The organism is Sphingomonas sp. GW821-FHT03E12, assembly GCF_059420685.1.
In genome coordinates this window covers 1-57,671 of record NZ_JBWKUF010000009.1, presented here as the reverse complement: position 1 = coordinate 57,671, position 57,671 = coordinate 1, and the positions used below count along the sequence as shown (strand labels likewise).

The 57,671-nt window shown below is 66.5% G+C and carries 45 protein-coding genes and 1 tRNA gene (1 of these 46 running past the window's edge); 23 read left to right on the top strand and 23 right to left on the bottom strand.

The window, feature by feature from the left end; translation table 11 throughout:
• A protein-coding gene (locus AC07TU_RS20245; protein WP_495189740.1) for an arginine N-succinyltransferase crosses the window boundary here: on the bottom strand, positions 1 to 636 show its 5' portion. Its footprint begins 375 nt before the window's first position; only the first 636 of its 1,011 coding nucleotides appear in the window; the start codon lies at positions 634 to 636; its stop codon lies beyond the left edge, outside the window.
• On the bottom strand, positions 633 to 1,838 hold the full coding sequence (locus tag AC07TU_RS20240) for a hydrolase (RefSeq protein WP_495189739.1): 1,206 nt from the start codon (positions 1,836 to 1,838) through the stop codon (positions 633 to 635). The genes AC07TU_RS20245 and AC07TU_RS20240 overlap by 4 nt, the downstream gene beginning before the upstream one ends.
• Positions 1,839 to 2,212: 374 nt before the next feature.
• On the opposite strand from AC07TU_RS20240, the gene AC07TU_RS20235 reads away from it, so the two are divergent.
• Complete coding sequence (locus tag AC07TU_RS20235; RefSeq protein ID WP_495189738.1) at positions 2,213 to 3,097, top strand: AraC family transcriptional regulator; 885 nt, start codon at positions 2,213 to 2,215, stop codon at positions 3,095 to 3,097.
• A gap of 46 nt (positions 3,098 to 3,143) precedes the next feature.
• Positions 3,144 to 3,608, top strand: coding sequence for a nuclear transport factor 2 family protein (locus AC07TU_RS20230; RefSeq protein WP_495189737.1), 465 nt, complete (start codon positions 3,144 to 3,146; stop codon positions 3,606 to 3,608).
• A 14-nt stretch (positions 3,609 to 3,622) separates the two neighbouring features.
• On the opposite strand, the gene AC07TU_RS20225 is transcribed toward AC07TU_RS20230, so the two are convergent.
• Genes AC07TU_RS20225 through AC07TU_RS20215 form a run of 3 tightly spaced genes read right to left on the bottom strand, consistent with a single transcriptional unit; the run spans position 3,623 to position 6,038 of the window.
• The gene (locus tag AC07TU_RS20225) at positions 3,623 to 4,528 is read right to left on the bottom strand and encodes a DUF481 domain-containing protein (protein ID WP_495189736.1); all 906 of its coding nucleotides are present in this window, start codon (positions 4,526 to 4,528) and stop codon (positions 3,623 to 3,625) included.
• Between the two features lie 38 nt (positions 4,529 to 4,566).
• Positions 4,567 to 5,067 carry an RNA pyrophosphohydrolase gene (locus AC07TU_RS20220; protein ID WP_495189735.1) on the bottom strand — a complete coding sequence of 167 codons (501 nt, stop codon included), beginning with the start codon at positions 5,065 to 5,067 and terminating at the stop codon, positions 4,567 to 4,569.
• Positions 5,064 to 6,038 (bottom strand): alpha/beta hydrolase, encoded by a 975-nt coding sequence (locus tag AC07TU_RS20215; RefSeq protein ID WP_495189734.1) that lies wholly within the window; start codon positions 6,036 to 6,038, stop codon positions 5,064 to 5,066. The genes AC07TU_RS20220 and AC07TU_RS20215 overlap by 4 nt, the downstream gene beginning before the upstream one ends.
• A 176-nt stretch (positions 6,039 to 6,214) precedes the next feature.
• Here AC07TU_RS20215 and AC07TU_RS20210 point away from each other — a divergent pair, with 176 nt between their 5' ends.
• The 4 genes from AC07TU_RS20210 (at position 6,215) to AC07TU_RS20195 (ending at position 11,505) form a co-directional block, all read left to right on the top strand.
• A complete protein-coding gene (locus AC07TU_RS20210; RefSeq protein ID WP_495189733.1) occupies positions 6,215 to 8,785 on the top strand; it encodes a TonB-dependent receptor in 2,571 nt (856 codons plus the stop codon).
• Positions 8,785 to 9,555 carry a hypothetical protein gene (locus AC07TU_RS20205; protein WP_495189732.1) on the top strand — a complete coding sequence of 257 codons (771 nt, stop codon included), beginning with the start codon at positions 8,785 to 8,787 and terminating at the stop codon, positions 9,553 to 9,555. The genes AC07TU_RS20210 and AC07TU_RS20205 overlap by 1 nt, the downstream gene beginning before the upstream one ends.
• A gap of 256 nt (positions 9,556 to 9,811) precedes the next feature.
• The gene (locus tag AC07TU_RS20200) at positions 9,812 to 10,837 is read left to right on the top strand and encodes an aspartate-semialdehyde dehydrogenase (protein ID WP_495189731.1); all 1,026 of its coding nucleotides are present in this window, start codon (positions 9,812 to 9,814) and stop codon (positions 10,835 to 10,837) included.
• A gap of 11 nt (positions 10,838 to 10,848) precedes the next feature.
• Entirely contained in the window at positions 10,849 to 11,505 is a 657-nt protein-coding gene (locus AC07TU_RS20195; RefSeq protein ID WP_495189730.1) for a DUF2238 domain-containing protein, read from the top strand.
• Here AC07TU_RS20195 and AC07TU_RS20190 read toward each other — a convergent pair.
• The 3 genes from AC07TU_RS20190 to AC07TU_RS20180 are packed head-to-tail and all read right to left on the bottom strand — an operon-like array spanning position 11,453 to position 14,553.
• A complete protein-coding gene (locus AC07TU_RS20190; protein WP_495189729.1) occupies positions 11,453 to 13,036 on the bottom strand; it encodes a DHA2 family efflux MFS transporter permease subunit in 1,584 nt (527 codons plus the stop codon). The genes AC07TU_RS20195 and AC07TU_RS20190 overlap by 53 nt on opposite strands.
• A gap of 4 nt (positions 13,037 to 13,040) precedes the next feature.
• Positions 13,041 to 14,117 carry an HlyD family secretion protein gene (locus AC07TU_RS20185; protein WP_495189728.1) on the bottom strand — a complete coding sequence of 359 codons (1,077 nt, stop codon included), beginning with the start codon at positions 14,115 to 14,117 and terminating at the stop codon, positions 13,041 to 13,043.
• Complete coding sequence (locus AC07TU_RS20180; protein ID WP_495189727.1) at positions 14,110 to 14,553, bottom strand: MarR family winged helix-turn-helix transcriptional regulator; 444 nt, start codon at positions 14,551 to 14,553, stop codon at positions 14,110 to 14,112. The genes AC07TU_RS20185 and AC07TU_RS20180 overlap by 8 nt, the downstream gene beginning before the upstream one ends.
• 129 nt (positions 14,554 to 14,682) lie before the next feature.
• Between AC07TU_RS20180 and AC07TU_RS20175 the strand changes: the two genes are divergently transcribed.
• Positions 14,683 to 15,435 carry an alpha/beta fold hydrolase gene (locus tag AC07TU_RS20175; RefSeq protein WP_495189726.1) on the top strand — a complete coding sequence of 251 codons (753 nt, stop codon included), beginning with the start codon at positions 14,683 to 14,685 and terminating at the stop codon, positions 15,433 to 15,435.
• Positions 15,436 to 15,497: 62 nt separating this feature from the next.
• Complete coding sequence (locus AC07TU_RS20170; protein WP_495189725.1) at positions 15,498 to 17,327, top strand: M2 family metallopeptidase; 1,830 nt, start codon at positions 15,498 to 15,500, stop codon at positions 17,325 to 17,327.
• 88 nt (positions 17,328 to 17,415) lie between these two features.
• On the opposite strand, the gene AC07TU_RS20165 is transcribed toward AC07TU_RS20170, so the two are convergent.
• The 4 genes from AC07TU_RS20165 to AC07TU_RS20150 all read right to left on the bottom strand — a co-directional run bounded on the left by AC07TU_RS20165 (position 17,416) and on the right by AC07TU_RS20150 (position 20,439).
• A complete protein-coding gene (locus tag AC07TU_RS20165) occupies positions 17,416 to 17,967 on the bottom strand; it encodes a hypothetical protein (RefSeq protein WP_495189724.1) in 552 nt (183 codons plus the stop codon).
• Positions 17,968 to 18,072: 105 nt separating this feature from the next.
• Positions 18,073 to 19,524 (bottom strand): AMP nucleosidase, encoded by a 1,452-nt coding sequence (locus AC07TU_RS20160; RefSeq protein WP_495189723.1) that lies wholly within the window; start codon positions 19,522 to 19,524, stop codon positions 18,073 to 18,075.
• 102 nt (positions 19,525 to 19,626) lie between these two features.
• A complete protein-coding gene (locus AC07TU_RS20155) occupies positions 19,627 to 19,866 on the bottom strand; it encodes a hypothetical protein (protein WP_495189722.1) in 240 nt (79 codons plus the stop codon).
• 93 nt (positions 19,867 to 19,959) lie between these two features.
• Entirely contained in the window at positions 19,960 to 20,439 is a 480-nt protein-coding gene (locus AC07TU_RS20150) for a peroxiredoxin (RefSeq protein ID WP_495189721.1), read from the bottom strand.
• A 108-nt stretch (positions 20,440 to 20,547) separates the two neighbouring features.
• Here AC07TU_RS20150 and AC07TU_RS20145 point away from each other — a divergent pair, with 108 nt between their 5' ends.
• A complete protein-coding gene (locus tag AC07TU_RS20145) occupies positions 20,548 to 21,108 on the top strand; it encodes a YqgE/AlgH family protein (protein ID WP_495189720.1) in 561 nt (186 codons plus the stop codon).
• On the opposite strand, the gene AC07TU_RS20140 is transcribed toward AC07TU_RS20145, so the two are convergent.
• Positions 21,105 to 22,070: a helix-turn-helix transcriptional regulator gene (locus AC07TU_RS20140; protein WP_495189719.1), complete on the bottom strand. Its 966-nt coding sequence runs from the start codon at positions 22,068 to 22,070 to the stop codon at positions 21,105 to 21,107. The two genes, AC07TU_RS20145 and AC07TU_RS20140, sit on opposite strands and share 4 nt — an antisense overlap.
• A gap of 90 nt (positions 22,071 to 22,160) precedes the next feature.
• Between AC07TU_RS20140 and AC07TU_RS20135 the strand changes: the two genes are divergently transcribed.
• The 10 genes from AC07TU_RS20135 (at position 22,161) to trxA (ending at position 38,918) form a co-directional block, all read left to right on the top strand.
• On the top strand, positions 22,161 to 22,739 hold the full coding sequence (locus AC07TU_RS20135; protein WP_495189718.1) for a DUF1579 domain-containing protein: 579 nt from the start codon (positions 22,161 to 22,163) through the stop codon (positions 22,737 to 22,739).
• Positions 22,740 to 22,883: 144 nt separating this feature from the next.
• Positions 22,884 to 24,290: an adenosylhomocysteinase gene (gene ahcY / locus AC07TU_RS20130; protein WP_495189717.1), complete on the top strand. Its 1,407-nt coding sequence runs from the start codon at positions 22,884 to 22,886 to the stop codon at positions 24,288 to 24,290.
• A 331-nt stretch (positions 24,291 to 24,621) separates the two neighbouring features.
• Positions 24,622 to 27,528 (top strand): TonB-dependent receptor plug domain-containing protein, encoded by a 2,907-nt coding sequence (locus AC07TU_RS20125; RefSeq protein WP_495189716.1) that lies wholly within the window; start codon positions 24,622 to 24,624, stop codon positions 27,526 to 27,528.
• Between the two features lie 153 nt (positions 27,529 to 27,681).
• The gene (locus AC07TU_RS20120; RefSeq protein WP_495189715.1) at positions 27,682 to 30,024 is read left to right on the top strand and encodes a sensor histidine kinase; all 2,343 of its coding nucleotides are present in this window, start codon (positions 27,682 to 27,684) and stop codon (positions 30,022 to 30,024) included.
• Positions 30,024 to 30,467: a tRNA (adenosine(37)-N6)-threonylcarbamoyltransferase complex ATPase subunit type 1 TsaE gene (gene tsaE, locus AC07TU_RS20115; RefSeq protein ID WP_495189766.1), complete on the top strand. Its 444-nt coding sequence runs from the start codon at positions 30,024 to 30,026 to the stop codon at positions 30,465 to 30,467. The genes AC07TU_RS20120 and tsaE overlap by 1 nt, the downstream gene beginning before the upstream one ends.
• Positions 30,452 to 31,429 (top strand): aminoglycoside phosphotransferase family protein, encoded by a 978-nt coding sequence (locus AC07TU_RS20110; protein ID WP_495189714.1) that lies wholly within the window; start codon positions 30,452 to 30,454, stop codon positions 31,427 to 31,429. Before tsaE ends, AC07TU_RS20110 begins: the two co-directional genes overlap by 16 nt.
• A 59-nt stretch (positions 31,430 to 31,488) precedes the next feature.
• A complete protein-coding gene (locus AC07TU_RS20105; protein WP_495189765.1) occupies positions 31,489 to 32,187 on the top strand; it encodes a nucleotidyltransferase family protein in 699 nt (232 codons plus the stop codon).
• Positions 32,180 to 35,125, top strand: a complete 2,946-nt coding sequence (gene addB, locus AC07TU_RS20100) for a double-strand break repair protein AddB (protein WP_495189713.1) — start codon at positions 32,180 to 32,182, stop codon at positions 35,123 to 35,125. The genes AC07TU_RS20105 and addB overlap by 8 nt, the downstream gene beginning before the upstream one ends.
• Entirely contained in the window at positions 35,106 to 38,504 is a 3,399-nt protein-coding gene (addA, locus tag AC07TU_RS20095) for a double-strand break repair helicase AddA (RefSeq protein WP_495189764.1), read from the top strand. The genes addB and addA overlap by 20 nt, the downstream gene beginning before the upstream one ends.
• Positions 38,505 to 38,564: 60 nt before the next feature.
• A complete protein-coding gene (gene trxA, locus AC07TU_RS20090; protein ID WP_495189712.1) occupies positions 38,565 to 38,918 on the top strand; it encodes a thioredoxin in 354 nt (117 codons plus the stop codon).
• Between the two features lie 155 nt (positions 38,919 to 39,073).
• Here the strand turns inward: trxA and AC07TU_RS20085 are convergent, their stop codons facing one another.
• The 5 genes from AC07TU_RS20085 to AC07TU_RS20065 form a co-directional block, all read right to left on the bottom strand.
• A complete protein-coding gene (locus AC07TU_RS20085; protein ID WP_495189711.1) occupies positions 39,074 to 39,391 on the bottom strand; it encodes a hypothetical protein in 318 nt (105 codons plus the stop codon).
• Between the two features lie 112 nt (positions 39,392 to 39,503).
• Entirely contained in the window at positions 39,504 to 40,727 is a 1,224-nt protein-coding gene (gene argJ, locus AC07TU_RS20080; protein WP_495189710.1) for a bifunctional glutamate N-acetyltransferase/amino-acid acetyltransferase ArgJ, read from the bottom strand.
• 134 nt (positions 40,728 to 40,861) lie between these two features.
• The gene (leuA, locus tag AC07TU_RS20075) at positions 40,862 to 42,526 is read right to left on the bottom strand and encodes a 2-isopropylmalate synthase (RefSeq protein ID WP_495189763.1); all 1,665 of its coding nucleotides are present in this window, start codon (positions 42,524 to 42,526) and stop codon (positions 40,862 to 40,864) included.
• Positions 42,527 to 42,756: 230 nt separating this feature from the next.
• The gene (locus AC07TU_RS20070) at positions 42,757 to 43,398 is read right to left on the bottom strand and encodes a YceI family protein (RefSeq protein WP_495189709.1); all 642 of its coding nucleotides are present in this window, start codon (positions 43,396 to 43,398) and stop codon (positions 42,757 to 42,759) included.
• Between the two features lie 104 nt (positions 43,399 to 43,502).
• Positions 43,503 to 44,006, bottom strand: coding sequence for a hypothetical protein (locus AC07TU_RS20065; RefSeq protein WP_495189708.1), 504 nt, complete (start codon positions 44,004 to 44,006; stop codon positions 43,503 to 43,505).
• 85 nt (positions 44,007 to 44,091) lie between these two features.
• Between AC07TU_RS20065 and AC07TU_RS20060 the strand changes: the two genes are divergently transcribed.
• Positions 44,092 to 44,168, top strand: a tRNA-Arg gene (locus AC07TU_RS20060).
• Between the two features lie 294 nt (positions 44,169 to 44,462).
• Here the strand turns inward: AC07TU_RS20060 and AC07TU_RS20055 are convergent.
• On the bottom strand, positions 44,463 to 47,498 hold the full coding sequence (locus AC07TU_RS20055; RefSeq protein WP_495189707.1) for a TonB-dependent receptor domain-containing protein: 3,036 nt from the start codon (positions 47,496 to 47,498) through the stop codon (positions 44,463 to 44,465).
• A gap of 293 nt (positions 47,499 to 47,791) precedes the next feature.
• Between AC07TU_RS20055 and AC07TU_RS20050 the strand changes: the two genes are divergently transcribed.
• Genes AC07TU_RS20050 through AC07TU_RS20040 form a run of 3 tightly spaced genes read left to right on the top strand, consistent with a single transcriptional unit; the run spans position 47,792 to position 52,223 of the window.
• Positions 47,792 to 49,675 carry a putative bifunctional diguanylate cyclase/phosphodiesterase gene (locus AC07TU_RS20050; RefSeq protein WP_495189706.1) on the top strand — a complete coding sequence of 628 codons (1,884 nt, stop codon included), beginning with the start codon at positions 47,792 to 47,794 and terminating at the stop codon, positions 49,673 to 49,675.
• On the top strand, positions 49,675 to 51,540 hold the full coding sequence (locus AC07TU_RS20045) for a sensor histidine kinase (RefSeq protein ID WP_495189705.1): 1,866 nt from the start codon (positions 49,675 to 49,677) through the stop codon (positions 51,538 to 51,540). Before AC07TU_RS20050 ends, AC07TU_RS20045 begins: the two co-directional genes overlap by 1 nt.
• Positions 51,541 to 51,590: 50 nt before the next feature.
• Positions 51,591 to 52,223, top strand: a complete 633-nt coding sequence (locus AC07TU_RS20040) for a hypothetical protein (protein WP_495189704.1) — start codon at positions 51,591 to 51,593, stop codon at positions 52,221 to 52,223.
• A 4-nt stretch (positions 52,224 to 52,227) separates the two neighbouring features.
• Here the strand turns inward: AC07TU_RS20040 and AC07TU_RS20035 are convergent, their stop codons facing one another.
• The 4 genes from AC07TU_RS20035 to cysD all read right to left on the bottom strand — a co-directional run bounded on the left by AC07TU_RS20035 (position 52,228) and on the right by cysD (position 57,263).
• The gene (locus AC07TU_RS20035; protein ID WP_495189703.1) at positions 52,228 to 53,376 is read right to left on the bottom strand and encodes an SET domain-containing protein-lysine N-methyltransferase; all 1,149 of its coding nucleotides are present in this window, start codon (positions 53,374 to 53,376) and stop codon (positions 52,228 to 52,230) included.
• Between the two features lie 86 nt (positions 53,377 to 53,462).
• Positions 53,463 to 54,182, bottom strand: coding sequence for a 3'(2'),5'-bisphosphate nucleotidase CysQ (locus tag AC07TU_RS20030; RefSeq protein ID WP_495189702.1), 720 nt, complete (start codon positions 54,180 to 54,182; stop codon positions 53,463 to 53,465).
• Positions 54,183 to 54,420: 238 nt separating this feature from the next.
• Positions 54,421 to 56,349 (bottom strand): sulfate adenylyltransferase subunit CysN, encoded by a 1,929-nt coding sequence (cysN, locus tag AC07TU_RS20025; protein ID WP_495189701.1) that lies wholly within the window; start codon positions 56,347 to 56,349, stop codon positions 54,421 to 54,423.
• Positions 56,349 to 57,263, bottom strand: a complete 915-nt coding sequence (gene cysD, locus AC07TU_RS20020; RefSeq protein ID WP_495189700.1) for a sulfate adenylyltransferase subunit CysD — start codon at positions 57,261 to 57,263, stop codon at positions 56,349 to 56,351. The genes cysN and cysD overlap by 1 nt, the downstream gene beginning before the upstream one ends.
• Between the last annotated feature and the right edge of the window lie 408 nt (positions 57,264 to 57,671).

Here is a 57,671-nt window from a genome sequence, read left to right as displayed (position 1 = left end):
GTGCTTGGGCATCAGGTCGGCGATGAACTGGTTGCCGTGGATCGCGTTGAATTCGTCGGCCTGCTGGAAGTTCATGCCGAAGAAGCGGCCCGCGACGCCGTCCCAGAAGGGCGATCCGCCCGCCTCGTCGATCACGCCGCGCAGCTCCGCGAGCACGCGGTCAGCAAAGCGCGCGCGGTGCATCGCGATGAACAGATAGCGGCTGCGGGCGAGCAGCATGCCGAGGCCGCCGGCACGCTCGCCAGGGTGGAGGAACAGTCCGCCGACTTCGCTGCAGCCTTCGAGGTCGTTGGTGAGGCTGAGGATTTCGGCGCGGAACGTGCGGGCAAGCGCCTCGCTATGCTTGGTCTCGATGCCCAGGCGGTAGCTGTAGAAGGGCCAGCGCTGGCCGACCTGGGTGAAGATCTGGCAGGTGCCGCGGACCTCGCGGGTCTCGACATTCTCCAGAACCAGCACGAACAGCTCGTCGCGGAGCGCATCGTCGGTGCGGCCGAAGGCGAGTGCACTGCGTTCGAGCTTGGCGAGCAGCGCGGGTTTTTCGGGCGGAAGATTGGTGAAGCCGCCGCCGGTAAGCTTGGCCATCTCGTAAAGCGCCTGAAGGTCGTCCTCGCGGGCGGGGCGGATCAGGAAGCTCATATCTGGCCCTTTTCGATGATGCGCAGGATGGTGAGAGCGGAGAGCGCGGCGCGCTCGGGCAGGCTTTCAGGGATCAGGAATTCCTCCGCACTATGAATTGCGCCGCCGCGGGCGCCCATGGTGTCGACCACGGGCACGCCGCACGCGGCGATGTTGTTACCGTCGCACACCCCGCCCGTGGCCTTCCACGCGACGGGGATATCGAGATCGGCGCCGGCCTGCTTGACCAGCCCGAACAGCCGCTCGGCGCCGGGATCGAGGGGCTTGGGCGGGCGGTTGAAGCCGCCATGGACATGGACATGGACGTCGTGGAGCGAGGCAACTTCAGCCGCGGCGCCTTCCACCACCGCGGCGGCGCGGGCGATCGCTTCGGCCGAGGCAGGGCGGAAATTGACGCGCAATATGGCGAGATCGGGCACGACATTGTTCGGACCTCCGCCCTCGATCCGGGCGGGATTGACCGCAAGGCCGTCACCCTTCGCGGCGGCAAGACGCAGCGCGAGATCGGCAGCGGCGACGATGGCGTTGCGGCCTTCCTCCGGGTTGCGGCCGGCATGCGCGCTGCGGCCGCGGACCACGATCGAGAAATTGCCGGTCCCGCCGCGCGCGCCGGCGAGCGTGCCGTCGGGCAAGGCGGGTTCGTAGGTAAGCGCGGCGACCTTGCCCTTCGCGGCCTGCGCGATCAGCGCGGCGGAGGCGAAGGAGCCGGTTTCCTCGTCCGAGTTGATGACGACCTCATAGCCGAAGCGTTCGGCGGCGGGGGTCGTTTCGATGGCACGCAGCGCGGCGAGCATCAGCGAAAGACCGCCCTTCATGTCCGCGGCACCGGGGGCGTTGAGGCGGCCGTCGGGCAGCCAGGCAGTGGTCTGGAACGGGTGATCGGCAGGAAAGACGGTGTCCATATGCCCGGTGAACAGCATCTGGACCGGGGCCTCTGGCCGAACGCGGAGATGGAGATGGCGGCCATGGGCGAGGGGGAGGACGTCGCCCTTGCCGTCGACCGTCTCGACCGGAGCCGGATCGAGCAAGGTCAGTTCACCGGGGAGCGCGGCAAAGGCACTGGCGAGCATCTCCGCCATCGTCGCGAGGCCGGAGAGGTTGCGCGTGCCGCTGTTGACCGCGACCCAGCGTTCGACCTGAGCAAGCATCGGCGCCGCGCGGGCATGCTCGATCGCGGCGGATTCGATTGCGGAAAGGGCCATGCGGGGCAGGTGTATCGGGTGATACGCGGCGGGTGAACCCCCGGCGGATGGAAAGTTTCCAATGATACGGGTTTTGCGCACAGCCGGCCGGAAAGTCCCAAAAGTCACACTGCCACGCGTGCGCGAAGCCGCAGCAGGCCGGACGAAGTTGACACTTTCCGCATATTTTCGTGCGCGGGCGTCAAGTGCAGCATCTACAGGATCAAGGAGCGGCCGGGCATTTCCGGCGCCGAGAGTGGAGCAAGCGAAATCCTACATTGCAAGCGGCGCCGGGGTGACGGTTTGCGCTGGTGCTGTCCGCTGCGGAACCGCAAGATCGGTCGAGCGCGCGACCGCCGCGAGCGGCTAGCTGGCGCCGCCACGGAGGAACGACCATGAAGGCGGCGCTTGCGAACTACACGGCCCGGATGCAGCGGGTGCTCGATCATATCGACCGGCATCTCGACGGCGATCTGGACCTGGATACGGTCAGCGGGATCGCCGCCTTCTCAAAATTCCATTTCCACCGGCAGTTCATGGCGACTTTCGGGTTGTCCTTGCATCGCTATGTCCAGCTCGCCCGGTTGAAGCGCGCTTCGCACCAACTGGCGCGGGACGGCGCCCGGAGCGTCACGGACATCGCGATGGATGCCGGTTACGATGCACCGGATGCGTTCGCCCGCGCCTTTCGGCAACGGTTCGGGCAGTCCCCGTCATCGTTCAGGAAATCGCCCGACTGGGCGCCGTGGCTTGCGGCCTTCGGGCCACTCGACAATGCGAGGAGCAAGCTCATGCAGATCATCTATACCCCCGATGACGTGGCGATCCGCGAGATGCCGCCGACACCTGTGGCGATCCTGGAACATCGCGGCGACCGGGCGACCCTCGGCGCCACGATCGAGCGGTTCATCGCCTGGCGCAAGGCCGCGGGCCTGTCGCCCGAGACGAGCCCGACCTTCAATATCTTCCGGTCCGAGCGGACGCCTGCCAACCCCGCCGACTACAGCATGGATTTGTGCGTCGGGACGGACCTGCCGGTCGAACCGAACGACGCGGGGATGAAGCCGGGTGTGATCCCCGGCGGACGTTGCGCGGTGCTGCGCGTCGTTCATGACACGCATAATCTGGAACCCGCCGCCCTCTATCTCTACCGGGACTGGCTTCCCGAGAGCGGCGAGGAGGCACGCGATTTCCCGCTCTATTGCCGGCGCCAGCTGTCCTTTTTCCCGGGGGCAGAGGTCCATGATGTGAGCGTGGAACTGTTCCTTCCGCTGAGATAGCGGCCTTGGGTTGTTCCAGCTGTATTATTGATATAATACAGCTGGAATGAGGCAATCGATCATCATCGCAGCACTTCTCTGCGCATCGGCGGCGGGCGCCGTGTCTAAGGAGGAGGATGGCGTGCTCGCGGCAGATGCCGCCTTCTGGCGCGCGTTCAACCAGTGTGACGCGGCGGCAATGGGCCGATTGCTCGCAGCCGATATCGAATTCTATCACGACAAGACCGGGCTGACAGCGGGCCGGGACAAGGTGGTGGAATCACTGGTGAAGGGGCCCTGCGGCACGCCCGGGCTGCACGTGCGGCGCGAAGCGGTGGCGGGCAGTATCGCCGTCGACCCGGTACCGGGCCATGGCGCGATGGTGAGCGGGGTGCACCGGTTCTACGCAAAGCAGGGCAATTCGCCCGAGCGACTGGATGGCGATGCCCGGTTTGCGGTCGTGTGGCGCAAGACGTCTGCAGGGTGGGAGATGGCCCGCGTGCTGAGCTACGCCCACCGCCCCGCCGGATAGCGATGCCCTGTCCGTCAGAAATCGATCAGCAGTGAAGCCCGGCTCGTCGTGTCCGTCGTCTTGCGCCCCACCGGCGGCGTGCTTTCATAGTTCACCGCATAGGACATCTGCGCCGAGAAGGGGCCGAACAGCTTGGCGCGCAGCGCGGTCTTCGTCGTGACGGTGCTGTTCGCCTGCTGCAGATAGGCGGCGGCGTCCTGGCTGAAGGTGATGGCGGGCGAAAGCTTCCAGTCGAGGTCGAGCTTGCCGCGCGCGGCGATCTGGCGCTCGATCGTGTCGTCGGTGAAGGACGTGTAGCGATAGGCCGGGCCGAGTTCGAGATCGACGCGCAGCTTGCCGTTGTTGATCGCGGTGTAGCCGGCCCCTGCCGAGACCGAATAGCGCTCGGTAAAGCCCAGGAAGCGGTCGCTCTCGAACAGCGCGGCGCCGTAGACATAGGTGTTGTCGTTGATCTTGTAGTTCGGCTCGTAGCTGGCGAGGTAGCGTTCGCGGACGACGCGGTTGAGGCTTTCCTGATAATCGGCCTGCGCGCGCCATTTGTGGCGCCATTGCAGCCCCTCGCGCTTGATATCCACCACGCCGGTCAGGCCGACCGTCTCAGAATTGCCGGTGGTGACGTAGCCGCCCAGCTCGGCACGGCCCTTGACCAGATCGAGGAACCGCGCCTCGCGCACGCGGCGCTCGGCGGCTTCGCGGCGCTCACGCTTCCAGCTGCCCGCGGCCTTCTCCGCGATCTCGACGCTCGCCTTGTCGGCGGCCTTGGCATATTTGACGATCGCGTTGACCGCGGCCTCATCGCCTGCCTTCATCGCGGCGTCGAGCATTGCCTTGACCGTGTCGGGCATCTCGGGCGGGGCTTCGTCCGCCTGCGCATTTGCGAGCAGCAGCGGGGCGAGGATCAGGGGGATCGTCCGGCGCATGGTCGTCCTGTTAATACTGCAATGCGGCAAAATCGAGATCAGGCGGTGCCGTTTGTTGGCAGCCCGAGCGGATCGGCGAAGAGTTCGAGCAGGCGGGCATAGAGCGCGCGCTTGAACGGGACGATGACGTGCGGCAGCTCCGCCGGATCGATCCAGCGCCAGGCACGGAATTCGGGATGCGCGGTGGCGATATCGATCGCCTCGTCCCCGGCGGTTAGGCGGAACAGGAACCAGCGCTGACGCTGGCCGCGCCATTTGCCCTTCCACACCTTGCCGATCAGGTCATCGGGCAGGTCATATTGCAGCTCTTCGGGCGCCTCGGCGACGAACTCGACATGCGCGCGAGCGACGCCGGTTTCCTCCCAAAGCTCGCGATAGGCGGCCTCGAGCGCGTCCTCGCCCGGATCGATCCCGCCCTGCGGCATCTGCCAGGCCTCGAGCGTGGAATCGAGCCGCTGGCCGACGAACACCTGGCCGTCGCGGCTGAGCAGCATCACGCCCGCGCAGGGGCGATAGGGGAGGGCGTCCCGGTCCTTCATGCCGCGGCCTGCACCATGACGCGATTGCCCTCGGCTTCGACCAGCAGATCCTTGAACGCGGCGAGCATGCCCGCAACGTCGCCCTGCGAAGAGGGGATGGCGCGGCGCAAGGTGAGGAAACCGTGGATATTGCCCGCGGCCTCGCGATAGACGACCGGCACGCCCGCGCCGATCAGCGCCCCGGCATAGGCGCGGCCCTGATCGCGGATCGGATCGAGGCTTGCGGTGACGATCACCGCCGGCGGCAGCCCGGCGAGCGAGTCATTGGCCATCGGCGACGCGCGTGGATGCTCGGTATCCGCGGCGTAGCATTCGGAGAACCAGTCCATGCCACGCTTCGTCAGCAGATAGCCCTCTGCAAAGGCGTCCAGCGAGGGATAGTCGGTGCGCAGATCGGCGGCGGGGTAGATCAGCAACTGGGCGATCACGGGAACCTTGGCGGGATTGTCGCGCAGGTCGATCGCGGCGACCGCGGACATCTGCCCGCCTGCGCTGTCGCCGGCGAGTGCGATCGACGTGACCGCGCGGCCAAGCTCGGCCGGGCCGGAAGCGACCCAGCGCGCCGCGGCCTCGGCATCGTCGGATGCGGCGGGCCAGGGGTTTTCGGGGGCCAGGCGATAGTCGACCGAGACGATCGGCAGGTCGAGCGTGCGCGCCATCTCCGCGGCGATCGAGGCATGGGTATCGACATTGCCGATCACGAAGCCGCCGCCATGGAAATAGACGACGACCGGGCCGGGTTCGCGGCGCTCGCGGGCGTCGAACAGCCGGGCAGGGATGATGCCGGCGGGGCCGGGAATTTCGAGATCGCGGATCACCGCGAGTTCGCCGGCGGGCAGGTCGACCAGATCCTTCATCCCGGCATATTGCGCACGATAGACCGCAGGCTGGGGTGGCCATTCGGGCTGGGGCATCGCCGCGAGCATATCCAGAAAGACACGGACGTCGGGACGGACAAAGGGTTCGGTCAAGGCATCGTCTCCCGGATTTCGGTGTCGCGCCTACCCTTAGGCGAGCCTGCGCGGATTCGTCCACCGCGCGGCGCGCGTCATCGATCCGTCACCTGCCGGTCTCGATAGCGTCACGGACACTTCATGCTGCAGTCGCGAAGCAGGCTTAGCCGCGCCCCGATCAAAGGGGATATGATATGAAGAAGCTGCTGCTCGCCACCGCCGCCCTGCCGGCGTTCGTCCTGACCGCGCATGCGCAGGAAGCGGAGGGCGAGGAGGTTGTCGTCACCGGCCAGCGCGCACAGCAGGAACGCGCGATCGAGATCAAGCGCAACGCGATCGGCATCATGGACGTGGCCGCGGCGGACGAGATCGGCCGGCTTCCCGACCGTAACGTCGCGGAGGTGGTGGAACGGCTGCCGGGGCTGGGCGTCACCTATGATCAGGGCGAGGGGCGCTATGTGGCGATCCGCGGCATCCCGTCGGACCTCAACAACTATACCTTCAATGGCGTCGAGATCGGCAATCCCGATGGCCAGAGCCGCTCGCTGCCGCTCGACATCGTGTCGGGCCAACTGCTCAACCGGGTCGAGGTGACCAAGGCCAAGACCGCGGATCAGGACGGGCAGGGGATCGGCGGATCGATCAACCTGGTGCCGCAGACCGCGTTCGATTTTCGCGAGCGCTTCGTCGTGCAGGCTAATGTCCAGGCGGGCTATCAGGAGCTGAACGACAAGGTGCCGGTGCGCGGCGACGTCAGCATCGGCGGACGCTTCGGCGCGAACGAGGAATTCGGCGTGCTGCTCGGCGGAAGCTATTCCGAGCGCACTTTCACCAGCTATGGTGTCTATCCCGACGACTGGCGCCCGGTGGCGGGTGCGCCGCGCGGCGGGATGCCGACCAACATCAAGCATACCGACTATAGCCTGAAGCGCGAACGGATCGGCGCGGCCGGATCGCTCGACTGGCGGCCGAACGACGATCACCAGATCTATCTGCGCGGCATCTATTCCAAGTTCAGCGAGGACGAATATCGCCAGCGCTATCGGCTCGACTTCGCGACCGATGCGCTGCTGCCGACGCTGACCTTCAACCCGGGCGGGACGAGCGGCACGCAGACCGGCAATACCGAGCGGCGGCAGGACCTGCGGCTCGAGTACAAGGAAAAGTCGATCCTCGCCGCGATGCTGGGCGGATCGAGCCGGTTCGGCGACCTCAAGCTCGATTATGTCGTGGCGCGGGTGCACAACGAGGTGCGCGAGCCCAATCAGCTGTGGCAGTTCCGCTGCAACCCCGGCGCGGTCGACTTCGATTTCGGCGAGAAGATCTTCACCGCGACCCCGCGCACCGAGTGCACGGCCAACCAGCTCGGCTTCCGCCAATATACCGAGCAGTTCGAGACCGGTGACGAGGATATCTGGCAGGGCAAGATCGACCTGACCTGGACCATCGCGGCGCTGGACGAGGGGAGCAACGTCAAGCTGGGCGCCAAGTACCGCGCGACGGACAAGAGCTTCGATTCGCGCAACGACACCTGGACGCGCGGTGGCAATGCGGCGACGCGCTTCACGCTCGGCCAGTTCAACCTGCAGGGCGATCCGGTGCGGACCTATCCGGATGGCGGCGACCGCGCATACCTCAACAGCCCGACGATCGGCGCGAACGCAATCCGCGACTGGACAAAGGCGAACCTCGCCAGCACCTATTTCGTGCGCGACACCGCCGCGAGCCTCGCCAATGCGACGCTCAACGACATCTTCATCGAGGAGGATGTGTGGGCGGCCTATGCGCAGGCGACGCTGAAGTTCGGCCCGGCCACGATCACCCCCGGCCTGCGCTACGAGCGGACGACGAGCAACGTCACCGGGTCGCGCCTGCAGAACGGCACGACCGTGGTCCCGGTGAATGCAGAGAACCGCTATTCGGACTGGCTGCCGAGCCTGATCATCCGCATCGACGCGGGCGACAAGTACAGCTTCCGCATCGCCTATACGCGCAACCTCGGCCGGCCGAACTACAGCCAGCTCTCGCCCGGCGGGTCGCTGAGCTATGAGGATGGCAATGGCAACGGGACCTACGAGGGCAGCTTCTCCACCGGCAATCCGGACCTCAAGCCCTATCGCGCCGACAGCGTCGACATTTCGGCCGAATATTATTTCGCCAAGGGCGGGCTGCTGTCGGTCGGTGCCTTCGCCAAGTTCATCGACAATCCGATCTTCACCCAGAGCAACCTGCTGCTCAACACGAGCTTCGCCGGGCTGAACTTCGAGCGGCTGAGCACCTCGCAGCCGATGAATGCGGACAGCGCCAAGCTGATCGGCGCCGAGGCAGCGTTCCAGATGCAGTTCAGCTTCCTGCCGGGCTTTCTCTCCGGCTTCGGCATCGAGATGAACGGGACGCTGGTCAGCTCGACGCTGACGCTGCCGAATGGCCGGGTCTCGACCTTCCCGAGCCAGTCGGAGTTCCTCTACGGCGCGCAGCTCTTCTACCAGGCCGGGCCGGTCGAGGCGTCGATCGCCTATCACAATACCGGCGCGTCGCTGATCGCGGTGGGCGGTCTGCCCTTCCAGGACCAGTATAATGACGATCTGCGCCGGCTGGATGCCAAGATCCGCTTCCAGGTGACCGACAACATCTCGGTCTTTGCCGAGGCGCAGAACCTGACCGACGAGCCGACCCGCCAATATCAGGGCGACCGCACCGACTGGTTCATCCAGCAGGAACGCTATGGCCGCACCTTCTGGGGCGGCGTGTCGGCGAAGTTCTGATGAGCCTGATCCTCGCCCTTGCGCTGCAGGCATCGCTGACCGCGACCGAGGTTTCGCGCGTGCCTGCGCCCGACGCCGATCAGGGCGTCGCGGCGGGGCCGCGCGACCTCTACGCGATCGACAACAACGTCATCGCGCGGATCGATCGCAAGACGGGCAAGACCGTGGCGCGGTTCGAGGGCGAGAAGGCGCGCTACCCGCACATCAACAGCTGCATCCTCAAGGGCAAGCTGCTGGTGTGCGCGGCGTCCAACTATCCCGCGGTACCGCAGGCGAGCTCGATCGAGAGTTTCGATGCGCGGACGCTCAAGCCGGTGGCGAGCCGGAGCCTGGGGCCGGGCAAGGGGTCGCTGACCTGGCTCGACTGGCATGACGGTAGCTGGTGGGCGTGCTTCGCCCATTACGGCAAGAAGGGCGGCGAGCCGGGCAAGGATCACCGCTGGACCACGCTGGTGCGCTACGACGCCGGTTTCGTTGAGCAGGCGGCTTGGCTGTTCCCGGAGAGCGTGCTGGCGCGGATGGCACCGTACAGTTCGTCGGGCGGGCGCTGGAACCGCGACGGCTATCTCTATGTCACCGGGCATGACCTGCCCGAGCTCTATGTGCTGAAGCTGCCGCCGGCGGGAACGGTGCTGGATCATGTCGCGACCGTCGCGGTGCCGACGGGCGGGCAGGCGATCGACTGGGATCCGGTCGAGCCGCGGTTGCTGTGGTCGATCGAGCGCAAGAAGGGCGAACTGGTGTCGAGCCGGGTGCCGCCGGTGGAATGAACCCGCGCTTCACCGCAACGAAAGAAGAAATTCGCTACCCCCAGCGCAATTTGGCTGCTAGGGGCGCGCTCATGTTTCGAAAACGGCCCATTATGACCACCCGGAACACGACCCGCTGAACCAGCCGGTCGTGGCATTCGGGTTATGCCGCGAAACATCTTCAACCGGCGGGCGAACGGCCCGCTGACTTCCTACCGAAAAATGACTATGTCGCTGCCCGAACTCCGGGCGGCTTGACCGCATGAAAGGGTCTCACATGGGTTATCGTGTCGTTGTCGCAGGCGCTACCGGCAATGTCGGTCGTGAAATGCTCAACATTCTGGCCGAGCGGGAATTCCCGATCGACGAGCTGGCGGTGCTCGCCTCCTCGCGCTCGACCGGCGACATGGTCGATTTCGGCGAGACCGGGAAACAGTACAAGATCCAGAATATCGAGCATTTCGATCCGACCGGCTGGGACATGGCACTGTTCGCGATCGGCAGCGACGCGACCAAGGTCCACGCCCCGCGCTTCGCCGCGGCCGGCTGCACGGTGATCGACAACAGCTCGCTCTACCGCATGGACCCCGACGTGCCGCTGATCGTGCCCGAGGTGAACCCCGAGGCGATCGACGGCTACAAGGCCAAGAACATCATCGCCAACCCGAACTGCTCGACCGCGCAGATGGTGGTGGCGCTGAAGCCGCTGCACGATGCCGCGGGCGTGAAGCGCGTCGTCGTGGCGACCTATCAGTCGGTGTCCGGCGCCGGCAAGGACGGCATGGACGAGCTGTTCGAACAGTCGCGCAACATCTTCGTCGGCGACCAAGCCGAGCCCAAGAAGTTCACCAAGCAGATCGCGTTCAACGTGATCCCGCACATCGACAGCTTCCTGGACGACGGCTACACCAAGGAAGAGTGGAAGATGGTCGTCGAGACCAAGAAGATCCTCGACCCCAAGGTGAAGGTGACCGCGACCTGCGTGCGCGTGCCGGTGTTCGTCGGCCATTCCGAAGCGGTCAATGTCGAGCTGGAGCGCGAGCTGTCGGCTGAGGACGCGCAGAAGATCCTGCGCGAGGCGCCGGGGATCATGCTGGTCGATAAGCGCGAGGATGGCGGTTACGTCACCCCGATCGAGTGCGTCGGCGACTATGCGACCTTCGTCAGCCGCGTGCGTGAGGACGTGACCGTCGAGAACGGCCTGGCCTTCTGGTGCGTCAGCGACAACCTCCGCAAGGGCGCGGCGCTCAACGCAGTGCAGATCGCCGAACTGCTCGGCCGCCGGCACCTCAAAAAGGCGTGATCGAAAGCCGGATGCGCCCTCCCGCCGCGCAGCGATGGTGGTTGCTCGCATGCCTTGCGGGCGTGCCGCTGAGCGCGGTGGGGGCGGTGTATCCGCCCAATACCTGGCTTCAGGTCGGGCCGGTCGTCGTCGGCGTTGTCCTCGGCTGGTGGGCGCTGCGGCGCTGGCCGCTGAGCAATGCCAGCGTCGGCTGGCTCGCCGCGTTCATCCTGTTGCACCTGTTTGCCGCGCGCTGGACCTATAGCAGCGTGCCGTACGACGCCTGGGGACAGGCGGCGTTCGGGTTCAGCATCGACACGGCGCTGGGGTTCGATCGCAACATGTTCGACCGGCTGGTGCATTTCGCGTCGGGCCTGTGCTTCGCCCGGCCGCTGGTCGAGATCGGGGTGCGCTATGCCGGGCTGACGCGGCGGATGGCGATCCTGGTCATGGTGCTCGCCGTGCTGGCGATCGGCGCGCTCTACGAGATCTTCGAATGGATGCTGACCATCGGCATGAATGCCGAGGCGGCGGACCAGTATAACGGGCAGCAGGGCGATATGTTCGACGCGCCCAAGGACATGGCGATGGCGTTGCTCGGCAGCCTGGTGCCGCTGGTCTGGCGCCGCGCGCTGCTCAGTGTCCCGCAGCGGCCGGATCGTTCGCCACCGGCCCCTTCGGCTTCTTGAGGAACAGCACCAGCGGGATTGCGAGCGCGGTGACGATCATCATCGCCTTGAAGTCGTTGAGATAGGCGATCATCGCCGCCTGCCGCGTCACTTCCGCATTGGCGATCGCAAGGATCGCGTCGGTCGACCCGCCCAGATCGGCGAGCAGGCCGGGGTCGAGCGTCTGAAGCCGTTCGGGCGTGATATGCTGGGCAAGGTCGGCGTGGCTTGTCTGGGTGCTGCGCGCGAGGACGGTGGTCACCAGCGAGATGCCGATCGATGCGCCGATGCTGCGCGACAGGTTCGTCAGGCTGGCGCCCTCGGTCCGCAGATGCGGGGAGAGGGTGGCGAAGGCCATGCCGTTGAGCGGCATGAAGATCAGACCCATGCCCAGCCCCTGAATGAAGCCCGAGACGATGAAGGGCGTGCTGCCCATCTCGAGCGTCCATTGCGTCATGTCGTAGAGCGACCAGGCGGCGAGCGCGAAACCGGTCGCGACCGCGATGCGCGGATCGAGGCCACGCGCGATCAGCCGGGCGGACAGCGCCATCGTCACCAGCACGCCGACGCCGCGCGGCATCAGCAAGAGGCCGGTGTCGATTACCGGATAGCCGTAGAGATTCTGGAGCATCGGCGGGAGCAGCGCCATCGTCGCCATCATCACCACGCCCACCACCTGCATGAAGGCGAGGGCGGTCACGAGGTTGCGGTTCTTCCACAGCGCGCGTTCGAACATTGGGTTCTTGCCCGTCGCCATGTGCACGGCGAACATCCACAGCGCGATGACCGCGGCGAGCATCTCGACCCAGATCTCGGCCGAGCTGAACCAGTCCTCCCCCTGGCCGCGGTCGAGCATCAGCTGCAGCGCACCGATCCCGATGGCGAGGAGCGAGAAGCCGAACACGTCGAACCCGCGCTTGCGCTTCGGGCGGCTGGGGAGGAGCCACCACAGGATGCCGAGGCAGATCAGCCCGAGCGGCAGGTTGACGTAGAACACCCAGCGCCAGTTGAAATTCTCGGTCAGATACCCGCCGAGCACGGGGCCCAGGATCGGGCCGATCATGATGCCCATGCCCCACACGGCCATCGCACGCTGCTGGTCCTTGGGCTCGTTGATGTCGAGCATCACCGTCTGGCTGAGCGGGTTCATGAATGCCGCGGAGATGCCCTGAAGCACGCGGAAAGCGACCATCTCCTCGAGATTCTGGGCCGCGCCGCAAAGGGCTGACGAGAGGATGAAGCCGATAATCGCGAGCAGGAACAGGTTGCGCGAGCCGATCCGGTCGGAGACCCAGCCGGTGATCGGGATCGCGATCGCCGATGCGACGATATAGCTGGTCAGCACCCAGGTGATCGTGTCTGCCGTCGCGCCGAGCGAGGTCTGCATGTGCGGCAGCGCGACATTGGCGATGGTGGTGTCGAGGATCTGGATGATCGTCGCCAGCATCACGCCGAAGGTGAGCAGGCCTTTGTTGCGCACCGGCAGCGCCGCGCCCGATGGCGCGGGCGGGGCCGGGGGGGCGCTGTCGGGTGTGGCGGCTGCGCTGGCCACGGGCTTACTTGCGGATGTCCACCGTCACGTCGGCCGAGAGGCCGGCGATGAGCTGGCGCGGGCTCTTCTCGTCGATCGCGATGCGCACCGGCACGCGCTGGGTGACCTTGACCCAGTTGCCGTTGGCGTTCTGCGCCGGAAGGACCGCGAACTCGCTGCCGGTGCCCGCGCCGATCGACGCGACATGGCCCTTGAGCTTGAGGCCCGGATAGGCGTCGAAGCTCACTTCGGCCGGTTGGCCCACGCGCATCTTGTTGAGGTCGGTTTCCTTGAAGTTCGCCTCGACCCACGAGCCGTCGGAACGGTCGCCCGCGCGGACGACGGTGACGGCGGGGAGGCCCGACATCATCATCTGCCCGACCTGAAGCCGGTCCGCCTGGCTGACGATGCCGTCGACCGGCGCGTAGCGGGCGGTGCGCGACAGATCGAGCGCGGCCTTGTCGCGCTGGGCGCGCGCGGCGGCGATGGCGGGATTGACGCCCGGAACCGCAGACCCGTCGGCAAGCTTGGAGCGTGCCTCGGCGGCGCTGGCGACCGCGCTCTGGTAGCTGGCGCGCGCCTGCTCGACCGCGTGCTGCGCCTGTTCGTAGCGGGCGCGGGTGGTGAAGCCGCGGTCCATCAGCGCCTTCTGGCGATCATAGTCTTCCTGTGCGGAGGCGATGCGGTCGCGCGCGGCCTGGATGTCGGCACCGGTGCCGGCATAGCTCGCCTGGAGCGTGCCCACCTGAACCTGCGCATTGGCGATCGCGGCGTTCGCCTGCTCGAGCGCGATGCGATACGGTTCCGGATCGATGCGGAAGAGCAGGTCACCGGCCTTGACCGGCTGGTTCTCCTTCACCGCCACCTCGACGATGCGGCCGGCGACGTCGCTGGCGACCGAGACCTTGTCCTGCTGGACATAGGCATTGTCGGTCGAGACGGAGCCGCCCGACAGTGTCCACCAGCTCCCCACCGCAGCGACCAGCAGCAGCGGCACGCCGAACATCAGGATCGGACGCAGCCAGCGGCGCTTGCGCGGGGCGGTTTCCGGGACAATCTCGATCGCCTCAGCGGTGTCGATCTTGGGATCTGCGTCAGCCATTGGCGGCCTTTCGGGTCTCATCGAGGGTGAGGTTGGCGTGGAGCACGGCGAGCGCGGCGTGCATCTGCTCGCGCTCATTGGAGGTGATGCCGGTCATCATCTCGTCGAACATCGCGTCGGCGAGCGAACGGAGCTGCGCGAGCACCGGCTGCGCCTTCTCGGTCAGATGGATGCGCCAGACGCGGCGGTCGGCCGGATCGCGGCGCCGTTCGACCAGCCCGGCTTCCTCCAGCCGGTCGATCATGCGGCCGACCGTGATCGGCTCGATCTCCAGCAGCTCGGCGAGCATGCCCTGGTTGCTGCCCTCGTGCCGCTTGAGCATCGAAAGCGTGCGCCATTGCGCGCGGGTGACGCCGATCAGGCGCGCGCGCTCGTCGAAGCGCTTGCGCATCAGGCGCGAGATGTCGCTGATCAAAAAGCCAAGTGAGTCGGTCATGACCTGCGATATAATAAGCATGCTTATATAATGCGAGGCTCACGAATTGCATTGTTCGGATTGGCGATTGCAGCTTGTGCAACCAGCGAGGGTTTCATGGTGCGGGAAAGTACGGCATGCCCCTGGGCCATGCAGACTCAGACGTTCGAAAGCTTCGACGGCACGCCAATCGCGTGGCGCGAGATGGGTGAGGGCAGGCCGGTGGTGCTGATCCACGGCTATTTCTCCGACGCCAACACCAACTGGATCAAATACGGCACCGCGGCGAAGCTGGTCGCGGCCGGGTTCCGGGTGATCATGCCCGACCTGCGCGCGCATGGTGAGAGCGCCAAGCCGCATGGGAGCGAGGCCTATCCGCCCGACGCGCTGGCCATGGATGCGGAGGCGTTCATCGCGCACCTTGGCCTCACCGATTATGATCTGGGCGGCTATTCGCTGGGCGCGCGAACCACGGTGCGCGTGCTGGCCCGCGGAATCGCACCCCGGCCGCGCCGCGTGGTGCTGTCGGGGCTGGGCGATGAGGGCGTGGTCGATACCGGACGGCGCGCGGGCTTCTTCCGCCGGGTGCTGACCAACTTCGGCAGCTTCAAGCATGGCGACAAGGAGTTCATGTCGCAGGCATTCCTCAAGACCACGGGCGGCGATCCGGTTGCATTGCTCGGTATCCTCGACACGTTCGTGGATACGCCCGAGGCCGAGGTCGCGAAATTCGACCTGCCGGTGCTCGTCGTCGGCGGCGCGGCGGACGACGAGGTGGGATCGTTCGAGGGGCTGGTCGAAATGCTGCCCGACGGCCGTTTCGTGGAGATCCCCGGCAACCACATGAGTGCAGTGACGCGCGCCGAGCTGGGCGACGCGATCGTATCATTTCTGACTGCTTGACCCGTCCCGAGGGCGGGAGCAGTGTCCGCCGCATTCACAAAACACGAGTCTTTGAGGGGCCCATGATCCGCACCGGAATTTCGACGATCGCGCTTGCCATGCTGCTGGCAGCGCCTGCCGTGGCGCAAGAGAAGGCGGCTCCCGCCGCCGGCGCCGCAACACCGGCAGCCGCCGACGCGTTCCTGAAGCAGGCCGCCAAGGAATATGACGAGTTCTCGCAGGACGATGCGCGGATCCAGTGGCTCTACGCGACCTATATCAATGACGACACGTCGGCGCTGGTGGCCAAGAGCGGGGCCAAGGGCACCGAGATGGCGGTGCGCTTCGCGCTCGAGGCGGCGAAGTACGAGAAGGTGAAGGGCCTGTCGCCCGACACCAGGCGCCAGCTCGATATCCTGCGCAGCGGTATCACGTCGCCCGCGCCGACGCGGGCGGGTGCGGCGACGGCCCTGTCCAAGCTGCAGACCGACATGCAGACCGTCTATGGCACCGGCAAGGGCACGCTGAAGGGCGAGGCGATCAACGGCAGCGACATCGAAGCGGCGATGGGGACCAACCGCAACCCCGCCGAGCTCAAGGAGATGTGGACCAGCTGGCACGACAATGTCGGCGCGCCGCAGCGGGGCGACTATCAGCGTGCGGCGGGCCTGCTCAACGAGGGTGCGCGCGAGCTGGGCTTCAAGGATGTCGGCGCGATGTGGCGGTCGAACTACGACATGCCGCCCGAAGAGTTCGCCAAGCTTACCGACAAGCTCTGGAACGAGGTGAAGCCGCTCTACGAGTCGCTCCACACCTATGTCCGCTGGAAGCTCAACGAGAAATATGGCGATGCCGTCCAGTCCAAGACCGGACCGATCCGCGCCGACCTGCTCGGCAATATGTGGGCGCAGGAATGGGGCAACATCTACGACCTCGTCGCGCCGCCGGGATCGGGTGATCTGGGCTATGACGTCACCGACCTGTTGAACGCGAAGAAATATGACGCGATCAAGATGGTGAAGACCGGCGAGGGCTTCTACTCCTCGCTGGGCCTCGCGCCGATGCCCGACACCTTCTGGAAGCGCTCCCAGTTCGTGAAGCCCGCCGACCGCGAGGTCCAGTGCCATGCCTCGGCGTGGAATCTCGACAATGTCGACGATCTGCGCATCAAGATGTGCATCAAGGTGAATGGCGACGACTTCGTCACGATCCACCATGAGCTGGGCCATAACTACTATCAGCGCGCGTACAACAAGCTGCCGCTGATCTACCGCAACGGCGCCAATGACGGCTTCCACGAGGCGATCGGTGACTTCGTCGCGCTGTCGATCACGCCGGACTATCTCGTCTCGATCGGCCTGCTCGACGCGGACAAGGTGCCGAGCGCGGACAAGGACACCGGTTTGCTGCTGCGTCAGGCGATGGACAAGGTCGCGTTCCTGCCGTTCGGCCTGCTGATCGACAAGTGGCGCTGGGGCGTGTTCTCCGGCGGGATCAAGCCGACCGGCTATCAGGGCGCATGGGATGCGCTGCGGCTGCAATATCAGGGCATCACGCCGCCGGTGGCGCGCGACGAGACCAAGTTCGATCCGGGCGCGAAATACCACATTCCGGCGAACGTGCCCTACACCCGCTACTTCCTGGCGCGGCTGCTGCAGTTCCAGTTCTACAAGGCGGCGTGCGACCAGGCGGGCTGGAAGGGGCCGCTCCACCGCTGCTCCTTCTACGGCAACAAGGAAGTCGGCACGAAGCTCGACGCGATGCTCGAAATGGGTGCGTCGAAGCCGTGGCCGGACGCGCTCGAAGCGTTCACCGGCAGCCGCGAGATGAGCGGCGCCGCGATGGTCGAGTATTTCGCGCCGCTGAAGGCGTGGCTCGACGAGCAGAACAAGGGCAAGCCGACCGGCTGGTAAGCTGCTCGACCGGTGAAACGGAAATGGCCGCCGCGGGGATGCCCGCGGCGGCCGTATTCGTTCCGGTCAGGTCCGGATCGGGCCCTGATCAGGCCTTGTCCTTGTCCTTGGCCTTTGGCTTGGCCGCGGCGGTGTCGGTAGGCCCGCCGGCGCCTTTCTTGACCGCGTAGAAGATCCCTACTGCGGCCGCGCCGATCGCGGCGACACCGCCGATCACGGAAGCGAAGAAGTTGCGGTCGCCCATCTGTTCGCGCTTCTCGGCGGCGAACTGGACCGGCGCGGATTCCTTGACGGTGTGGGCTGCCGATTGTGCCGCGGCGCTGACCTTGGCGGCCGCGGCTTGCGCTGCCGCGCGGGGCGCGCTGGGTGCGGCCTTGGGCTTGGCGGGCGCCTTGGGCTTTGCGGGGGCTGTGGCAGGCTTGCGCGCAGCGGCCTTGCGCCGGGCCGGGGGCGCCTTGTCCGCCGCAGCCTTGGCGGGGGCCTTGGCCGGGGCGGTGGTTTCCGCCTTGGGCGCGGCCGCAGGCTTTGCTGCCTTGGGCTTGGCGGCCGGTTTCTTTGCCGGTGCCTTCTTGGCGGCGGGCTTCTTTGCGGGCGCGGTCTCGGCCCCTTCAGTCGTCGGCTTGGTCGGGGCCTTGGCCATCACGATCCTCCAGTGGTTTCGTGTCTGTAACCACCGTGAAGCAAATCGGTTTCCGCGGTCAATGCGGGATGGTTACCGGAAAGGGCGGCGCGTAGCCGCCGCCGTTCACCGGAACGGCGGCTCGTTAAACGCGCGCAGCTTGCGCGAATGGAGCTTGGCGCCCTCGCGGCGGAGCTGCTCGCACGCCTCGATCCCGATCTTGAGATGCTCGGCGATCGCGCGTTCGTAGAAGCGGTTGGCCTGGCCGGGCAGCTTGAGCTCGCCATGGAGCGGCTTGTCCGAAACGCAGAGCAGCGTGCCGTAGGGGACGCGGAAGCGATAGCCCTGCGCGGCGAGCGTGGCGCTTTCCATGTCCACCCCGACCGCACGGCTGAGCGAGAAGCGCAGCGCCGAGCGCGAGAAGCGCAGCTCCCAGTTGCGATCGTCGGTGGTGACGATCGTGCCGGTACGCAGGCGGCGCTTGAGCTCCTCGCCCGACTGGCCCGACACCGTCTCGGCTGCGCGGGCAAGCGCCTGCTGCACCTCGGCGATGGCGGGGACGGGGATCTCAGGCGGAAGCACATCGTCGAGGACGTGATCGTCGCGCAGATAAGCGTGCGCCAGTACATAGTCGCCGATCCGCTGGCTGGGGCGCAGGCCGCCGCAATGGCCGATCATCATCCACGCCTCGGGCCGCAGCACCGCGAGGTGATCGGTGATCGTCTTCGCGTTCGACGGCCCGACACCGATGTTCACCAGCGTGATGCCGGTGCCGTCTTCGGCCATCAGGTGCCAGGCCGGCATCTGGTGCCGGCGCCAGGCGCCGTCGGTCAGCAGCGTTTCGGGATCGTCGCCCGCGCGGATGACGATGCCGCCGGGGCCGGAAACGCCGGTGAAGCGGCTGGCCTCTCCCGCCTCGTTCGCACCGAGCTGGGCACACGCCCAGCGAACGAATTCATCGACATAGCGATGATAGTTGGTGAACAATATGTACTGCTGGCTGTGCTCCGACGGGGTGCCGGTATAGTGGCGCAGCCGCGCGAGGCTGAAGTCGGTGCGCAGCCCGTCGAACAATGCGAGCGGGCGCGTCTGGTCGAGGCTGATCCAGGTGCCGTCGGCGATCTCGTCGCCGATATGCGCCAGCTCGGTTGCGGGGAAATGGCGGGCCAGTTCGAGCGCCGATACCTCGTCCAGCCGCAGCGCATGGCCGGGGTCGAGCACATAGGGGAAGGGGATTTCCTGCCGCCCGGGGACGGCCGAAACCTCGACGTCATAATCCTCGATCAGCAGCGTCAGCTGCTCGATCAGATATTTGGCGAACATCGCCGGCTTGGTCACGCTGATCGCATATTCGCCGGGCGTGACGAGGCGGCCGAAGCTGCGCGCTGGCGTCGGGCGGTCGCTTTCGTTGCGATAGATGACGCGGATCTCGGGATAGGCGAAGCTGCCGTCCTTGCGGCGCTCCGGATCGGGCGCGGCGCCCTTGGTGAGATAGAGGTCGAGGGCGTCCTGAAGGCGGGTGACGGACGCGGTGTAGAGCCGATCCAGTTCGGCGACGATGTTTTCTGCTGTTGTCATCTTCCACGGCTAATGCGCCAAGATGACATTAGCAAGTCCGGCAGGCGCCCGAAATGTGACGCGCGGGCCGGACCCGCGCGCCCTGCCGCTTGATTGGCCCGCTTACTTGGCCTCTTCTTTCTCGCGCAGCTTGCTGATGCCATAGGCGGCGCCCGCGACTGCGGCGGCGGCGCCCGCCGCGACCGCGGCGGTGGCTGCGGGGTGTTTCCGGGCGGTATCGATCGCGCTGTTCACTGCCTCGGTCACCGCTTCGCGGGCATCGGCGAGCGCATCCCGGGTACGGTCGAGCAACTTCTCTTCGGCTTCGATCTCAGGCACGGGCGGCGTGGTTTCTTCCATCATCACGCGTCTCCTTTCCATCGACAGAACCGCTTGCGGACGCGCCGGTTCCCCCAAAGGGGGTAGACCGTCGCGCCTGCGAAACGGTCGAACCGATCAGAGATGCTCGAGCAGATACTCGGCCGAGCTGACCTTGAACTCGCCCGGTGCCTCGACGTGCAGCTGTTCGACCACGCCGTCATTGACCAGCATCGAGAAACGCTGGCCGCGCGTGCCGAGGCCGAACTTGCTGCCGTCCATCTCCAGGCCCACCGCCTGCGCAAAGGCGCCGTTGCCATCGGCAAGCATCGTCACGTCGCCGGCATCGGCGCTCTTGCCCCATGCGCCCATCACGAACGCGTCGTTGACCGCGGTGCAGGCGATCTCGTCCACGCCCTTGGCCTTGAGCTCGGCCGCCTTCTCGACATAGCCGGGCAGGTGGCGCGCCGAGCAGGTCGGGGTGAAGGCGCCGGGGACCGAGAAGAGCGCGACCTTGCGGCCCGCGAAGAACTCGTCCGAGCTGACCTGTTCCGGGCCGTTTTCGGTGGGCTTGACGAAAATGGTGCTGGGCACGCGGTCGCCGATCTGGATGGACATGCTGAATCTCCTCTCGCACCGCGACATGCGGGCCGTGCCTCAATTGGCGCACGGCGCGGCTTTTTCAAGCGTGGCGGAGCCGATCGGCTGCCGATATGTTGAGCGGATATGGAGTCCTCAGCGTACCTTACCGGCCAGATCCTGCTCGCCTTGCCCGGGATCGGCGATCCGCGGTTCGAACGCGCCGTGATCGCTATGTGCGCGCATGACGAACATGGCGCGCTCGGCATCGGAATCGGCCAGACCGTATCGGGCCTTGGCCTGCACGAACTACTCGGACAGTTCGAGATCGATCCCGGCGAGGCACCCGATGCGCCGGTGCATTTCGGCGGGCCGGTCGAGCCGCGGCGGGGCTTCGTGCTCCACTCGCCCGATTGGGGCGGGCAGGACACGGTAGATGTCGCGGGGCGCTGGGCGCTGTCGGGGACGATCGACGTGCTCCGCGCGATCGCCGAGGGCAAGGGGCCGGCGCACTGGCTGGTCGCACTGGGCTATGCCGGCTGGGGCGAGGGACAGCTGGACGAGGAGATGACGCGTCACGGCTGGTTCAATGTGCCGGGGGCGATCGACCTGCTCTACGACGTCGATGTCTATCAGCGCTGGGAACAGGGGTTTGCGCGCGAGGGGATCGACCCGCGGCTGCTCGCGCCGGTGACGGGGACGGCCTAGCTCGCGTACCGCGCGGCCAGGGTCGCGACGGCATCCCGCATGGCGCCGCGCAGCTCGGGCGGCGCCAGCACTTCGACCTCGATGCCCAGCTTGAGCAGCTCGCGCACGGCGTGGTCGATCGTCTCGATCGGGATCGTCGCCTGCACCCAGCCATCCGCGCCGGGCGGGCAGGCGGTGCGGCGCGCCATCTCGACCGCGGCAGCGGCGAGGACGGGCAATCGTTCCATGCCCAGCGGCGTGAGGCGGAGCGTTGCGGTGCCCCGATACAGGCTTGCCTCGAACGCGCGGACGCTGGCGGTCCAGTGTGCGGCGAGGTCGAAGTCTGCGGGGCGTTCGAACGGCTCGCCGGTCAGGTCGAGTGCGCGGATCGCATCGACGCGCCAGGTGCGCGGCACCGAGCGGCCGGCCGCGACGAGGTACCAGATGCCTCCCTTGAGGACGAGGCCGAGCGGCGAAAGGATGCGCTCGGTCGTGGCGCTCCAGCTTTCATACTGCACCCGGATGCGTTCGGCGCCCCATACTGCGGCGGCGAGGCGGGGCAGGAAGGCGAGGTCGCTCGCGGTGCGATACCAGTCGATCGGATCGAGATGGAAGCGCGCGGCAACGCGCGAGGCATCGGCGCGGCGGGCGGAGGGGAGGGCGGCGAGCAGCTTGAGCCGCGCCGCCGCGGTGGATTCGCCCAGGCCCAGTTCGGCCGCGGGGCCCTCCAGCCCGGAGAGGAACAGCGACTCCGCCTCGGCCGGGGTCATGCCGGTCAGGCGCGTCGTATAGCCCTCGAGCAGCTGGAACCCGCCGTCGCGTCCGCGATCGGCATAGACCGGGACGCCCGAGGCGCTGAGGTCGTCGATGTCGCGATAGATGGTGCGCACCGATACTTCGAACTCGTCGGCCAGCGTCTGCGCGGTCATGCGGCCGCGCGCCTGTAGCAGCAGAAGGATCGAAACGAGGCGGCTCGCACGCATTTCGGTTTCATAGCAGAAATAACTGACAAAAGATGTCAGCTTTAGGGGCGCAATGTCCGGTCAGTCGCAATCGACCGGAGGCTTCACAACATGGATACCCAAACGCGCCGGGGTGCGCTTGTTCAGGCATTGGGGCTGGCCGCGGCCGGCGGGCTGCTGGCTCAGGGCTTTCGTGCCGAAGCGGCGGGGCTGGCATCGGAGGGGCCGGAATCGGATTGGGCCTGGCTTGCGGGAAGCTGGAAGGTGCGGCACCGCCGCCTCAAGTCGCGGCTGACCGGCAGCACCGAATGGCAGGAATTCGACGGCAGCTGCGTCAACTGGCCGCTGATGGGCGGCGCGGCGAATGTCGATGACAATGTGATCGCACTGCCCGCGGGCGATTATCACGGCGTCAGCGTGCGCTGCTATCATCCGGAACGGCGCCAATGGGGCATCTGGTGGATCGATTCCCGCTACGCCCGGATGGAGCCGCCGGTGTGGGGCGGGTTCCGGAACGGCATCGGCACCTTCATGGGCGAGGATAGCCATGAAGGCACGCCGGTGACGGCGATGTTCCGCTGGTCCGCGATCACCGCGACCTCGGCGCATTGGGAGCAGGCCTTTTCCACCGACGGCGGCAAGAGCTGGGAGAGCAACTGGCACATGGATTTCACCCGCATCGCAGCGTGAATCGGGCACGGCACACCGGCCAGCGTGAATGGCATATAAAGATATCTTTATGTTTCATTTGCGCTGGCGCGGCTTATTCGCTAGGGGCGCGGCGATGCCGCCGGGATTCCCGGCGCCAGGATGATTCATCACCGGAGAACCAGCGTGGCCACCGTGCTCGAAAAGACCGATTACGTCGTCAAGGACATCTCGCTCGCCGATTTCGGCCGCGCCGAGATCAACATCGCCGAAACCGAGATGCCCGGCCTGATGGCGCTGCGCACCGAATTCGGCGCGAGCAAGCCGCTCAAGGGCGCGCGCATCACCGGCTCGCTGCACATGACGATCCAGACCGCGGTGCTGATCGAGACGCTGGCCGAGCTCGGCGCCGAGATCCGCTGGGCTTCGTGCAACATCTTCTCGACCCAGGATCACGCCGCTGCTGCGATCGCCGCGGCGGGCATCCCGGTGTTCGCGATCAAGGGTGAGACGCTCGAGGAATATTGGGACTATGTCGTCCGCATCTTCGACTGGGGCACCGACACCACCTGCAACATGATCCTCGACGACGGCGGCGACGCCACGATGTTCGCGCTGTGGGGTGCGCGCGTCGAGGCGGGTGAAGCGCTGTTCACCCCGACCAACGAGGAAGAGGAAATCTTCGTCGCGACGCTGAAGCGCTTCCTCGCCGAGCGTCCGGGCTACCTCACCAAGACCGTCCAGACGATCAAGGGCGTGTCGGAAGAGACCACCACCGGCGTCCATCGCCTGTACGAGCTGGCCAAGAAGGGCAAGCTCCCGTTCCCGGCGATCAACGTCAACGACAGCGTCACCAAGTCGAAGTTCGACAACCTCTATGGCTGCAAGGAATCGCTGGTCGACGCGATCCGCCGCGGTACCGACGTGATGCTGGCCGGCAAGGTCGCCTGCGTCGCCGGCTTCGGCGATGTCGGCAAGGGTTCGGCCGCGTCGCTCCGCAACGGCGGTGCGCGCGTGCTGGTCACCGAAATCGACCCGATCTGCGCGCTGCAGGCGGCGATGGAAGGCTATGAAGTCGTGACGATGGAAGAGGCGGCGACCCGCGCCGACATCTTCTGCACCGCGACCGGCAACGCCGACGTCATCACCGTCGACCATATGCGCGCGATGAAGCCGATGGCGATCGTCTGCAACATCGGCCACTTCGACAGCGAGATCCAGATCGCCGGTCTCAACAACATGAAGTGGACCGAGGTGAAGCCGCAGGTCGACCTGGTCGAGTTCCCCGACGGCAAGCAGATCATCATCCTGTCGAAGGGCCGCCTGGTGAACCTCGGCAACGCGACCGGCCACCCGTCGTTCGTGATGTCGTCGTCCTTCACCAACCAGGTGCTGGCGCAGATCGAGCTGTGGACCAAGGCGGACGAGTACAAGAACGAAGTCTATGTCCTGCCCAAGCACCTCGACGAGAAGGTCGCGGCGCTTCACCTCGAAAAGCTGGGCGTGAAGCTGTCGAAGCTCAGCCAGCAGCAGGCCGATTACATCGGCGTGCCGGTGGAAGGTCCGTTCAAGCCGGATCACTACCGCTACTAAGGTTCGCAATGGCCGGCAAAGCCCGGCTGCCGAAACGAAAGAGGGCGCGTCCGGCAACGGGCGCGCCCTTCTTCGTGTCCGCTGTTTACGAATTGGGAAGGGGTTTTCGGCAGGTGTGATACAGGCGCAACACTCTGCCGGAAATCGGTGGCGGAGGGTTGCACGATGCAACCCGATGGGAGCATCGAAGCCCATTGAGGGAAAATCACAAAAGGGATCAGGTATGAGTTCGCTCCATTCCCGTAAGGCTGGCTACCGCCTTGCCACTTCGTTTACCGCCATCATCCTTGCCGGCGCCGCACCTGCTTTTGCGCAGGACAGCGCGCAGGACATGTCCGCGGGCCAAAGCGAAGCGCCCGAGGCCAGTGAGACGGTTGTCATCACCGGCTCGCGCATCGCGCGCCCCGAACTGTCGCTGCCGAACCCGGTTCAGGTCATTTCGGCCGAGGCGATCGAGCAGTCGGGCAAGACCAACCTGACGGACTTCCTGGTCGACAATCCGGCGCTGCTGGGGTCGCAAAGCAACATCCAGGTTGCCGGTTCGAACCTGAGCGGCGGCGCGCAGAATGTCGGCGTGAACTTCCTCAACCTGCGCAACCTCGGCACCAGCCGTACGCTGGTGCTGGTCGATGGACGGCGGCACGTCGCCGGCTATCCGGGTATTGCGGCGGTCGATATCAATACGATCCCGACCGACCTCGTCCAGAGCGTCGACGTCCTGACCGGTGGCGCATCGGCCATTTACGGCGCGGATGGCGTGAGCGGCGTGGTCAACTTCATCCTCAAGCGGGATTTCGAAGGGCTGCGTCTTCGTGCGCAGAACGGGATCTCGCAGCGTGGCGACGCGGGCTCGCGCTTTGTCGGGGTGACCGCCGGCAAGAACTTTGCCGACGGACGCGGCAACATCACCGCCACCTATGAATTCCAGGAAACCGACCGGTTCAGCCAGCGCAACCGGCTCAACTATGGAAAGACCGGGCCGAGCTACACCTTCGCGCGCAATCCGGCCGACGGCGCTCCGGGCAGCGCAGGCGATAACCCCAATGTTCCCGACCGCGTGCTGCTGACCGGCCTGCGCTGGGCGGACAGCTCGATGGGCGGCGCCATCGACTTCGGGCAGGATTTCGTGCCCGACTTCACCGGCGAGGGTGGCGTATATGATCCGGGCACCTATGTCCCCGGCACCGCGTTCACGATCGGCGGGTCGAGCACCCCGCGCGAAAGCTATTATGGCGACTTCACGCCGTATAGCCGCCGCCACATCGCACAGGTGTTCGGCCGCTACGAATTCAGCCCAGCGTTCGAAGTCTATGCCGAAGCCAAGTACGTCAAGTCGAAGGCGGTCACCCAGGCTCAGCCGAGCTATGACCTCTACACCACGCTGTTCGCGGACAATTTCTTCCTGAATCAGCGCTTTGGCGCGGCGGTCACCGGCGATGCCTGGTTCAGCCGCGACAATTTCGACTTCGGCATCCGCCAGTATGAGATGGAGCGCGAACTGTGGCGCACCGTCGTCGGCTTCAAGGGCGACCTGGGGTCGAACCTCAAATACGACGTGTCCTATGTGTTCGGTCAGTCGACCCAGCACGGCACCAACCGGAACGACCGCATCGCCGACCGTTACTATGCCGCGCTCGATGCGGTTTCGGATGGTCGCGGCGGTGTGACCTGCCGGATCAACCTGCCGGGCCAGACGACGATCAACGGCGAGAGCCTGGGCAACCCTGTCGTCTATACGGGCGCGCCCAAGAGCTTCCAGGCGGGGCAGTGCGTGCCGCTGAACATCCTGGGCAACGGCACCCCGTCGCAGGCGGCGCTGGACTTCGTCACCGTCGACCACACCAGCTGGTCGCGGATTAGCCAGCATGTCGTCTCGGCGGTGCTGTCGGGCGATACCGGTGCGTTCTTCAAGCTGCCCGGCGGAGCCGTCGGTTTCGCGGTCGGCGCCGAATATCGCAAGGAAGAGAGCCGGTTCGTCCCGTCCGCTGAATCGCAGGCCGGCCTGCTGATCGACGATTCGCAGGCATCGATCGACAGCGGCGAGTTCGACGTCAAGGAAGTGTTCGGCGAGATCAACCTGCCGATCCTGGCCGACATGCCGTTCGCGCAGAACCTCTCGATCGGCGCAGCGGTCCGCTATTCGGACTATTCGTCGGTAGGCAGCACCACGACGTGGAACGTCAGCGGCAGCTACTCGCCGATCCGCGACATCACCTTCCGCGGCACCTATTCGCAGGCGGTTCGTGCGCCGAATATCAGCGAGCTGTACGCACAGCAGAGCGGCACGTTCCAGTTCATCACGGACCCGTGCGGCATCGACCGCCTGGCGGAGGGCACGCAGTATCGCGCGACCAACTGCACGACCGCGCTGACGGCGCTGGGCATCAACCCGGCGACGTTCAACCCGGCGAACAGCCCGTTCTCGCCGCAGAACAGCAGCCTGGCGGGTATCAGTGGCGGCAACCCCAATCTGCAGGAAGAAACGGCGAAGACATGGACTGCGGGCGTCGTCCTGCGGCCAAGCTTCGTGCCGGGCCTGTCGATCACCGCCGACTGGTATGACATCCGTCTGACCCAGGCGATCAACTATTCGGACGCGCAGGACATTGTCGACCTGTGCTATGATCAGCCGACGCTCAGCAACGTCTACTGCAACTCGCTCTCGCGCAGTGGCTCGACCGGGTTCATCTCGAACTATGCGATCATTCCGCAGAATGTGGCTTCCTATGAAACCGCAGGACTGGATGTGACGCTGAACTACCGGTTCGAGCCGTTCGACAATGCCGGGACGTTCAACATCCGCTTTTCCGGTAACTATCTGAACAAGCTTCAGTTCGTTCCGGCACTGGGTGCGGACACGGAGGATCAGCTGGACGAGCCGGGCTTCGCGCGCAGTGGCACCACGCCGCTGGCACCGAAGTACAGCGCGACCTTCGACCTTGGCTGGAAGAAGGGCGGGCTCTCGCTCAACTACGGCATCAACTGGTGGACCAAGACCCGCCGGGTGACGCGTGATCAGCAGGCGGCGAACCCCGACTATATCGAGCCCGGCTACTTCTGGTTCAAGGAGCGCTGGGAGCATGAGCTGTTCGCCAGCTACAATGTCGACGAGAAGTTCGACATCTATGCCGGTGTGAACAATCTGTTCGACAGCAAGCCCGATGTCGGCGCGGTTGCGTATCCGGTCAGCGCCGTTGGCCGTTCCTTCTTCATGGGCATCAAGGCCAAGATCTTCTGAGATCTGACCGATCCTGAAAAACGGGGGCCGGAGCGCAAGTTCCGGCCCCTTTTTCGTCTCGGCCCGGCGCTTGTGCCGTTCAGTTGAGCAGTCCGGGTTTGCGGGCGCGAAAGCATGTCCTAAGAGCCGTAGGATGCAGGACGGCGGGACCCGGTGATCGAGATTTCCAATGCTGCGGCGGTTTCCGCCGGAGCGCTTGTCGCGCTGCTCGTCGCGCTGGGCTGCGGCATGCTGTTCGCCGGGCTTCGCGCCCGGGCCCGGGCGTCGTCGCTGCTCGACGCGCACCGGCGTGCGGATGCGCTTGCCGCCAGCGCGCCGGCGCAGGCGATGGTGGTGCGCGCGGACGGGCGTGTCGAGCTGAGCGACAAGCTGGCCGATCTGCTCGGCCTGGAAACGGTGCCTGCACATCTTTCCGAGATTACCGGCAACGAGGCGGTGTTCGCTCCGGCCGAGGCTGCCGCGCTCGAACAGGATATCGCGGCGGCGCAGAAGGCCGCGCGCCCCTTCCGCGCGACGGTGCGCGCACAGGGCTCGTCGCGCACCCTGCTGATGATCGGACAGCGTGCGCCCGACGCGGTGCGGGCGCCGGGCGGCGTACTGCTATGGGTGTTCGACGCGACCGAGGCGCAGGAAGAGGTGGCGCGGCTTTCCGGCAATGCCACGCGCTATCGTGAGGCCTTCGAATCGCTGACCGGCCTTATCCAGTCGGCGCCGATGCCGATGTGGTATCGCGACCGCGATCTGCGGCTGGCGATGGTCAACAATGCCTATGTCGGCGCCGTCAACGGCAAGGACGCCGAGTCGGTGGTGAAGGCGGGGATCGAGCTGGTCGATGCGTCCGCGCCCGGCGGGCCGCTCGCCAGCTCCGCCAAGGCGCGCGAAGCTGGCCGGCCGAAGATGGTGAAGCTGCCCGCGACGATCGCGGGTGCGCGGCGGATGCTGCATATCCACGACGTGCCGCTGCCCACCGGCGGGGTCGCCGGCTTTGCGGTCGACGTCGAGGAACTGGAACGCGCGCGCGCCGGGATCAAGCGCGCGGACGACGCCCAGCGCGAGATGTTCGACCGCATGTCCGCCGGCGTCGTTCAGTTCGCCGCGGACCGCAACCTGGTCTTCTGCAACCAGCCCTTCCGGCGCATGTTCGCGATGCGGAACGAGTGGCTGGCCGACAAGCCCGAGTTCGAACGTGTGCTCGAGCGGATGCGCGAGGCCAACCGCTTGCCGGTGGTTCGCGACTTCCCCGGCTGGAAGGCCGAGCGGCGCGACTGGTTCGTCGCGGATACCGCGCGCGAGGAGAATTGGACGCTGCCCGGCGGCAATCACCTGCGCGTCGTCGCCCAGCCCTTGCCCGAGGGCGGGTTGCTGCTGTTCTTCGAGGATCTGACCGAGCAGGTCCAGCTAGCCAGCGCGCGCGACACGCTGCTGCGGGTCCGCACGGCGACCTTCGACAATCTGTTCGAGGCGCTGGGCGTGTTCACCGCGGACGGGCGGCTGCAATTGTGGAATAACCGCTTCCGCCAGCTCTGGGGCTTTGACGAGGCGTTCGTCTCCAGCCATCCGCGCGTCGATGCGCTGGCGCAGAAGGCGGGCAATCTGCTCGCCAATCCGGGGCGCGCGATCCTGATGGGCGAGCTGATCCGCGCCGCCACCGTCGAACGGCAGCAGCGCGGCGCGACGATCGAGTTCAAGGACGGCCGCTATTTCGAGGTCGCGGCGGTGCCGTTGCCCGACGGGAACGCGCTGTTCACGATGCTCGACGTTTCCGACCGCCGCCGGGTGGAGAATGCGCTGCGCGAACGCAACGATGCCTTGCAGACCGCGGACCGGGTCAAGACCGCGTTCGTCGCGAACATGAGCTATGAGCTCCGCACCCCGCTCACCTCGATCCAGGGCTTCGCCGAGATGCTCCATGGCGGCTATGCGGGCGAACTCTCGGAAAGCGGCAGCGAATATACCGAAGCGATCCTGGCATCAGTCGATCGGCTCGGCGCGCTGGTCGACGACGTGCTCGACCTGACCCGCGACGATGATTCGGTGGCGCGCGGTACGGTGGATCTCGAACTGGCGGCGGGGGCTGCGGCGGAGGCGGTGGCGCCGGCGGCCCAGGCCAAGCGGATCGAGCTGGCCGTCGAGGTGCAGGGCAGCGCGGGGATCATCCAGGGCGATGCGCGACGCATCCGCCAGACGGTCGAGCATCTGCTGCGCCATGCGGTGGCGGGGACGCCCGACAAGGGGCGTGTTCTGCTGCATATCGACGGCAGTGCCGCAGGCGCGCGGATCGTCGTTTCCGACAACGGTCCCGGCATGGCGAAGAAGCTGGCCGACAAGGCGTTCGAACGCTTTGCCCAGCCGGGGATCAGCCGCGACGGCGACCGGGCCTTGGGCCTTGGCCTGCCGCTCGCCAAGCAGTTCGTCGAGGCGCACGGCGGCACGATCGAGCTGATCTCCGAGCCGGGGCAGGGGACGATGGTGATCGTGGAGCTGCCCCGCACATGATGCGGCTTGAGGACGCGGCCGCGAGCGAGGCGCTGGGTGCGCGGCTGGCCGGGCTGGCGCGGCCGGGCGACGTGATCGCGCTGTCCGGCCAGCTGGGGGCCGGCAAGACGAGCATCGCGCGCGGGCTGCTCGCGGCGCTGGGGCTGGAGGGCGAGGCACCGAGCCCGAGCTTCGCGATCGTCCAGCCCTATGCGCCGCCCGAGGTGCGTTTCCCCGTGCTGCATGTCGATCTCTACCGCATCGACGATCCGGCCGAGACGGAAGAGCTGGGGCTGGACGACGCCCGCTATGATTCGCTGCTGATCGTCGAATGGCCCGAGCGGCTGCCGGCTGCGGCATGGGCCGATGCACTGTGGCTCACCCTGACGATCGAGCCGGACGGCGCGCGCGGCTTGACAGCGCAGGTGCCCGCGTCATGGAAGGACCGATGGTTCCTGACATGAATCCGCCCGCACGGGCGCCCTATTTCCTGGACGAGCTTGGTTGGGGGGACGGCGAGATCCTGCCGCTGGCCGGCGATGCGTCGTTCCGCCGCTATTTCCGCGTGCAGGCGCCCGGGCGCAGCGCGATCCTGATGGATGCGCCGCCGCCGCAGGAAGATCCGCGCCCCTTCATCCATGTCGCCCGCTGGCTCACCGGACGCGGGTTCGCCGCGCCGCAAATCTATGGTGAGGATCTGAATACCGGGCTGGTGCTGATCGAGGATTTCGGCGACGCCCGGCTGCGCGAGACCGTCGATGCCGCGCCCGAGAGCGAACTGCGCCTCTACGAGGCCGCGATCGACGTGCTGATCCGGCTGCGCGAGCATGACGCTGCGGATGTCGGCCCCTATGACCGCGACGTCTATCAGCGCGAAGCGGCGCTGCTCACCGACTGGTACTGTCCGGCGGTGGCGCTCGATGTCGATGTGCCCGGCTATGTCGCGGCGTGGGACGCGGTGCTCGCACCTGTGCTCGGCAGCGCGCCGGTGACGGTGCTGCGCGACTATCATGCCGAGAATCTGATGCTGATCGAGGGGAGCGAGACCTTCGGCCTGCTTGATTTCCAGGACGCGCTCGCGGGCCATCCGGCCTATGACCTCGTGTCGCTGCTGCAGGATGCCCGCCGCGACGTGCATCCCGATCTCGAGGCCGCGATGCTGGATCGCTATCGCCGGATCACCAGCGCGGACGAAACCTTCTTCGACGCCTATCATGTGCTCGGCGCGCAGCGGAACGCGAAGATCATCGGCATCTTCACCCGCCTGTGGAAGCGCGACGGCAAGCCGCGCTATCCCAGCCTGTGCCCGCGCGTCTGGGGCTATCTCGAGCGTGACCTCAGGCACCCCGCGCTGGCGCCGGTTGCTGCCTGGTTCGATGCCAATATTCCCGCGCAGCTGCGCGGCGATCCGATGGTGGTGGCGTGACCGCGAAGAAGACCCTTTCCCTGCGTCCGGTGCCGGGCGCAGCGGTGCCCGAGACGGCGATGGTGATGGCCGCGGGCCTTGGCAAACGGATGCGCCCGCTCACCGCCACGCGCCCCAAGCCGTTGATCGAAGTCGCGGGCAAGCCGCTGATCGATCATGCGTTCGACCGGCTGCGCAGCGCGGGGGTCAAACGCGCGGTGGTCAATGTCCATTATCTGGGTGACGCGCTCGAAGCGCACGTCACCCACCGGGTGAAGGACATCGAGGTCGTCGTCTCGGACGAGCGCAAGCAGTTGATGGAGACCGGCGGCGGGCTGGTTCAGGCGCGCGACCTGCTGGGCGACAAGCCGTTCATCTGCGTCAACAGCGACAATCTGTGGGTCGACGGGCCGATCGACGCGATCCGCCAGCTCGCCGCCGCCTGGGATGACGAGAAGATGGACGCGCTGCTGCTGCTCGTCCCGCTCGCCCGCGCACATTGCCATCCGGGCAACGGCGACTTCCATCTCGATGCGTTCGGCAAGATCACTCGGCGCCGCGCGCCCGGGCGGCTGGCGCCCTTCGTCTATACCGGTGTCCAGATCCTCTCGCCGCGCGTGATCCGCGACTGGCCGGAAGGGCCGTTCTCGACCAACCTCTTCTGGCAGCGCGCGATCGAGGCGGGCCGCGCCTATGGCGTGGTGCATCAGGGCCTGTGGTTCGACGTCGGCTCGCCGCCTGCAATCGCGGCGACGGAGGCGGTGCTCGCGGATGGGTGAGGGGCGTGGCCTCCACCTCCACACCATCCCGCCACACCGGGCCTTTGCCGACGCGCTCGCGCAGGGGCTGATCCGGCGCTTCGGCGGCGATCCGTTGCGGCTGGCGCGCGGGATCGTGCTGGTGCCGACCAATCGCGCGAAGAAGGCGATCACCGACGCATTCGTCCGCGCGAGCGGCGGCGGTCTGCTGCTGCCGCGGCTGGTGGCGGTGGGCGATCCCGAACTGGACGAAGCGGCGGGGCCGTTCCTCGATCCCGCCGACGACGAAGACCCGGTTCCACCCGCAGTCGATCCGCTGCAGCGGCGGCTGATTCTCGCCCGGCTGGTGCAGGCGGGGCAGCCTGGGATCGACGCCGCGGAGGCGGTGCGGCTCGCGGGCGATCTCGGCCGCACGCTCGACCAGCTGCTGATCGAGGAGATCGATCCGCGGCGGATGCGCGACGTGGCCGCGGGCGAGCTGTCCGAGCATTGGCAGCGCTCGCTCGACCTGTTCGAAATCGTGCTGAGCAAATGGCCGCATGAGCTTGAAAAGATTGGCCGGATTGATCTGGCCGAGCGGCGCAACCAGCTGCTCGATCGCGTGTCGGCGCGGTGGCGGCGCGATCCGCCCGATCGCTTCATTTGCGCCGCGGGGATCACCACCTCGGCGCCGGCAATTGCGCGCCTGCTGCGCGTCGTTGCCGGGCTGCCGGGCGGGATGGTGGTTTTCCCGGGCCTCGATCTTGCGATGGGCGAGGCGGAATGGGCAATGCTCGGGCCGTTCGAGGCGGACCCGGCGACGGGGCGGCGCAAGCGTTCGCTGGAGACACATCCGCAATTCCACCTCAAGCTGCTGATCGACCGGATGGGCGTGCAGCGCGGCGAGATCGATCCCTGGCGCGTTGCGACCGAGCTCGACGCGCCGCCCGCGCGCAGCAAGGCGATCGCCAGCGCGATGATGCCTGCCGAACTGACCAAGGGCTGGAGCGACCTGCCCGCCGCCGAACGGCGGCTGGCCGAGGTTCGCGTACTCGAAGTCGCGACCCCGGCGGAGGAGGCGCAGGCGATTGCGCTGGCCTTGCGCGAGGCGCTGGAGACCGAAGGCCAGACCGCGGCGCTGGTGACGCCCGACCGCGCGCTGGCCAAGCGCGTCGCCGCGCATTGCGCGCGTTGGGGCCTGACACTCGACGATTCCGCGGGCGCGCCGTTGGCCAGCCAGCCGCCGGGCACCTTGCTCCTCGCGCTGGCTGAGGCGGGCGCGCAGGCCTTCGCTCCGATGGCACTGCTGGCGCTGCTCAAGCATCCGCTGGTCGCCGCGGGTGAGGAGCGGCTGGCCTGGCTCGAGGGAGCGAGGGCGCTCGACCTTGCTCTGCGCGGGCCGCGGCCTGCGGCGGGTCTGGCAGGGATCGAGGCGCATCTGTCCGATGAGGAAGGCTATGATGCGCATATCCGCCGCGAGGCGCTGGGCTGGTGGCGCCGGATCGCACCGCTGCTCGCGCCGCTGGAGGCGCTCTATGCAGGTGGCGCGGCGCCGCTGACCGGGTTGCTGGCGCAACTGCGTGAGACCGCGACTGCGCTGTGCGGGGACGCGCTATGGTCGCGGGCGGATGGGCGTGCGGCGGCGGCCCTGCTCGATGATCTGGAGCGCGAGGCTGCGCATGGCCCGGCCCTGGTCGAGCCGGAGAGCCTTGCCGCGATGCTGCGGACATTGATGGACGAGATCGCGGTTCGGCCGCCACAGGGCGGGCATCCGCGACTGGCCATCTATGGTCTGATCGAGGCGCGGCTGCAGACCGCGGACCTGCTTGTGCTGGGCGGGCTGAACGAGGGTGTGTGGCCGGGTCTGCCAGCACCCGATCCGTGGCTCGCACCGCGTATCCGCAGCGAGCTGGGGCTGCCGGGGCTGGAGCGGCGCATCGGCCTGTCGGCGCATGATCTGGCGATGGGGCTCGGCGCGCGTGAGGTGTTGCTCACGCGAGCGAAGCGCGACGCGGGGGCACCGACCATCGCCTCGCGCTTCTGGCTGCGGCTGGAGGCGCTGTCGGGTGGCCTGGAGCGTGCGGGCGAGCTGGAAGCATGGGCGCGCGCGCTCGACGATCCGGGTGTCTATGAACCCGCGGCGCGGCCCGAGCCGTGCCCGCCCGCTGCAATTCGCCCGCGCGTGATCCCGGTCACCGACGTCGACCGGCTCAAGGCGGATCCCTACGCCTTCTACGCCAAGCGGATGCTGCGGTTGCGCCAGCTCGACCCGGTCGATGCCGATCCCAGCGCAGCTTGGCGCGGGACGGCGGTGCACGAGGTGCTTGAGAAATGGGCGAAGCTCGATGGCTGCGATCCCGAGGCGCTGGAGCCACGCGTCCTCGATATGCTCGCCGGCGCTCACCCGATGATGCGCGCATTGTGGCAACCAAGGCTGATCGAGGCGGTGCGCTGGATCGTGCGCGAGATCGAGGCGCGGCCACAACGCCGGGTGCTGGCGGTGGAGCAGGAGGGCGCGATCGACTTTGCCGGGGTGACGCTCAAGGGCAAGTTCGACCGTATCGATGCGATGGGCGACGGCACGCTGGGCGTGGTGGACTATAAGACCGGACAGCCGCCCAGCACCAAGGCGGTGCGGGCCGGGTATAGTCTTCAGTTGGGGCTGCTCGGGCTGATCGCCGAGCGTGGCGGGTTTCAGGGGATATCCGGCCGGGCGAGCGCGTTCGAATATTGGTCGCTGGCGCGCAAGGGCGGCGAATTCGGTTACGTCCAGTCGCCGGTCGATGCTGCGGGCAAGTACGGGAAGATGTTGCCCGACGAGTTCGTGCCGACCGCCGCGGAGAATTTCACCGAGACGGCACGTGCCTATCTGACCGGCGCCGCACCCTTCACCGCCAAACTGCACCCCGAATACGCACCTTACGCAGACTATGACCAGCTGATGCGCCGTGACGAATGGTATGGCCGTGAGCGGCGTTAGCACTGGCGCGCTGCCCCCGCTGGCGGGCAATCAGGCCGCGGCGTCGCATCCGGCGGCGAGTGTGTGGCTGTCCGCCTCCGCCGGCACCGGGAAGACGCAGGTGCTGGCGGCGCGCGTCTTCCGGCTGCTGCTGCGTGGGGTCGATCCCGGTGCGATCCTGTGCCTGACCTTCACCAAGGCGGGCGCGGCCGAGATGGCGGCGCGCGTGAGTGGCCGGCTGGCGCATTGGGTGCGCGCGCCCGGCAAGGAGCTGGTCGCGGACCTCGAAGCGCTGGGCGAGGATTATGGCCCTGAGACTCGCGCCAAGGCCCGCACCTTGTTCGCCAGAGTGCTCGACGCCCCGGGCGGGGGACTGCGCATCCAGACGATCCACAGCTTTTGCCAGACGCTGCTTTCGGCCTTCCCGGTCGAGGCGGGGCTGACGCCGGGCTTCCGCCCGCTGGAGGCGCGTGAGGAGACGGCGCTGGCACGCGACACGCTGGCGGCGATGCTGTCGGATGCCGGTCGCGAGGGGCGGGACGGACTGATCGATGCGGTCGGCGCGCTCAGCCTGAGGCTGGGGGAGGGCAAGGCCGAGGCCTTCCTTCACGCCTGTGCCAAGGCGCCCGATGCGATGGCGGCGTTGCCGTCGGGCGTACAACCGTGGCTGCGACGCGCGATGAACTTGCCGCAGGGCGATGTGCTCGAGGAAGCGGCACGCTGGTGCGCCGACGACGCGTTCGATGTCGACGGGCTGCGGCGGATCGCCGATGCCAATCACGCCTGGGGCACCGCGACGGGGCAGGAAAATGCGGCGATCGCGGGCGCCTGGCTCGCGGCGGAGCCGGCGGCGCGCGTGACGATGCTGGGCGATCTGCGCAAGATCGTGCTCACCGCGAAGGACGAGCCCAAGAAGGTGTCGCCCAAGCTCGCTGCGATCGATCCGGACTATGAGTCACTCGCCGCCGAACTGGGCGAGGCGTGCATCGCGGTCACCGGGATGATCGCGCGTGCGGGCTATGCCGATCTGCTCGCGCAGGGACTGACCGCGGGGCGTGAATATGCCGCTGCCTATCAGACGGCGAAGCGCCGCGCAGGGGCGGTCGATTTCGACGATCTGATCGGCAAGACGGTCGCACTGCTCGACCAGCCCGGCATGGGCGACTGGATCCGCTTCAAGCTCGATCAGGCGACCAGCCATATCCTGATCGACGAGGCGCAGGACACCAATATCGCGCAATGGCGGATCGTCCGTGCGCTTGCCGACGAGTTCTTCGCCGGTGAGGGCGCGCACGGCGACGAGGTACGCACGCTGTTCACCGTGGGCGACTATAAACAGGCGATCTTCGGCTTCCAGGGCACCGATCCGGTCAATTTCGCCGCGGCGCATGTCCATTTCAGCGAACGGTCGGACGGCGCGCTGGAGACGCTGTCGCTGACCCACAGCTTTCGCTCGACCGCGCCGATCCTGGAGTTTGTCGATGCGGCGGTGGCGGCATTGCCCGAGCCGGGGATGGGGACCGAGTCTGAAGCGCATGCCAGCCGCGTTGCCGGGCCGGGCACCGTCACCCTGTGGCCGCCCGTGGTCGCGGGCGGCGACCCGGAGGATGAGGAAGGCTGGGTCGATGACGCGACGCGCGAGGTGGCCAACCGCATCGCCCGGCAGATCAAGGGCTGGATCGGCACGCTCGAGCTGGAGAGCAAGGGGCGGACGCTGCGGCCCGAGGATGTGATGATCCTGGTCAAGCGCCGTGGCGAGCTGGCTTCGCTGCTGGTCGCGCGGCTGCATGCCGAAGGGGTGCCTGTGGCGGGTGTCGATCGCTTGCGGTTGAATGCGCCGCTGGCGGTGCAGGATCTGCTTGCGGCGGTGCGGTTTGCCTTGCAGCCGGACGACGACCTGTCGCTTGCTGCTTTGCTGGTCTCGCCGCTGATCGGATGGACGCAGGACGAGCTGATGCACGCGGCCTTGCGCGGGCGGGGCAGCCTGTGGCGGCATCTGCGCGCGACGCAGAGCGACGAGCGGCTCGCACCGCTCTACGGTCTGCTCGCGCGTGCCGACCTGATGACGCCGCACCGTTTCCTCGAGACGATTCTGTCGGGCGAGATGGACGGGCGGCGCAAGCTGCTGCGGCGGCTGGGCAAGGAAGCGCTCGACCCGGTCGAGGAGCTGCTGACCGCGGCGCTGGGGTTCGAGGGACTGGCGACACCGACCTTGCAGCGTTTCCTCGACTGGTTCGATCGCGGCGATGTCGAGATCGTGCGCGACGCCGCGCAGCCGCAGGATGCGGTGCGGGTGATGACCGCGCATGGCGCCAAGGGGCTTCAGGCGCCCTTGGTGATCCTTGCCGACGCGACCGCCGATCCGCAGGGCGGCAATCGCGGCGATTTCGTCAAATGGGCGCCCGAGGGTCATGACGGCGCGGCGCTTCCGGTGTTCCGGCCCGGCAAGGCCGAGCGGGGCGGGCCGGTGGATACCGCAGTGAGCGAGACCGAGGCGCGCGAGCTGGAGGAACATTGGCGGCTCTTCTACGTCGCCGCCACCCGCGCCGAGGAGCGGCTGGTGATTGCAGGCGCATTGGGACCGAGGGTGAAGGGCGAGGCGCCCGGCGCAAGCTGGTATGCGGCATCGCGCGCGGCCTTCGATGCGCTTGGGATCGGGGAAGGCGAGGGCGATCGCATTTTCACCGGCCACCGTCCGCAGCCGCCGGTCGCGCGCAAACCGGCAAGAATCGCGGTTGCAGACGCTGTGGCCGCGCTGCCCGGCTGGGCAAGGCTGCCTGCTCCGGTCGAGGCGCGTCCGCCACGCCCGCTGGCGCCATCATCTTTGGGCGAGGATCTGGTCGCCGATCCGCCGCCCGGACCGGCGCTGCGCGCGGCGGCGGAGCGAGGACGACTGATCCATGCCCTGCTCGAACGCCTGCCCGCCGTTGCGGCGGACCGGCGGTCGGATGTCGCCGAGCGCTGGTTGGCGGGGGCGGGGGGCGTTGCCGATCCCTCATTGCGTGCCGAGCTGGCCAATGCTGCGCTGGGTGTGATCGCCGATCCGGGCTTCGCCGAGCTGTTCGGGCCGGAGGCACTGGCCGAAGCGCCGATCGCTGCAGTGGTTGCGGGCGGGCACGTCGTCTCGGGCACCGCAGACCGGTTGCTGGTGACCGACGACAACGTGCTGGTGATCGACTTCAAGACCGGTCGCCGCGCGCCCGAGACGCTTGAGGCGATCCCCCCCTATCATGTCCGCCAGATGGCTGCCTATGTCGCCGCGCTGGAGGTCGTCTTTCCTGGGCGACAGGTGATCGCAGGCCTGCTCTACACCGCCGGGCCGCTGCTCTATGCGCTACCCGACGATCTGATCGCGGCGCACAAGCCGGGCTTCGTGCCGGCGGAGCAAAGCTTGATCTGAAACGCTTGAGGGGGACAGCCCGTCTCCCTAATTTGCAACCAACACAAAGGAGATTTTGAAATGGCCAAGGCCGTTACCGATGCAAGCTTCGAAGCCGACGTTCTTCAGTCGGACAAGCCCGTCCTCGTCGATTTCTGGGCCGAGTGGTGCGGGCCGTGCAAGATCATCGGGCCGAGCCTGGAGGAGCTGGCCGAAGAACTGGCCGACAAGGTGACGATCGCCAAGCTCAACATCGAGGAGAATCCTGATACGCCGGGCAGCCTCGGCATCCGCGGCATCCCGACCCTGTTCGTCTACAAGGACGGCCAGAAGATCGCCCAGCAGGTCGGCATTCAGGACATCTCGACCAAGTCCAAGCTCAAGGCGTGGATCGAAAGCGTCGTCGACACGGGCGCAGCGGCCCAGGCCGGCTGATCCGTCGGCCCGTCCTGTCCTGATCGGGGGCCCGTGATCCGGCCCCCGTTTCGCTATTCAATCGCGCCAATAGTCATGCCGTTCGGCATAGACGGCGCCGATCGCGACGAGACCGGGCGGAGCAATGGTGGCCCCGCCCGTCTTCATTTCAGCGATCAGTAACGACGGCCGTAGTGATCGTACCGGTCATAGCGATCATACCGGTCGTGGCGGTCCCTCCAGCGCCGATCGCGGTGGTCACCCCAGCGATCATGGTCGCGATAGCCGGCGCGGGCGCGCGAAATCTCGCGGCGGCATTCGCGCAGTTCGCGGCGATATTCGTAGCGGTTGCGGGCGTGGCGCAGCTCGCGCTGGCATTCTCGCTGCTCCTGCCGGACCTCGCGATGCCTGGAACCATAATATTGCGCTTCGGCCGGAGCGGTCGTCGCAAGCACGCTGGCACCCAGCGTCGCTGCTAGAATCAAGATTCGCATGTCTGCTCTCCATGATCTGCCCGTCCCGCGACGGGCGACGACTCTGGATACGCCCTCGGGTCTGAACCCGTGGCGACGGCAGGCTTATCCTAGGTTCAGGTAAGCGCCGGCCTCAGCTCCGATAGTCCGCGTTGATCGAGATATAGCCATGCGTCAGGTCGCAGGTCCACACCGTGGCGCGGCCTTCGCCCAGGCCCAGCTCGATGCCGATCTCGATCTCCTCCCCCTTCAGATGCGCCGCGACCGGGGCTTCGTCATAGCCTTCGACCGCGAGGCCGCCCGATGCCACCCGCACCCCGCCGAAGGTGATGCCCAGCCGGTCGCGGTCGGCGGGTTCGCCGGCCTTGCCCACGGCCATGACGATACGCCCCCAATTGGCGTCCTCGCCCGCGATTGCGGTCTTCACCAGTGGCGAGTTGGCGACGCTGAGCGCGATGCGATGGGCGCTGGCGTCATTCTCGGCGCCGTCGACATCGATCCGGATGAACTTGGACGCGCCCTCGCCGTCACGCACGACGAGATGGGCTAGGCGCAGGCACAGGTCGGACAGGGCGGCGCGGAAGGCGTCGGCGCCGTCGCTGTCATCATCGGTGAGCGGCGCGTTGTCCGCCTTGCCGGTGGCGAAGGCGAGAACGGTGTCGCTGGTCGAGGTGTCGCTGTCGACCGTTATGCACGAGAAGCTGCGCGTGTTCGCTTCCGACAGTGCGCGCTGGAGGAAGGCGGGATCGACCGCCGCGTCGGTGAAGACATAGCCAAGCATCGTCGCCATGTCGGGCGCGATCATGCCCGATCCCTTGATGACGCCGACGAGGCTGACGGTCTTGCCGCCGACCACCGCGGTGGTGATGGCGCCCTTTTCAAAGGTGTCGGTGGTGCCGATGGTCTTGGCGACATCTTCCCAGCCGCACGGCTCCGCGGCGAAGGCGGCGTCGAGCCCGGCTTCGGCCTTGTCGATCGGGAGCGGCACGCCGATCACGCCGGTCGAGGAGACGAACACGTCCGAGGGCTGGCAGTTCAGATGTCCCGCGACCCGCGCCGCGATCGCCTCGACCGCCGCGCGGCCGCGATTGCCGGTGAAGGCGTTGCTGTTGCCGGCGTTCACGACCAGTGCGCGCGCCTTGCCCAGCACCAGCGCCTCACGGCACCATTCGACTTCCGGCGAGGGGCATTTGCTGGTGGTTGTCACGCCGGCCACGCTGGTACCCTCGTCGAGGGTGACGAAGGTCAGGTCGCAGCGGTCCCAGGTCTTGTAGTGCGCACGGGCGACCCGCAGCGTCACGCCCGCGACGGGCGGAAGGTAGGGGAAGCCGAGCGGGGCGAGGGGAGAGCGCTGCATGTCCAGTCCTACTTACTCACCGTCACCCCGGCCTTGTGCCGGGGTCCACGGTCGGGCAGGCGATGCCCTGAAATCTTGAGCGCAGCGTTTGCCGCGCGGTGGACCCCGGCACAAGGCCGGGGTGACGAGCTGGGTTAGTGAACCGCGCCCGCGGCGCTAAGCACCGCGCGGACGCTGGCGGTGGCGACATCCTCGTCGATGCCCACGCCCCAGACGGTTTGGCCGTCGGCGGTGCGGCATTCGACATAGGCGGCGGCCTGTACGCCGGTGCCGTGGCCGATCGCATGTTCGGCATAGTCGGCGATGTCGAGATCGACCCCGAAGCCCTCGCGCATCGCCGCGACGACGCTGGAGATCAGGCCGTTGCCGCGGCCGCTGACCGACTGCTGCACGCCATCCACCTCGATCACCCCGGCGAAGATGCGCTCGCCATTGGTCGCTCGCGTCTCGTCATAGGCGCCCAGGGTGAAGCGCTGCGGATGCTCGAGCCGATAGGTCTCGACGAAGGTCGCCCAGATATCCTGCGCGTTGAGCTCGCGGCTGCTCTCGTCCGCGACGCGCTGGACGTGGCGGCTGAAATCGGCCTGGAGGCGCTTGGGGAGCTTGAGGCCCTTGTCCTGCTCCAGCACCCAGGCGACGCCGCCCTTGCCCGACTGCGAGTTGACGCGGATCACCGCCTCATAGCTGCGGCCGAGATCGGCGGGATCGATCGGCAGGTAGGGAACTTCCCAGATCTGGTCGTTGCGGGCTTCCTGCGCGGCAAAGCCCTTCTTGATCGCGTCCTGATGGCTGCCCGAAAAGGCGGTGAACACCAGGTCGCCGGCATAGGGCGTGCGCGGATGGACCGGGATGTTGGTGCAATATTCGACCGTCTTCACGATCTCGTCGATGTCCGAGAAATCGAGGCCGGGATCGACGCCCTGCGTGTACATGTTCATCGCAACGGTCACGAGGTCGCAATTGCCGGTGCGCTCGCCATTGCCGAGCAGGCAGCCCTCGACGCGGTCCGCGCCGGCCATCATGCCGAGCTCCGCCGCCGCGACGCCGGTGCCGCGGTCGTTATGCGTGTGCAGCGACACCACCACCGCATCCCGGTTGGGGATGTTGCGGCAGAAATACTCGATCTGGTCGGCATAGATATTGGGCGTCGCGCACTCGACCGTCGCGGGCAGGTTGAAGATGATCGGGCACTCGACCGTGGGCTGCAGCACGTCCATGACCGCCGCGCACACCTCGACCGAGAAATCGATCTCGGCGGTCGAGAAGGTCTCGGGTGAATATTGGAAATGCCAGTCGGTGTCGGGCTGAGCGGCGGCGTTGTCGCGCAGCAGCTTCGCCGCGTCGATGGCGATCTGCTTCACCTCGGCGCGGTCCATGCCGAAGACGATCTTGCGCCAGGCCGGCGAGACCGCATTGTAGACATGGACGATGCCGGTCTTGGCGCCGCGCAGGCTCTCGAACGTCGTTTCAATGAGGTCGCGCCGGGCCTGAGTCAGCACCTGCACCGTCACATCGCCGGGAATGCGATTGTCGCGGACGAGGCCGGAGATGAAGTCGAACTCGGTCGCACCCGCGCTGGGGAAACCGACCTCGATCTCCTTGATGCCGACACGGCAGAGCAGTTCGAAGAAGCGGGTCTTCTTCTCCGCGTCCATCGGATCGATCAGCGCCTGATTGCCGTCGCGCATGTCGGTGGACAGCCAGCGCGGCGCCCGGGTGATCGTCCGCGAAGGCCATTGCCGGTCGGGCAGATCGATCTGCGGGAAGGGGCGGTACTTGACGCTGGGATCGCGCAACATGGTCATGGCTTCAACTCTTGCAGGACTTGGTGCCCGGTACGGGCGGCTTTCGGGTTGCGGTTTCGCCCTTAGGCCGTGTGCGCGGCGCAGCCGCGCTGGTTCACGCCCTAAGGGCGCGTAAGTCGTGCAAGTCGAAGCAGGCCATGAACGCCGGTCATGCCGACGCCCATAGCCCGCATGGCGCGCGCGGGGAAAGAACTATTTCTTGATCGCGCCCATTCGACGCCAGATTATTTCACGAAGGCGGCTGCGATCTTGAGATCGACCGCGTCGCTGACCAGCGGGATGGCATAGGTGATGCCGAAATCGCTGCGGCGGATCGTCACCTCCGCCTCGAACCCGACATTCTCCTTGCCGCCCATCTGAGCCGGGGTCTTGCCCGCACCATAGAAGTCGACGTCGAGCGTCACGGCCTTGGTCACGCCGTTGAGCGTGAGGTTGCCCGTCACCTTCGCTTCGTCGCCATCCTCGTCGATCACGACATTGGTGGAGATGAACTTCGCGTCGGCGGGGGCGGGGCCGAAGAAGTCGGGCTTGCCGCCGTCCTTGCCCGCGCGGAGCAGATGGCCGGTCAGGCCTTCGTTCGCGGTGATCACCTTCGACACGGGAATGGTGATGTCGACCTTTGAGGCCGCCGGATTCGCCTTGTCGAAGGTCGCGGTGCCGGTGATGCCGCCGAACAGACCCCAATAGGGGGTGAAGCCGAAATGATCGACTTCCCAGCGAACCAAAGTGTGTCCGGGATCGACGGTGTAGCTGCCGCCGGTGATCGCGGCCTTGTTCTTCGATCCCGGCAGCTGCATCTGCTGCTGGGCGACGATCGGCGTGGCAATGGCGATGCTGGCCGCGAAGGCGGCGAGGACGAGACGCATGATGAAACTCCCCTGTGTCGGAAAACCGCGCGGATTGTCGGCGTGCCGGACCGCGCGGTCAAACAACGATTCGGGAACCCTGCGTTTCCGCGCGTGGGTAGAGATCAGCTCGCCAGCGCGCCCTCGAGAACCTTGACGCGTTTGGCCTGTGCGAGCGCGTGCGCGGCGATTTCGTCGATTGCGTCATTGAGTGCGGGATAGGCCGGAGTGCCCGCCTGTGCGCGTGCGCTGGCCTCCTGCTCCAACAGGGTGACCAGCTCGACCGTCTCGCCGCGCACGGCGTCGAGATCCGCGAGCGCGATCTGCGCGGCGACCCAGGCTTCGCTGCCCATGGCAACGCCACGTGCGACCGCCACGCGCGATTCGGTTGTGGCGGCAGTCGACTGGAAGCGCTTCGCTGCGTCCGCCGCCTTCGCGCGCGTCTGCGCGATGCGCGCATCGAGCGCGGAATCGGGCGCCGCGACCGGATCGGGACGCACGGGTTCGCTATCGTCGCGGCTCTCGATCGGGCGGGGCAGGAGGGAGGGATAGCCTGTATCGGTGGCGGTACAGGCGGCCAGCATGCCGATCGGCATGACCAGTGCGGAGAGGAAAAACGAGCGTCGCATCGCGGGTTTGTCTATGATGTGAAGAAACTGTGCGCAACGGGGTTGCCTTTCCCGAAAAGCGCTTCTATCTGCGCCCCTCCACTGCGCGCCCGTAGCTCAGCTGGATAGAGCATCAGACTACGAATCTGAGGGTCGGACGTTCGAATCGTTCCGGGCGCGCCATTCAAAGCCCCGCCAGGTCTCACGACCAGGCGGGGCTTTGTTGTTTCTGGCGACTGGGCATTGAAATGCGCGGGCGACGCCTGCGCATCTGGTCCGCGCATTCTCATATATCCCCGGAATCTGCCCGTGCGGTGCGCAGGGAGGCGCCGCTGGCCTCCTGACGCCGGGATGGGCGGGACAGGCGCCTTCAGGCCCGCCTTGGCGCGCCGCTGGCCGGGAACGATCTCATACGCGCAAAGAAAAGGGCGTGCGGGCGGGGGGTACCCGGCCGCACGCCCTGAAAGGAGTGGGTGATTAGAAGTTGAAGCCGGTCGACAGCTTCACGGTCCGCGGCGGACCGTCGATGTTGAAGTTGTTCGGATCGCGCAGACCCGTCGTGGCGTTGAAGCCGTTATAGTTATAGTCGTTGAACAGGTTGATGATGTCGACACGCACCCAGACCCGTGCGTCGTCGTTCAGGAAGCCCAGCTTGAGCTCCTTGGTCGCCGACAGGTCCATCTGGCGATAGCCCCAGCGGTCGCCATTGCCGTCCGACTCGATCGCGACGACGTCCTTCGTGCCCGGCTGGCCGACGCCCGGCGTCGTTACGAAGCGCTTCAGCCAGATCGGCGAGGCGATCTGGAACTTGGTCGCGAGCGTGATGCCGCCCGGCACGTCGACCGTGCCCGCCATCACGAAGCGATGGCTGCGCACGCCCGCCGACGGACGGAAGGGATAGTCGCTGATGTCTTCGTAATCGAGCGCGAAGGTCTCGCCGAACTGCCGGTTCTCGTTCGCCTTGGTATAGGTGTAGGTGGCGTCGATGCTCCACGGCGATGCCTTGGTGTAGCGCTTGATGAGCTTCAGGAAGGCGGTGTCGGCGTTGGTCTCCAGACCGTTGTCGCCGATGATGATCGACCCGAACGGCGCAGGCGTGGAGGTGAACGGCGAGTCCGGTGCGCCGGTCGCCGGGAAGAACAGGCCGCCCGGACGACGGTTGCCCAGCATGTAGACGAAGCCGTCGCGGCTTTCGACGTGCGAATAGCCGACTTCGACTTCGAGCAGGTTGAAATTGCCGCGCAGACCCAGGCTGTACTGGTCGGAGTACGGCATCTTGATGTCGTTCTTGATGAAGCGCAGTTCGCGTCCCGCACCCGCCGGCAGGCCCGCGATGAGCGCGGCGCGCCCGGCCGCGGTCTGATAGCTGGCGTTGTAGGCGATGCAGGTCACGCTCGGCGTGCAGACGTTCACCGTATCGCCCGGGACGTTGAAGTTGAACGTGCGGTTCGCCGCCTGGCCCTGCGCCAGTTCCTGCTGGATGAAGTCGAACTGGGTGCGGTCGTACGAGCGGCCGAAACCGCCATAGACCGAGAAGCGTCCCGCTTCGTCGAGCTTGTAGTTGAAGCCGATGCGCGGCTGGAAGGCGCCGGTGAACGCCTTACGTTCCTTGCCCGTCGAGATGTAATCGTTGATGTTGTAGTTGGCGCCGTTGAGGTTCGGATAATTGGCCGGGCTGACTGCCGCGACCTGCGCCGCCGGGTGGACATAGTCGAGGAACGCCGGCGTGCGCTCATAATCCCAGCGCAGGCCGAGGTTGACGGTCAGGCGATCGGTGACGTCCCAATCGTCCTGTGCATAGATGCCGAACTGGAAGTTCTTCGAGCTGATCCGCGCATCGGTGAAGCCGCCCGCCAGCGCCTGGAAGGTCATCTGGTACGGCAACGTCGTGTTGAGCGTCGTCGCGCCCAGCGGCGTGAAGTAGCGGAACGTCGGGTTGAAGCCGTTGAGCTGCAGCGAGTTGAGCGTGATCCACTTCGCCTTCACGCCGACCTTGAAGGTGTGCCCTTCAAGCCCCGTGTAGGTGAAGTCGTTCGAGATCTGCCAGCCCTTTTGGCCCTTGTTCTGGTAGTTGGTGCCGCCACCGGTTTCCAGGATGTTGCCGTCGAGGAAGCTGCCCGGCCGCGACGGATCGGGAATACGCACGCGATAGACGTTGCGGTTCGCTTCCGTAAACGGACGCGGGTTCCACTCAACGTCCTCATAGGCGACCTTGAAGTCGTTGACCCAGCTGTCGGCGGTATGCTCCCAGCGCGCGAGGCCGCGAATTTCCTTCACGCGGGCGATGGTGCGGGTCTCATAGGCGGCGATGCCGCTGTTGAACTGCTCACCCGATTCGTCGCGATACTTGCCCGAGAATTCGAACAGGTCGCGCTCGCCGGGCGTGAAGTTGATTTTGCCGAAATACAGGTTCTCGTTGAACTCCTCGGTGAACGAGCCGTAGTTCGCGGCGAGGCTGGCAGGGACCAGCGGGAGGGCCGAGCTCAGCGTCGCGGGAATCGTGACGTCGCGCGGGAAGTAAATGCGCTTGCCCTCATAGGCCGCGAAGAAGTGCAGGACGTCCTTGATGATCGGGCCGCCGAGCGTGCCGCCGAAGTGGAGATCCTTGCTCCGCACCTTCTTGCCGGTTGCGTTCGCCGGCATGAACTCGATCGGGCGCGCGTCGCGCAGATCCTCGTTCGAAAAGTCGACAAAACCCGACCCCTCGAACTTGTTGGTGCCCGACTTGGTCACCGCAGTGATCGCGACCGAGCTGACCTGGTCGAACTCGGCCTTGTAGTTCGAGCTGATGACCCGGTACTCGCCGATCGCCGACTGGGGGAAGGGGTTGCCCGCGGTCGAATCCTGGCCGGTGACGCCGTTCTTCAGGACATAGTCCTTCTGGCCAACGCCATCGATGAAGATGTTGACGGAGTTGGAATTCTGGGCGCCGCCCTGCAGACGCGACTGGCCGCTGCTGTTGGTGAGGAACTGAACGCCAGGCGCGAGGTCGGCGAAGGCCATGAAGTTGCGGTTATACTGCGGCAACTGCTGGATCAGGCGTTGCGAGATCGTCGTGCCGACTTCGCCGCCCTGCATCGAACGGATGCGGCCGCCGGTGATGATGACCTCTTCACCGCCCGGGGTGCTGACGTCGGGCGTCGAGAGATCGAAATCGAACTCGGCGTTCTGTGCGACCGCGAGACGGAATTCGTCGGTGCGGCGCACGCCGCTGGGGGTCGTCACTTCCAGCCGGTAGTTACCGGGGGGGAGCGAGGCGAACTGGTAGCCGCCATCGGCGGTCGGCGTGCTGGTGCGGGTGAAGCCGGTATCGACGTTGACGATCGTGACCTGGCTGACGCCGCCCTCGGCGGTCACCTTGCCGCGCAGCGACGAAGAGACCTGCGCCTGGGCGGGGGCGGCGACACCGATCGCCAGCGCTGCGGTGCCGCTCGTCCAGGCGAGCGCGACTGCCGCCGCACGAATCCGCGAAGCGCGAACCGCACTGGTCTTGCCGTTATGGATTGATTTCACTGCATCCCCCCTTGTTACACTAGCGTGACAACGTTTACCTTCACCGGTGTCTCGCGACTCGAAACGACTCGGCGTCGGGCTCTTATGTTCTTTGCCTGAAAAATGTAACCGGTTTCATTCTGGCTGAATAGCGCTCGGGTGAATGAGAACGTTCCCAATCACGGTTCGGCTTGCGACTGTTGCAGGAAGGTTACGCTCGCCTGCGCGGCGCGTTGGTCCGGCGTTAACCCTTTTACCGCCCCTTAACCCTGTATGCTTACGCCATCGCAAGGGCTGAAGAAGGGGAGTTCGCCTTGCGCATTCTGATCGTGGATGACGAGCCGGGGATGCACCAATCCTATCGCCAGTGCTTCAGACGCACGGGCGGGGATCAGGGTGCCGCGCTCGACGCGATGGCGGCGGAGCTGTTCGGCGACGACGCGGCGCCTGCGGCTGCGGAGGAACCCGGCAGTTTCGAGACCGTCCATTGCATGCAGGGCGTCGAGGGCGTCGAGGCAGTGGCAGCGGGCCTGGCGCGCGGGGAGCGGTTCGCGGTCGCGTTCATCGACGTGCGCATGCCACCGGGGATCGACGGCAAGGAGACGGCGAAGCGTATCCGCGCGCTCGATCCCGACATCAATCTCGTCATCGTCACCGGCTTTTCCGATTTCTCGCCGCTCGAGATCAGCCGCGTCGCTGGCCCGGCGGACAAGATCTTCTACATCGCCAAGCCGTTCCAGGCCGAGGAGGTGGTGCAGACCGCGACCGCGCTCGCCCATCGCTGGGAAGCCGATCGCGCGCTGGCTCTCGCGATGGCGCAGCTCGAGGAGCAGAAGGCGGAACTCGCCGCGAACGAGAGCAAGGCCACGCACCTCGCCAATCACGACAGCCTGACCGACGCGCCCAACCGGCTCGCCTTCATGCGCGCGCTCACCGATCACGTCCGCGGGCCGGATATCTTCGCGATGGCGATGATGGACCTCGACCGGTTCAAGCTGGTCAACGACACGTTCGGCCATCTTGCGGGCGACGAACTGATCCGCATGGTGTGTGGCGTCGTGCAGGAATCGGTGCCTGAGGGCGGCTTCGTCGCCCGGCTCGGCGGCGACGAGTTCGCGGTGCTGATGAAGGTGACCGGTGAGGATGAGGCGGTGATGGCGGTCGAACGCCTGCTGCTCGCCTGCTCGACCACCTTCACCGTGTTCGGCCATTCGGTTCAGGGCTCGGCCTCGGCCGGCCTCGTCATCGTGCAGCCGGGGATGCAGCACGATCCGATCGACGTGATGCGCCGCGCTGACCTCGCGCTCAATGAATCCAAGAAGGCCGGCCGCGGCGTCGTCAAATTGTTCGACGAGAGCATGGACGAGTCGATCCGCTTTCGCCGCCAGATCGAAGGCGGGCTTTCGCAGGCGATCGCCAATGGCGAGCTGCGCCTGATGTATCAGCCGATCATCGCGCGCGACCAGCTGGAGGTCGTCGCGTTCGAGGCGCTGCTGCGCTGGAACAGTCCCGAATATGGCCATATCTCGCCCGGCCTGTTCATTCCGATCGCCGAGGAATCGAACCTCATTCACGAACTGGGCGACTGGGTGCTCGATGAAGCGCTGCGGATGCTTCAGCAATGGCCGGGACAATATGTCTCGGTGAATTTCAGTCCGCGTCAGTTCCGCCGTCAGAATTTCGTCGGCCATGTCGTCGAGCGCGTCCAGCGCGCCGGGATCGAGCCGAAGCGGCTTCAGATCGAGATCACCGAAACCGCGATCTTCGACAATGCCGAGCGGGCTGCGGAGACGCTCTATCGCCTGCGCCAGATGGGGTTCCGCATCGCGCTGGACGATTTCGGCACCGGCTATTCCTCGCTCTACAATATCCGCAAGTTCGCGCTCGATTGCCTCAAGATCGATCGCAGCTTCATCGACGGCATGGGCAAGGAGCGGGAGAGTGCGGCGATCGTCCATTCGATCATCCATCTCGGCCGCGCCCTGGGGCTGGAGGTCGTCGCCGAAGGGGTCGAGACCGAAGCGCATCTGGGCGCGCTCCAGCTTGCCGGATGCAGCCACTATCAGGGCTATTATCTCGCCCGGCCGCTGGAGGCCGAAGACTCGGTCGAGCTCGCGCATGAGCGGTTCATGGCGGCCGACCCGGCCGAGATCGCGGAAGCCGATACGGCGGTGCCGGGTAACGGCACCCGGGGCTGATGCCGCGCTGGCGCACCACATTCGCGCGGCTGCGGCGGCGCATTCCCGTTTCGCTTGGCGCAAAGCTGGTCGCGATCCTGACCGGCGTCGCGCTGCTGGGCGCGGGCGCCGTGACCTTGCTGCTCGCGCTCGTCATCACCCCCGGCTTCGATCAGCTCGAACGGACGGCGGTCGAGGGACATATCGAGCGTACCCGCGCCGCGCTCACCGAATATGCCTCCAAGGTCGAGGCATCGGTCCGCGACTATGGCGACTGGAGCGAGAGCTACGAATATATGCGCGCGCCGAACAAGGCGTTCGAGGAAGACAGTTTCGCGACCTCGGCGATGATCAACCTCGGCGTCAACGGCATGGCCTATGTGACGCCGCAGGGCAAAGTGGTGATCGCCCGCTGGCTCGACATCGATAGCGGCCGCGACGTGCCGGCGATGCGCGGCCGTCTGCTCGAAGCGATCGGCCGGATCGATTTCGCCCGGGCGCTCGCGGAGGATAATTCGGCGAGCTTCTATGCCCGGCTCGGCGACCAGATCGCCGCAATCGGCATCGCGCAGGTCCGCCGTACCGACGGCACCGGAGAATCGCGCGGGCATGTCGTGATGGCGCGCCTCCTCACCTCGCAACAGCTGTCGACCTTGTTGCAGGTGAAGGCCGTGCTCGACCTGCCGCATCCGGTGCCCGACGCGACGGTAACGCGGCACGAATACAGCCAGGCGGTTGCGGTGCCCGTTCGCGGGCCTGGCGGCGTCCCGGTCGCAAGCGCCACCTATTCGGTGTCGCGCGATCTTTCGGCGCTGGGACGCAACATGCTGCTGTTCGCGGTCGGCGGCACGGTGTTGCTGCTGCTCGTGGTGATGATGGTGCTCAGCCTGATGATCGCCCGGCTGGTGCTGCAGCCATTGCATCGCGTGGAGCGGCATATGGGCGTCGTGCGCCGCTCGGGCGACCTGCTGCCGCTGACCGAAAAGCCACGCAGGGACGAGATCGGCAGCCTGGTCAACAGCTTCAACGGGATGTTGAGCCAGCTCAAGGATCTGCGCGAGCAGGTCGAGGCACAGTCGTTCAAGCTCGGCCAGTCCGAAAGCGCGGTCGCGGTGATGCATAATGTCCGCAACGCGCTGAACCCGGTCAGCACGGTGCTCAGCCAGGGGCTGGCGCTGGTGCCGGTCGCCGACCGCGCGCTGGTCGATCGCGCGCTCGCCGAACTGGCGGACGCGGATATTCCGGCGGTGCGGCGGCAGAAGCTGGCCGCTTTCCTGGCCGCGGCCTTCGCCAACGAGGCGCAGGCGCGCGAGGAACGCGACGGTCAGATGGCGATCGGCCGGGACGCGCTTCAGAATGTACTCGAGATCATCGGCCGGCAGCAGGAGCAGGCGCATGAACGCCCGCCGCTCGATCCGTGCGACGTCACCGACATTGTCGCCCGCAATGCGACGATCGCGCGCTATTCGGGCGGCAGTTCGATCGCCTTCCACTTCCCGTCGCGGGCGCAATGGGTGATGGCGAACAAGGTGCTGCTCAGCCAGGTGGTCGGCAACCTCTTCGCCAATGCGGCCGAAGCGATCTCCGCGACCGGCCATGGCAGCGGCAGCATCTCGGTCACGATCCGCGAGCAGGACGGCAGGGTCGAGATCATGATCCGCGACGATGGCGAAGGGTTCGATCCGGAAACCGGGGCAAAGCTGTTCCAGCGCGGTTTTTCGACCCGCGACAGCAAGATGGGCGGGCTTGGCCTGCATTGGTGCGCCAATTCGATGGTTGCGATGGGCGGCAGCCTGGCGTTGCGCAGCGACGGCCGGGGGACCGGCGCGCGTGCGGTGCTGACGCTTCAGGCGGCAGATGCGGCGAAGACGGGAATCGCTGCCTGACGGCGCGGTACCCTTTGCCTCTCGTTGGTCCGCCCCGCTAGACGTGCCTGATGTCACTTCGCCCGATGCTCGCCGCCGCTTTTGTTTGCCTTGCTGCGCCTGCCGCCGCCTGTTCGATGGCGCCGGGCTATCGGGTTCCGACGACGCTGGAGCTGGTCGAGCAAGCCGATGCGATCGTGCTGGCGCGGGTCGATGCCGGGGTCCCGGCCGGGCCGCCCTACGCCGAAGGCCGCGGGCTCATTTTGTCGCCGCTGCTCCTGCTCAAGGGGGAGGCCTTGCCGGCACAGATCGAGATGTCCGGCTGGCTCGAAGCGGGTGAGGCCAAGGCAACGCGCAGCGATCCGGCGGAGCTGGTCGAGGCCAATCCGGATGCCTTCGACGGCGGCTGCAACCGCTACATCTTCGCGAAGGGAATGACGCTGCTGCTCTTTCTTTCGCAGAAGGACGGCAGGACGCGGCAGATCAGCTACCCGTTTGCGCGGACCGCGGAGGATGTTGTCTCGCCCGATGCGCGCTGGGTTGCGTTGGTACGCGAATATGTCGCGGTTGCGGCCCTGCCAAAGGCTGCGCGTGACGCCCGGCTGGCCGCGCGCCGTGACGTGCTGCGATCGAAGTCCGATGCGGATTCGCAGGCGATTGCGGCTGAGATTGATCGCGCCCTGATCGCAGTGCGGCGGCGTTGATCGCCTAGCCCCAGCCGGCACGCCTTGGCGGCGCCAGTTCGTCCTTGCGGCGCAGATAGGGCGCGACGAGGTTGCGGGCGCGGAAGAATTCGCGCCGGTCCGGCTCCAGCGTATCGAAATTGCCGATCACGCGGCGGCAGTCCGGCGACCGGCACTGGCAGATCATGTGCCAGTTGGACTGTGCCAGCGTGGTCGAATAGTCCCAGCTGATCTCGTCGCCGAACCCGATTTCCCGGATCGCGACCAGGATCACGCCGTCCTCGGTAAAGCGCAGCCCGGCATTGGGGTCGCAGCTGTGGTTGACCAGATCGTCGAGCTGCCCCGACGGTCCCATATAGTGATCGGGCGTCACCTGGACGAAGCGGTCCTCGCTCCCGCGCATCAGGCTCGGCACCTGCGTCACATGGAAACGGCGGCCGGTAAAGCGCATCAGTTCGGCGCCCTCGGCGAAGCGGCAGCGGGCGTAGACGGCCTTGCCCAGATGGTTGTCGCCGACCGCGAACAGGTTGCGGTTGGGGCGGTAGCGATCGAGGATCAGGAAGTTGCCGCGCGCCGAACCCAGCGAACGCAGCGGGTTGATCGTGGCAAGGCCGATCATGAACCAGATGCTGGCGTGGCAGGCCAGCTCCACGAAGATATAGGCGAATTCGTCCACCCCGGTGCCGCCGGCGCGCGCGGCGACCAGCAGCGTGGCAAGGTCGCCCAGCGTCCACAGCCCCCAGGCGGGGGAGCGTTCGCGGCTGCGGTCCTTCCACACGCTCGCCCAGGTCGGCCAGAAGCTGATCGGTACCGCGGCGACCACCAGCATGTGTGCCCAGAAGGTCTCCCGGAACGCGACCCACAGGATCAGCGCGACCAGGCACGCGGCCATGCACAGGGATTCGACAGTGTTGGGCTGCGCCCAGTTCGACCGTCGCCACAATGCAAGCGTGACGACGATGCAGCAGACGGCGGAGAGCAGGAACACCCAGCTCTGCGGCGAACCGGGGTTCACGGCGTTGTAGGTGAGCGCCTCGACCGCCGCCGATGCGCTCCAGATCAACCATGAGGCCCGGTTGGGCTGGACGATCTCGCGCCGCAGCCCGAGCAGATAGACCGCATAGGCAGCAAAGCTGAATCCCATCGCGGTCACGAACCAGAAATCGGCCGTCATCATGCCCCCTTGCCAAGGGGCTGTTTACCTTACCCGGTAACCTTCGTCAAAGCACGACTCGTGCTGAATCCGCGAGTCGCGGGGAATCAGAAGTCGCATCTGGCAACTTGTTCGAGGACCGATTCAGCAAGCTCGCGGCGGCAGATCAGCAGGTCGGGAACGCTCGATCCCGGCTGGTTGTAGACCAGGGGCGATCCGTCGATGCGCGAGGCGTGGAGCCCTGCGGCGAGCGCGACGGCGACCGGCGCGCAATTGTCCCATTGATGCTGGCCGCCCGAATGAAGGTAGATCTCGGCTTCGCCCAGCACCACCGCCATCGCCTTGGCGCCGGCTGAACCCATGCCGAGCGTCGGGGCGTCGAGCGCCTGCGATACCGCGGCGCAGAGCTGGCTCGGGCGCGTGCGGCTGACCAGCATTCGCGGCGGGTCGGCGGCGGGGGGCAGGGCAGGGGGCGCGTCGCTCGAAAGCGTGATGCCGCGGCGGGGAAGCGCCACGGCGCCCACGGCCGCTGCGCCATCGATCGCGAGCGCGATGTGCACCGCCCAATCCTCTCGCCCTTCGGCGAATTCGCGGGTGCCGTCGAGCGGATCGACGATCCACACGCGGCGCGAGGTGAGACGGGCGGAATCGTCCGCCGATTCCTCCGACAGCACCGGATCGTCGGGCCGCATACTGCGCAGCATGTCGAGGATCAGCCGGTTCGCCTCGCGGTCTCCGCGATCGCCATCCGCGCCCTCAGCCTGGATCTGGAGCAACAATGCGCCCGCCGCATCCGCGATGGCGCGTGCAACTTCGGCGTCAGTCATCCGCGCACGGCCTGAACCGGGGCGGGGGCCAGCTTAACGGCGTTTCTGCAGTTCGCGGCGTTTCGCCTCGGCACTGCCCGCCATGCGGAGCTTACGCCAATGCGCGCGTTGGCGGTAAACCAGTCCTGCCACAGCGGCACCCGTAAAAAGCGCAGCGAGGATCCCAAAGGCGATCCACTCGCGAACTTCCAACTCCCCCAAGACTCTACTCCGCAAACAAGCGCGATAAACCGGCGCGTCATAACACTGGGGACCAAATACCGAGGATGCGTTCGATGATCAATTCGGCAGCTTCCTCCGGTGTCATCAAACTGGTGATAATTCGAATCTCCGGATTGTCAGGTGCCTCGTAGGGGCTTGATATACCCGTGAAATTGGCAATCTCACCGGCACGCGCCTTTTTGTAGAGGCCCTTCACGTCGCGGCGCTCCGCTTCTTCGATCGGGGTGTCGATGAAGATCTCGAAGAACTCGCCATCGGGAATCATGCTGCGCACCATTTCGCGCTCGGCGCGGAAGGGCGAGATGAACGCCGTGAGCACGATCAGCCCCGCATCGGCCATCAGCTTCGCGACCTGGCCCACGCGGCGGATATTCTCCACGCGGTCCGCATCGCTGAAGCCAAGGTCACGGTTGAGGCCGTGGCGGATATTGTCGCCGTCGAGCAGGAAGCTGTGCTTGCCCATCGCGTGCAGCTTCTTCTCGACCAGATTGGCGATGGTCGACTTGCCCGAGCCCGAAAGGCCGGTGAACCACAGCAGGCGCGGATGCTGGCCCTTTTGCGCGGCATGCGCCTCGCGGGTGATTTCAACTGCTTGCCAATGGACATTCTGCGCACGGCGCAGCGCGTGGTCGATCATCCCGGCCGCGACGGTTGCGTTGGTGATCTTGTCGATCAGGATGAACCCGCCGAGATCCTTGTTCGGGCCATTCCGGCCCGCGGCATAGGCTTCGAACACGACACCGCGGTCGGTGGCGATTTCGGCGACGCCGATGTCGTTGAGGCTCAGCGTCTTCGCGGACAGCTTGGCCAGCGTGTTGACGTCGATCGCGTGTTCGGGCTCGCGGATCGTCGCGCTCACCGTCTGCGTACCCAGCTTCAGCCAATAGCTGCGGCCGGGCAGCATCGGCTGCTGGTCCATCCACACGATCGTCGCGCTGAACTGGTCGGCGACCTCGGGCGGGTCGCCTGCAGCGACAATCACGTCGCCGCGCGAGCAGTCGATCTCATCGGCCAGCGTCAGCGTGACCGACTGGTCGCGCCCGGCCTCGTCCAGATCGCCGTCATGGGTGACGATGCGCGCGACGCTGCTGGTTCGGCCCGAGGGGAGGACGCGGATCTTGTCGCCCGGCTTCACCGTGCCGCTGGCGATCGTTCCCGCAAAACCGCGAAAGTCGAGATTGGGGCGGTTCACCCACTGCACCGGCATCCGGAGCGCGCGGTCCTCATCCCCGCCGCCGACGGGAACCTCCTCCAGATGCGCGATCAGCGCCGGGCCGGTGTACCAGGGCGTGTTGGCGCTGGCTGCGGTGATGTTGTCGCCCTTGAAGCCCGAGATCGGGATCGCGGTGAAATCGTCGATGCCGATGCTCGTCGCGAATTCGCGATAGTCGGCGACGATGTCGTCGAACTTCGCCTGATCATATCCGACCAGGTCCATCTTGTTCACCGCCAGCACGATGTGGCGGATGCCGATCAGATGGGCGAGGAAGCTGTGGCGGCGCGTCTGCGTCAATACGCCCTTGCGCGCATCGATCAGGATCACGGCAAGGTCGGCGGTCGAGGCGCCCGTCACCATGTTGCGGGTATATTGCTCGTGCCCCGGCGTATCGGCGACGATGAACTTGCGTTTCTCGGTCGCGAAGAAGCGATAGGCGACGTCGATGGTGATGCCCTGCTCGCGCTCGGCGGCGAGACCATCGACCAGCAGCGCGAAGTCGATCTCCTGCCCCTGGGTGCCGACGCGCTTGCTGTCGGCCTCCAGCGCGGCGAGCTGGTCCTCGAAGATCATCTTGCTGTCGTAGAGCAGGCGGCCGATCAGCGTGGACTTGCCGTCGTCGACCGATCCGCAGGTGATGAAGCGGAGCAGCGACTTGGACTGATGCTGCGCCAGATAGGCGCCGATGTCGGACGCGATCAGCGCGTCGGGGCGATAGCTGGAGGTCATTAGAAATAGCCCTCCTGCTTCTTCTTCTCCATCGATGCGGCCTGATCGTGGTCGATCGCGCGGCCCTGACGCTCGCTGGTGGTGGTCAGCAGCATCTCCTGGATCACCGCGTCGAGCGTTGCGGCCTCGCTCTCCACCGCGCCGGTCAGCGGGTAGCAGCCCAGGGTGCGGAAGCGGATCGATCGTTCGACCGGCACTTCGCCGTCCAGCGGAAAACGGTCATCATCGACCATCAGCGTCAGCCCGCCGCGAACCACCGTCGGGCGCGGCGCCGCGAAATAGAGCGGGACGATCTCGATCCCTTCCGCGCGGATATATTGCCAGATGTCGAGCTCGGTCCAGTTGGAGAGCGGGAAGACGCGGATGCTCTCGCCCTTCGCCTTCTTCGCATTGTAGAGCCGCCACAGTTCGGGCCGCTGCGCCTTGGGATCCCAGCGATGGCTGGCCGAGCGGAAGCTGAACACGCGCTCCTTGGCGCGGCTCTTTTCCTCGTCGCGCCGTGCGCCGCCGAACGCCGCGTCGAAGCCGTACTTGTCGAGCGCCTGTTTCAGGCCCTCGGTCTTCCACAGGTCGGTGTGGAGGCCGCCATGGTCGAACGGGTTGATTCCGCGCGCCTCGGCTTCGGGGTTGCGATGGACCAGCAACTCCATCCCCGCGTCACGCGCCGCCTTGTCGCGCAGCGCATACATGTCGCGGAACTTCCAGGTCGTGTCGACATGGAGCAGCGGGAAGGGCGGGGGAGCGGGGTAGAAGGCCTTCTTGGCGAGGTGGAGCATCACCGCGCTGTCCTTGCCGATCGAATAGAGCATCACTGGACGCTCCGCCTCGGCGACAACCTCGCGCAGGATATGGATGCTCTCGGCCTCTAGCCGGGCAAGATGAGTAAGCGACTGCATGGCCGCCGATCTAGTCATGCGAACCGGCCGCTGCGATCTAGATAAAGTTTAGGCCGCTTGAGGCCAGGACGGGGGGCGTGGCGCGGTCAGGTTCCGGATTCGCGGTCGAGGCGCCAGCCTTCCGGCCCCTTGATCATCGGCGCACGGCATCCCTTGCAGCGGCCGCGATACAGTCCTGTTCCGACGATCACGGTCGATCGATCGCGTTCATGTTGGCCGATTGCGCAGCGTGCGAGCTGGATGATGTGCATGGTACGCCAATCCTTCAACGGGAGGCGACGTCAGTACAGGCCCAATCTTTCGGGTTCGGGACGGTTCAAATCGACTGACCGTTGCCGTCGCGCCGTGGCTTGCCGATGCCGACGAGTGTGAAGCCGGCGCGTTGTGCTTCGGGGGCGGGATAGATGTTGCGCAGGTCGATCATCA

Bases quoted from the DNA above. Each gene is read 5' to 3' on its own strand.
- AC07TU_RS20135 (WP_495189718.1), top strand. From the start codon at position 22,161: ATGGATACCCAAACGCGCCGGGGTGCGCTTGTTCAGGCATTGGGGCTG.
- AC07TU_RS20030 (WP_495189702.1), bottom strand. From the start codon at position 54,182: ATGACTGACGCCGAAGTTGCACGCGCCATCGCGGATGCGGCGGGCGCA.
- AC07TU_RS20205 (WP_495189732.1), top strand. From the start codon at position 8,785: ATGAGCCTGATCCTCGCCCTTGCGCTGCAGGCATCGCTGACCGCGACC.
- AC07TU_RS20185 (WP_495189728.1), bottom strand. From the start codon at position 14,117: ATGGCTGACGCAGATCCCAAGATCGACACCGCTGAGGCGATCGAGATT.
- AC07TU_RS20220 (WP_495189735.1), bottom strand. From the start codon at position 5,067: ATGAAGGACCGGGACGCCCTCCCCTATCGCCCCTGCGCGGGCGTGATG.
- AC07TU_RS20070 (WP_495189709.1), bottom strand. From the start codon at position 43,398: ATGCGTCTCGTCCTCGCCGCCTTCGCGGCCAGCATCGCCATTGCCACG.
- leuA (WP_495189763.1), bottom strand. From the start codon at position 42,526: ATGTTGCGCGATCCCAGCGTCAAGTACCGCCCCTTCCCGCAGATCGAT.
- AC07TU_RS20200 (WP_495189731.1), top strand. From the start codon at position 9,812: ATGGGTTATCGTGTCGTTGTCGCAGGCGCTACCGGCAATGTCGGTCGT.
- AC07TU_RS20175 (WP_495189726.1), top strand. From the start codon at position 14,683: ATGCAGACTCAGACGTTCGAAAGCTTCGACGGCACGCCAATCGCGTGG.
- AC07TU_RS20125 (WP_495189716.1), top strand. From the start codon at position 24,622: ATGTCCGCGGGCCAAAGCGAAGCGCCCGAGGCCAGTGAGACGGTTGTC.
- addA (WP_495189764.1), top strand. From the start codon at position 35,106: ATGGCCGTGAGCGGCGTTAGCACTGGCGCGCTGCCCCCGCTGGCGGGC.
- AC07TU_RS20105 (WP_495189765.1), top strand. From the start codon at position 31,489: ATGGTGATGGCCGCGGGCCTTGGCAAACGGATGCGCCCGCTCACCGCC.
- argJ (WP_495189710.1), bottom strand. From the start codon at position 40,727: ATGCAGCGCTCTCCCCTCGCCCCGCTCGGCTTCCCCTACCTTCCGCCC.
- AC07TU_RS20170 (WP_495189725.1), top strand. From the start codon at position 15,498: ATGATCCGCACCGGAATTTCGACGATCGCGCTTGCCATGCTGCTGGCA.
- tsaE (WP_495189766.1), top strand. From the start codon at position 30,024: ATGCGGCTTGAGGACGCGGCCGCGAGCGAGGCGCTGGGTGCGCGGCTG.
- AC07TU_RS20110 (WP_495189714.1), top strand. From the start codon at position 30,452: ATGGTTCCTGACATGAATCCGCCCGCACGGGCGCCCTATTTCCTGGAC.
- AC07TU_RS20065 (WP_495189708.1), bottom strand. From the start codon at position 44,006: ATGCGACGCTCGTTTTTCCTCTCCGCACTGGTCATGCCGATCGGCATG.
- AC07TU_RS20155 (WP_495189722.1), bottom strand. From the start codon at position 19,866: ATGATGGAAGAAACCACGCCGCCCGTGCCTGAGATCGAAGCCGAAGAG.
- AC07TU_RS20225 (WP_495189736.1), bottom strand. From the start codon at position 4,528: ATGCGCCGGACGATCCCCCTGATCCTCGCCCCGCTGCTGCTCGCAAAT.
- AC07TU_RS20230 (WP_495189737.1), top strand. From the start codon at position 3,144: ATGAGGCAATCGATCATCATCGCAGCACTTCTCTGCGCATCGGCGGCG.
- AC07TU_RS20150 (WP_495189721.1), bottom strand. From the start codon at position 20,439: ATGTCCATCCAGATCGGCGACCGCGTGCCCAGCACCATTTTCGTCAAG.
- AC07TU_RS20180 (WP_495189727.1), bottom strand. From the start codon at position 14,553: ATGACCGACTCACTTGGCTTTTTGATCAGCGACATCTCGCGCCTGATG.
- AC07TU_RS20035 (WP_495189703.1), bottom strand. From the start codon at position 53,376: ATGACGGCCGATTTCTGGTTCGTGACCGCGATGGGATTCAGCTTTGCT.
- AC07TU_RS20235 (WP_495189738.1), top strand. From the start codon at position 2,213: ATGAAGGCGGCGCTTGCGAACTACACGGCCCGGATGCAGCGGGTGCTC.
- cysD (WP_495189700.1), bottom strand. From the start codon at position 57,263: ATGACTAGATCGGCGGCCATGCAGTCGCTTACTCATCTTGCCCGGCTA.
- AC07TU_RS20195 (WP_495189730.1), top strand. From the start codon at position 10,849: ATGCGCCCTCCCGCCGCGCAGCGATGGTGGTTGCTCGCATGCCTTGCG.
- AC07TU_RS20040 (WP_495189704.1), top strand. From the start codon at position 51,591: ATGTCACTTCGCCCGATGCTCGCCGCCGCTTTTGTTTGCCTTGCTGCG.
- AC07TU_RS20085 (WP_495189711.1), bottom strand. From the start codon at position 39,391: ATGCGAATCTTGATTCTAGCAGCGACGCTGGGTGCCAGCGTGCTTGCG.
- trxA (WP_495189712.1), top strand. From the start codon at position 38,565: ATGGCCAAGGCCGTTACCGATGCAAGCTTCGAAGCCGACGTTCTTCAG.
- AC07TU_RS20160 (WP_495189723.1), bottom strand. From the start codon at position 19,524: ATGACAACAGCAGAAAACATCGTCGCCGAACTGGATCGGCTCTACACC.
- AC07TU_RS20140 (WP_495189719.1), bottom strand. From the start codon at position 22,070: ATGCGTGCGAGCCGCCTCGTTTCGATCCTTCTGCTGCTACAGGCGCGC.
- AC07TU_RS20145 (WP_495189720.1), top strand. From the start codon at position 20,548: ATGGAGTCCTCAGCGTACCTTACCGGCCAGATCCTGCTCGCCTTGCCC.
- AC07TU_RS20240 (WP_495189739.1), bottom strand. From the start codon at position 1,838: ATGGCCCTTTCCGCAATCGAATCCGCCGCGATCGAGCATGCCCGCGCG.
- AC07TU_RS20045 (WP_495189705.1), top strand. From the start codon at position 49,675: ATGCCGCGCTGGCGCACCACATTCGCGCGGCTGCGGCGGCGCATTCCC.
- AC07TU_RS20165 (WP_495189724.1), bottom strand. From the start codon at position 17,967: ATGGCCAAGGCCCCGACCAAGCCGACGACTGAAGGGGCCGAGACCGCG.
- cysN (WP_495189701.1), bottom strand. From the start codon at position 56,349: ATGACCTCCAGCTATCGCCCCGACGCGCTGATCGCGTCCGACATCGGC.
- AC07TU_RS20210 (WP_495189733.1), top strand. From the start codon at position 6,215: ATGAAGAAGCTGCTGCTCGCCACCGCCGCCCTGCCGGCGTTCGTCCTG.
- addB (WP_495189713.1), top strand. From the start codon at position 32,180: ATGGGTGAGGGGCGTGGCCTCCACCTCCACACCATCCCGCCACACCGG.